At 60.9% G+C, this 55,093-nt stretch carries 49 protein-coding genes (1 of these 49 running past the window's edge); 24 read left to right on the top strand and 25 right to left on the bottom strand.

Annotated features, from left to right (window positions below; all coding sequences use genetic code 11):
• From CAF79_RS19385 to CAF79_RS19360, 7 genes are all read right to left on the bottom strand, one after another.
• Positions 1–3,430 (bottom strand): Ig-like domain-containing protein (locus CAF79_RS19385; RefSeq protein WP_085699585.1); only part of this gene is annotated, 3,430 nt, incomplete at its 3' end.
• 124 nt (positions 3,431–3,554) lie between these two features.
• The gene (locus CAF79_RS19380; RefSeq protein ID WP_085699583.1) at positions 3,555–5,150 is read right to left on the bottom strand and encodes a hypothetical protein; all 1,596 of its coding nucleotides are present in this window, start codon (positions 5,148–5,150) and stop codon (positions 3,555–3,557) included.
• A gap of 31 nt (positions 5,151–5,181) precedes the next feature.
• Entirely contained in the window at positions 5,182–6,090 is a 909-nt protein-coding gene (locus CAF79_RS19375; protein ID WP_085699581.1) for a hypothetical protein, read from the bottom strand.
• Between the two features lie 70 nt (positions 6,091–6,160).
• On the bottom strand, positions 6,161–9,736 hold the full coding sequence (locus tag CAF79_RS19370; protein WP_256579421.1) for a hypothetical protein: 3,576 nt from the start codon (positions 9,734–9,736) through the stop codon (positions 6,161–6,163).
• A 125-nt stretch (positions 9,737–9,861) separates the two neighbouring features.
• Complete coding sequence (locus CAF79_RS29510; protein ID WP_256579419.1) at positions 9,862–10,176, bottom strand: hypothetical protein; 315 nt, start codon at positions 10,174–10,176, stop codon at positions 9,862–9,864.
• A gap of 118 nt (positions 10,177–10,294) precedes the next feature.
• The gene (locus tag CAF79_RS19365; RefSeq protein WP_085699579.1) at positions 10,295–10,690 is read right to left on the bottom strand and encodes a YbaN family protein; all 396 of its coding nucleotides are present in this window, start codon (positions 10,688–10,690) and stop codon (positions 10,295–10,297) included.
• Between the two features lie 10 nt (positions 10,691–10,700).
• The gene (locus CAF79_RS19360) at positions 10,701–11,288 is read right to left on the bottom strand and encodes a YecA family protein (RefSeq protein WP_085699577.1); all 588 of its coding nucleotides are present in this window, start codon (positions 11,286–11,288) and stop codon (positions 10,701–10,703) included.
• Between the two features lie 276 nt (positions 11,289–11,564).
• Here CAF79_RS19360 and recQ point away from each other — a divergent pair, with 276 nt between their 5' ends.
• From recQ to CAF79_RS19345, 3 genes are all read left to right on the top strand, one after another.
• Positions 11,565–13,694, top strand: coding sequence for a DNA helicase RecQ (recQ, locus tag CAF79_RS19355; RefSeq protein WP_085699575.1), 2,130 nt, complete (start codon positions 11,565–11,567; stop codon positions 13,692–13,694).
• Positions 13,695–13,828: 134 nt separating this feature from the next.
• Positions 13,829–14,263 (top strand): MarR family transcriptional regulator, encoded by a 435-nt coding sequence (locus tag CAF79_RS19350; RefSeq protein WP_085683049.1) that lies wholly within the window; start codon positions 13,829–13,831, stop codon positions 14,261–14,263.
• Positions 14,264–14,390: 127 nt separating this feature from the next.
• The gene (locus CAF79_RS19345) at positions 14,391–16,172 is read left to right on the top strand and encodes a FimV/HubP family polar landmark protein (RefSeq protein WP_085699573.1); all 1,782 of its coding nucleotides are present in this window, start codon (positions 14,391–14,393) and stop codon (positions 16,170–16,172) included.
• Between the two features lie 6 nt (positions 16,173–16,178).
• On the opposite strand, the gene CAF79_RS19340 is transcribed toward CAF79_RS19345, so the two are convergent.
• Entirely contained in the window at positions 16,179–18,368 is a 2,190-nt protein-coding gene (locus CAF79_RS19340; protein ID WP_085699570.1) for a patatin-like phospholipase family protein, read from the bottom strand.
• A gap of 70 nt (positions 18,369–18,438) precedes the next feature.
• On the opposite strand from CAF79_RS19340, the gene CAF79_RS19335 reads away from it, so the two are divergent.
• The gene (locus CAF79_RS19335) at positions 18,439–18,726 is read left to right on the top strand and encodes a SelT/SelW/SelH family protein (protein WP_085699568.1); all 288 of its coding nucleotides are present in this window, start codon (positions 18,439–18,441) and stop codon (positions 18,724–18,726) included.
• On the opposite strand, the gene CAF79_RS19330 is transcribed toward CAF79_RS19335, so the two are convergent.
• Both CAF79_RS19330 and CAF79_RS19325 read right to left on the bottom strand, forming a co-directional pair.
• On the bottom strand, positions 18,720–19,613 hold the full coding sequence (locus CAF79_RS19330) for a DMT family transporter (protein ID WP_085699566.1): 894 nt from the start codon (positions 19,611–19,613) through the stop codon (positions 18,720–18,722). The two genes, CAF79_RS19335 and CAF79_RS19330, sit on opposite strands and share 7 nt — an antisense overlap.
• 71 nt (positions 19,614–19,684) lie before the next feature.
• On the bottom strand, positions 19,685–20,449 hold the full coding sequence (locus tag CAF79_RS19325) for an AraC family transcriptional regulator (protein WP_085699563.1): 765 nt from the start codon (positions 20,447–20,449) through the stop codon (positions 19,685–19,687).
• 132 nt (positions 20,450–20,581) lie between these two features.
• Between CAF79_RS19325 and CAF79_RS19320 the strand changes: the two genes are divergently transcribed.
• On the top strand, positions 20,582–21,397 hold the full coding sequence (locus CAF79_RS19320; RefSeq protein ID WP_007958385.1) for a UDP-2,3-diacylglucosamine diphosphatase: 816 nt from the start codon (positions 20,582–20,584) through the stop codon (positions 21,395–21,397).
• Positions 21,398–21,514: 117 nt separating this feature from the next.
• Here CAF79_RS19320 and CAF79_RS19315 read toward each other — a convergent pair whose 3' ends face one another.
• Complete coding sequence (locus CAF79_RS19315) at positions 21,515–22,105, bottom strand: HD domain-containing protein (protein WP_085699561.1); 591 nt, start codon at positions 22,103–22,105, stop codon at positions 21,515–21,517.
• Positions 22,106–22,129: 24 nt separating this feature from the next.
• Complete coding sequence (locus CAF79_RS19310) at positions 22,130–22,441, bottom strand: DUF962 domain-containing protein (protein ID WP_085699559.1); 312 nt, start codon at positions 22,439–22,441, stop codon at positions 22,130–22,132.
• Positions 22,442–22,608: 167 nt separating this feature from the next.
• Here CAF79_RS19310 and CAF79_RS19305 point away from each other — a divergent pair, with 167 nt between their 5' ends.
• Positions 22,609–23,670, top strand: a complete 1,062-nt coding sequence (locus CAF79_RS19305) for an AraC family transcriptional regulator (protein ID WP_218191829.1) — start codon at positions 22,609–22,611, stop codon at positions 23,668–23,670.
• Here CAF79_RS19305 and CAF79_RS19300 read toward each other — a convergent pair.
• Positions 23,627–25,081 (bottom strand): TrkH family potassium uptake protein, encoded by a 1,455-nt coding sequence (locus CAF79_RS19300; RefSeq protein WP_085699555.1) that lies wholly within the window; start codon positions 25,079–25,081, stop codon positions 23,627–23,629. The genes CAF79_RS19305 and CAF79_RS19300 overlap by 44 nt on opposite strands.
• 121 nt (positions 25,082–25,202) lie before the next feature.
• Here CAF79_RS19300 and CAF79_RS19295 point away from each other — a divergent pair, with 121 nt between their 5' ends.
• A complete protein-coding gene (locus CAF79_RS19295) occupies positions 25,203–25,769 on the top strand; it encodes a nitroreductase family protein (protein WP_085699553.1) in 567 nt (188 codons plus the stop codon).
• 5 nt (positions 25,770–25,774) lie between these two features.
• Here the strand turns inward: CAF79_RS19295 and CAF79_RS19290 are convergent, their stop codons facing one another.
• The 6 genes from CAF79_RS19290 to CAF79_RS19265 all read right to left on the bottom strand — a co-directional run bounded on the left by CAF79_RS19290 (position 25,775) and on the right by CAF79_RS19265 (position 29,983).
• Positions 25,775–27,115: a HAMP domain-containing sensor histidine kinase gene (locus CAF79_RS19290; RefSeq protein WP_085699551.1), complete on the bottom strand. Its 1,341-nt coding sequence runs from the start codon at positions 27,113–27,115 to the stop codon at positions 25,775–25,777.
• 168 nt (positions 27,116–27,283) lie between these two features.
• Positions 27,284–27,733 (bottom strand): Spy/CpxP family protein refolding chaperone, encoded by a 450-nt coding sequence (locus CAF79_RS19285; protein WP_085699549.1) that lies wholly within the window; start codon positions 27,731–27,733, stop codon positions 27,284–27,286.
• A gap of 136 nt (positions 27,734–27,869) precedes the next feature.
• The gene (locus CAF79_RS19280; protein ID WP_007958370.1) at positions 27,870–28,547 is read right to left on the bottom strand and encodes a response regulator transcription factor; all 678 of its coding nucleotides are present in this window, start codon (positions 28,545–28,547) and stop codon (positions 27,870–27,872) included.
• Positions 28,548–28,554: 7 nt separating this feature from the next.
• Positions 28,555–28,965, bottom strand: coding sequence for a translation initiation factor 2 (locus CAF79_RS19275; RefSeq protein WP_085699547.1), 411 nt, complete (start codon positions 28,963–28,965; stop codon positions 28,555–28,557).
• A 120-nt stretch (positions 28,966–29,085) separates the two neighbouring features.
• On the bottom strand, positions 29,086–29,385 hold the full coding sequence (locus CAF79_RS19270; protein ID WP_085699545.1) for a YciI family protein: 300 nt from the start codon (positions 29,383–29,385) through the stop codon (positions 29,086–29,088).
• A gap of 1 nt (position 29,386) precedes the next feature.
• Positions 29,387–29,983, bottom strand: a complete 597-nt coding sequence (locus CAF79_RS19265; protein ID WP_085699543.1) for a septation protein A — start codon at positions 29,981–29,983, stop codon at positions 29,387–29,389.
• A gap of 87 nt (positions 29,984–30,070) precedes the next feature.
• On the opposite strand from CAF79_RS19265, the gene CAF79_RS19260 reads away from it, so the two are divergent.
• The 8 genes from CAF79_RS19260 (at position 30,071) to arfB (ending at position 37,786) form a co-directional block, all read left to right on the top strand.
• Positions 30,071–30,934 (top strand): PHP domain-containing protein, encoded by an 864-nt coding sequence (locus CAF79_RS19260; protein ID WP_085699541.1) that lies wholly within the window; start codon positions 30,071–30,073, stop codon positions 30,932–30,934.
• Positions 30,935–30,947: 13 nt separating this feature from the next.
• Positions 30,948–31,577 carry an L-threonylcarbamoyladenylate synthase gene (locus tag CAF79_RS19255; protein WP_139832613.1) on the top strand — a complete coding sequence of 210 codons (630 nt, stop codon included), beginning with the start codon at positions 30,948–30,950 and terminating at the stop codon, positions 31,575–31,577.
• 120 nt (positions 31,578–31,697) lie between these two features.
• The gene (locus CAF79_RS19250) at positions 31,698–32,396 is read left to right on the top strand and encodes a ScpA family protein (RefSeq protein ID WP_170929752.1); all 699 of its coding nucleotides are present in this window, start codon (positions 31,698–31,700) and stop codon (positions 32,394–32,396) included.
• A gap of 11 nt (positions 32,397–32,407) precedes the next feature.
• Positions 32,408–33,445, top strand: a complete 1,038-nt coding sequence (gene scpB, locus CAF79_RS19245; protein ID WP_085699537.1) for an SMC-Scp complex subunit ScpB — start codon at positions 32,408–32,410, stop codon at positions 33,443–33,445.
• 2 nt (positions 33,446–33,447) lie between these two features.
• Positions 33,448–33,639: a DUF1289 domain-containing protein gene (locus CAF79_RS19240; protein WP_085699535.1), complete on the top strand. Its 192-nt coding sequence runs from the start codon at positions 33,448–33,450 to the stop codon at positions 33,637–33,639.
• Positions 33,640–33,795: 156 nt separating this feature from the next.
• The gene (gene rluB, locus CAF79_RS19235) at positions 33,796–35,013 is read left to right on the top strand and encodes a 23S rRNA pseudouridine(2605) synthase RluB (RefSeq protein ID WP_085699533.1); all 1,218 of its coding nucleotides are present in this window, start codon (positions 33,796–33,798) and stop codon (positions 35,011–35,013) included.
• Positions 35,014–35,863: 850 nt separating this feature from the next.
• On the top strand, positions 35,864–37,282 hold the full coding sequence (locus CAF79_RS19230) for an amino acid permease (RefSeq protein WP_085699531.1): 1,419 nt from the start codon (positions 35,864–35,866) through the stop codon (positions 37,280–37,282).
• 90 nt (positions 37,283–37,372) lie between these two features.
• Positions 37,373–37,786, top strand: coding sequence for an alternative ribosome rescue aminoacyl-tRNA hydrolase ArfB (arfB, locus tag CAF79_RS19225; protein WP_085699529.1), 414 nt, complete (start codon positions 37,373–37,375; stop codon positions 37,784–37,786).
• On the opposite strand, the gene CAF79_RS19220 is transcribed toward arfB, so the two are convergent.
• The 6 genes from CAF79_RS19220 to phhA all read right to left on the bottom strand — a co-directional run bounded on the left by CAF79_RS19220 (position 37,783) and on the right by phhA (position 42,241).
• On the bottom strand, positions 37,783–38,970 hold the full coding sequence (locus tag CAF79_RS19220) for an MFS transporter (protein ID WP_170929751.1): 1,188 nt from the start codon (positions 38,968–38,970) through the stop codon (positions 37,783–37,785). The genes arfB and CAF79_RS19220 overlap by 4 nt on opposite strands.
• A 95-nt stretch (positions 38,971–39,065) precedes the next feature.
• Positions 39,066–39,248, bottom strand: coding sequence for a hypothetical protein (locus CAF79_RS19215; RefSeq protein ID WP_085699525.1), 183 nt, complete (start codon positions 39,246–39,248; stop codon positions 39,066–39,068).
• A 74-nt stretch (positions 39,249–39,322) separates the two neighbouring features.
• Positions 39,323–39,454, bottom strand: coding sequence for a hypothetical protein (locus CAF79_RS29505; RefSeq protein WP_256574703.1), 132 nt, complete (start codon positions 39,452–39,454; stop codon positions 39,323–39,325).
• A 335-nt stretch (positions 39,455–39,789) separates the two neighbouring features.
• Positions 39,790–40,983, bottom strand: a complete 1,194-nt coding sequence (locus tag CAF79_RS19210; protein ID WP_085699523.1) for an amino acid aminotransferase — start codon at positions 40,981–40,983, stop codon at positions 39,790–39,792.
• Positions 40,983–41,339, bottom strand: coding sequence for a 4a-hydroxytetrahydrobiopterin dehydratase (locus CAF79_RS19205; protein ID WP_003222798.1), 357 nt, complete (start codon positions 41,337–41,339; stop codon positions 40,983–40,985). Before CAF79_RS19205 ends, CAF79_RS19210 begins: the two co-directional genes overlap by 1 nt.
• Positions 41,340–41,449: 110 nt before the next feature.
• A complete protein-coding gene (gene phhA / locus CAF79_RS19200; RefSeq protein ID WP_039765515.1) occupies positions 41,450–42,241 on the bottom strand; it encodes a phenylalanine 4-monooxygenase in 792 nt (263 codons plus the stop codon).
• Between the two features lie 325 nt (positions 42,242–42,566).
• On the opposite strand from phhA, the gene CAF79_RS19195 reads away from it, so the two are divergent.
• The 9 genes from CAF79_RS19195 to CAF79_RS19155 form a co-directional block, all read left to right on the top strand.
• Positions 42,567–44,126, top strand: a complete 1,560-nt coding sequence (locus tag CAF79_RS19195; protein ID WP_085699521.1) for a sigma-54-dependent transcriptional regulator — start codon at positions 42,567–42,569, stop codon at positions 44,124–44,126.
• Positions 44,127–44,445: 319 nt separating this feature from the next.
• Positions 44,446–45,186 carry a flagellar basal body rod protein FlgF gene (locus CAF79_RS19190; RefSeq protein WP_007958343.1) on the top strand — a complete coding sequence of 247 codons (741 nt, stop codon included), beginning with the start codon at positions 44,446–44,448 and terminating at the stop codon, positions 45,184–45,186.
• A gap of 45 nt (positions 45,187–45,231) precedes the next feature.
• The gene (gene flgG, locus CAF79_RS19185) at positions 45,232–46,017 is read left to right on the top strand and encodes a flagellar basal-body rod protein FlgG (RefSeq protein ID WP_007958342.1); all 786 of its coding nucleotides are present in this window, start codon (positions 45,232–45,234) and stop codon (positions 46,015–46,017) included.
• A gap of 53 nt (positions 46,018–46,070) precedes the next feature.
• Complete coding sequence (gene flgH / locus CAF79_RS19180) at positions 46,071–46,766, top strand: flagellar basal body L-ring protein FlgH (protein ID WP_085699519.1); 696 nt, start codon at positions 46,071–46,073, stop codon at positions 46,764–46,766.
• 27 nt (positions 46,767–46,793) lie between these two features.
• A complete protein-coding gene (locus CAF79_RS19175; protein ID WP_085699517.1) occupies positions 46,794–47,882 on the top strand; it encodes a flagellar basal body P-ring protein FlgI in 1,089 nt (362 codons plus the stop codon).
• 11 nt (positions 47,883–47,893) lie between these two features.
• Entirely contained in the window at positions 47,894–49,186 is a 1,293-nt protein-coding gene (flgJ, locus tag CAF79_RS19170) for a flagellar assembly peptidoglycan hydrolase FlgJ (RefSeq protein ID WP_085699514.1), read from the top strand.
• Between the two features lie 21 nt (positions 49,187–49,207).
• Complete coding sequence (gene flgK / locus CAF79_RS19165) at positions 49,208–51,253, top strand: flagellar hook-associated protein FlgK (protein WP_085699512.1); 2,046 nt, start codon at positions 49,208–49,210, stop codon at positions 51,251–51,253.
• Between the two features lie 13 nt (positions 51,254–51,266).
• Positions 51,267–52,838 (top strand): flagellar hook-associated protein 3, encoded by a 1,572-nt coding sequence (locus CAF79_RS19160; protein ID WP_085699510.1) that lies wholly within the window; start codon positions 51,267–51,269, stop codon positions 52,836–52,838.
• A 117-nt stretch (positions 52,839–52,955) separates the two neighbouring features.
• Positions 52,956–55,093, top strand: the 5' portion of a protein-coding gene (locus tag CAF79_RS19155) for a glycosyltransferase (RefSeq protein ID WP_085699508.1). It continues 1,456 nt past the right edge of the window; the window shows 2,138 of its 3,594 coding nt (coding positions 1–2,138); it begins with the start codon at positions 52,956–52,958; the stop codon falls past the right edge of the window.

Raw genomic sequence — 55,093 nt, 5'->3', positions numbered from 1 at the left:
CATTGGTGATGGTGGGGGCCACCACCGCAGTCACGGTCAGTGTCCGTGCCCCCGAAGTCTGACCCGCGCCATACAGTGCTTTGGCGGTGAAGCTGTGCGCTGCCACGCTCAGGCCCGTAAGGTCCTTGGTCCAGATGCCGGTCGATGGGTCCGCTGTGGCGTTGCCCTTGCTGGCGGCGCCGTCGAAGATCTCCACCTGCTCGCCCTTGCTGGCGCTGCCCGTCAGTTTCACGGTTGTGTCGACGGTGGTGCCGCGATCTGGAATCACGGTGCCTTTGGAATCCTGGGCATTGGTGATGGTGGGGGCCACCACCGCAGTCACGGTCAGTGTCCGTGCCCCCGAAGTCTGACCCGCGCCATACAGTGCTTTGGCGGTGAAGCTGTGCGTTGCCACGCTCAGGCCCGTAAGGTCCTTGGTCCAGATGCCGGTCGATGGGTCCGCTGTGGCGTTGCCCTTGCTGGCGGCGCCGTCGAAGATCTCCACCTGCTCGCCCTCGCTGGCGCTGCCCGTCAGTTTCACGGTTGTGTCGACGGTGGTGCCGCGATCTGGAATCACGGTGCCTTTGGAATCCTGGGCATTGGTGATGGTGGGTGGCACCGCCGCCTTCACCGTAAAGGCCCGTATCAGGCTGGAAACCGGGTCCGCTGCATATAGAGCGTGAGCTGTAATGTGATAATCCTTGATCTGGAGGTTGAGCAGGGTCTTGCTCCAGATGCCATCAACCCCAACGTCAACATTGCCGTGCGAGGTGGAGCCATCGAAAATCTCGACCTTCTCATCCCGGGTCGCGGTGCCTTTGATGGTGACCTGCTCAAAGAAGGTTTCGCCGCCCTCTGTAACCTCCCCATTGGCGTCAGTCACATGGGTGATCTTCGGCGTCAGCCAGTCGTACCGGGTTCTGATCGTCAGCGATAATTTCGGGAACTCAATCGCATTGACTTCCTGATTGGTGCCATCAAACGAGACTTTGCAAATCACGTTTGCCGGTGTGGAATGTCCCAGCTTCATTAACTCGCTTCGACGCAGGACTTCATTCAGCCCGCTGCTCACCTGCGCCGGAGTGATCTCGACGCCATCGAGCATCCTGATGACGTAGTCGCTGCCCGCTGCTGTCTTGCCTTCCAGCCTGAACCAGACGCGTTGCTTGAGCGCAATGAACGGCCATTTCAATACAAGAGCGCTTGCATCGCCGCTGAACGTCATCAGATCAAGAACATTGTTGGTTGCCAAAGGGACTTGCGGACGGGGCCAGTCGTTTTCAGGATCCTTGAAGTTGGAAACATACAAGTCCAATGAGTCCGAGGGAGTGGTTAAGCCAGAGCGTGTCACGCTATAACCAACGTCCACTCGTCGTTCGATGTTGGCGCCGATAACCGAGCCGGGAATACGAAAGGTGACGGTTCCACTGACATCCCCCGGCAATTCAAGATCAGTCGAGGTGCCAGCACCCGGTGTGCCGATCCAATTGAGGTTGATGATATCCAGACCGGGCTTCATGGTTTCGTAACTGACGCGTACATCGACGCCGTTGAGGCCGTCCTTCGGATTCAAAATGTCATCAAGGGCCTGAATCACCTTGGGCGGGAGAAGTTCGCCAACCAATTCACCAATTAACAAATCGAGCGTTGCAGAATGTTCGTAACGTTGAGTGGAGGGGCGCAGCAGCACATATCGCACCTTGACGTACTGCCCGATATTGCGCGTGACGTACTCTGCAGGCACTCGAAAACGCAGCGGGTTACCGGCGCTCAGCGCCGTAATGGGCACCCAGTCGCTGATGCTGCCGAACGGATGGGTCGCTTGCCAATACCAGGTCACGATGTCGTCTTTTTGCGTCGGCGGATTTTCGATGAATATGTGGACGACATCGAAGACTTTGGATGGGTCGAGCACATCTGGATTTTTGCCGGCTTCCTCCACCTCGGGCCTGCGCAGTGTCGCGGTGACGCCTTGTACCCTGACCAACAGATGCTCCGAATCACTGACACCGTAGAGTTCCGGCTTGTCATTGGACACGGTGTACCAAAGATCGAGGCTGCCTTTGTCGAGCACGCCGATGTGCTCTTTGTCGACGTAAACAGTGAAAAAGCCTTCTTTTGCCTCGTTGTCACTGACGGCATGAGTGAACTCATGGACATAGGGCTGACCGTTGGACTTTTCACCTATCCAGTGACCGGCGACCAGATCGCCATTGGCAATGGCTGCGTACCCGATTCGCACCGTGGCGTAAGGCCTGTGCGGCTCGAGTATGTCACCCAGCAACTCGAGAATCGTCGGTGCGTCCGGCATTGAAACGTCACCCACCACGTCGGCAAATTCGCGTTTGGAGGATAGCGGCGGACTTCCGTCCGCTTTCGTCAGCACGTAGGAGGCATCAGCCCGGCCCATGGCGATGGCGCGGACTTGCGCGTACGGCACCTCGAATGGCAAGACACTCGGGATGCTTTCCACCAGTTTGGTTTCGGTGTGAATCAACGGCTTGCCAGTAAAAGGGGTGCCGATCCAGGTCATTTCAATTGAATCTTTCAGCGCGAAATCTGAGCCCGCGATAGGGACCTGGACCGTGACGTTCTCCTTATTCAAGTTGATGATGGTGATGATCCCATTAACCGATTCCTTGATGATCGGGGCTTGCAGCCGCCAGGCGCCGGCGTCGACGGCAATCCGAGTGCGTTTGGAGTGTCGGGAAGACCAGTTCCATACTTCATCGTGAGGGTCGTACTTGATTTCCAGCGTCGGGCTGTCGCCACCGGCCAGAATGTCTTCCTGTTTGGCGACGATCACGATGGGGTCCTTGCCCTCTGCCTGAGCTTGTGTAACAAGGTGCGGCGCCAGGGTATGGCTGCCCCAGCGCATCAGAATCGTGTCTCGCAGTGTGATTTCCGGGTAGGCACGAACAGTCAGCGGAACGCCTTTTTTCGCCCACTCGGCGTCGATCACTCCCTGATCGATGATTTCCTGCGGCAGTTGCGCGATGTGCAGTTCGGAGTGCCCGTCGGGTAGATGGGGTTCCCTGTCTCGGCCACCGGGGCTGGTGAGTTTGATCCGAAACAGTGACAACACAGAGGGATCGTCCGGCGCGGTTTCGCCAAACCGGGTCAACTCATAAAAGCATTCATGCAGACCGGGAGAGAACAGCGCTTTGGGCAGATAAAAGAACAGGTGCTTGTCTTTTTCCCCCGCTTCAACCATTCGGGTGAACACCGGGACATCGTCCCAGTAAACAATATTTTTATCTCCTTCCAGCATGTCGAGGTACGCCACAATTACGCACAACACGCCGTTGGCGCTTTCCTCGACCACTGCAATATTGATCCCGCCATCGGCATCCACGACTGGCGCGACTGCGCCGCTGATCTGCATGGGCCGAAGCACCCTTGTAACGGGCTGATTGAGATCGGGAAACAGAAGCAGGCTTTTGGTGGGCATGACGAAACTCCTGAACGAGCACGCAATGGGATCGCAGACGGTTTTTTATTGAACCTGAGGGGAGGAGGGAGAGGTACTGTCAGATCTGACAGGTGAGCGCAGGTTTTCGACCAATGGTCCAAGCTCACGGTGTTTCCCCGCCAACAAGCTGGTCTTGCGGATCGAATTCGAACCTGTAGGCGTTATCTGCTGCGTTGAAAGTCAATTGCACCACCGGCAGGTAACCTGCGGTTTGCTCGAAGTAATCCTTCTGAAAGTAACGGGCGCTCGGCTTACCCAAGACACTGGTGTAGAAAAACGCCTGAAGCGGAATTTTTTCCGGAATGTTTTGCGGCCAGTCCGCGATGATGGATTCGTTATGCACCCGTTGATCCTGCACCGAAAACAATGCACGAACTTGAATGCTTACGGCGAAGGGCGCTTGCTCGCCTTTGAGGCTGCATCCGGCGTAACGATCGGTCAGTGCGTTGAAATGAGTGAGGTATGCCTCAACCGTGGTAATACCTTGCTCATCGCATGGATGACTGGGTAAAGGGGTTCGTGATGATTCATTACAGCTATCGCTTCGATAAAACGTAGCAGCGTCATGTGGCCATGCGCAGCGCAGTGTCAGAGGATAAGCCGCAGGTGCAGACAGCTCCTTGAGGATCAGACCCTGCGGCTTTGACCAGGCCAGAATGGGCAGGTAAATGTCGGCTCGCAAATAGGAAAAAGAAACGCCGTTGCGCTCCACCGACCCGGGGCTGGAATTCCACGCATGGTATTCGGGTGTTGCACTGGTCGTGCGTATCAAGACTCCGCTGCATTTGTAGGCGGCTTCGTTGTTTGGGCATGTCATGGTCGTATTGGCGTAGCGGGCATTCAGATTCGCCGCGACCTGATAGCCGATATACAACTGATCCTGCTGATTGAACCCGAACACCGCATCCGGTTTCCGGCTCAGGTCCATGCGCAGGATCGGCAGCCAGTCGCCGGTGGCGTTGAAATAGTCGCGTTGATCCTTTTGTGCGCCCAGCAATGAGCCACTCTTCGTCACGTCGTAGAACAGGCCTTGCAGTGGCAGTTGCTTCGGAGCCTGGTCGTCCCAGTTCTTTATTTGCAGCAGCGTAGGTTGGACGGACCATTCGGTGCCGATCCGTTGGTGTGCGACCAGGCTGGCGCTGAACTGCGCAGGGTCTTGAGTGCTGAGCGAGCATTGCTTTGCAGGCTGATTGCCCTGTTGTGCAAAGTGCGCAAGCCAGCTCTGGACGTCGGTCGCACCCTGAGTCGTGCAGGAGCTGGCATCCTGAGCTTTGACCGTCGCTGTCCACCCGCAACCGAAATCGGGGCGCGTGCCCTGAACCGCAAACTCGAACGGGTAGGCACACAGCACATCCAGTGCCTTGTCCTGGCCGATGGCCGTGAATTGATCGCTGAACACGGCACCGTATGCTTGCGACAGCGAGCGAGTATCAAGATCGGCGCGCAGGTAATTGAAACCCTCGGCGCCCAGTTGTACGGCGTTTGCCGAGTGTTTCCAGAATGCTTGCGTGCCCTCACTGCCGCGCAGCAACACGCCGCTGCAAAAGTACGCGGGATTGGCGCCCGCGCACTGTGGGGCGGAGTTGTGATAACGCTGATTGAGCAGCTGCGCGGTTTCTGGACCGGTTGCTGCGTGGTTGACACCACTGAACAGCAACAACGCGAGCAGCAGAAACTTGATCCGAGACGTCTTTTGCATGGTGTGCTCCACAAGCTTTCGGTCACCGCGTTCAATCTCTGGAGACACCCAGAACCTGCCAGAACGAGGCGGTGTCCTGGCTGGTGGCGTTGTCATTGACCGAGGAGCCGTTGAGGTCGTACGTCCAGGCGGTGTTGGCGCCCAAGACGTCGGCGGTCCATACCGGGTAGTTCAACCACTCAAGGAAATCCGCGACGGGGCCGCTGTCGGGGAAGTAAAGCGTCCATAGCCGTTTCGTCTGGGCGAGGGTGATCGGTTGCAGCTTTGCAGCGGTGCAGATTCTGGTCATGCCCTCCCAATCCGCACCGGCACTTAGGAAGTGCACCTCCTGAATGCCCTTGACGGTCAGTGGGTACTCTCTGCTCTGGCTCTGGCTGTCGGTCGCGCGGATCCTGCAGGTGCCGTTGCGCAGGGCGGTGATCTCGCCCGATTGTGCATCGGCACTGGCAATCAGCGGATCGGTGCTGTCCCAGGTGTAGGGAGCCTGGCCCCAAGTGGCTTCACGGGTCATGCGCGCCGCCGGGGGAGGGGCAAGCGGTGGCTTGTCGACGGAGACGACGTAGTTGTCATTGCTCAGATCCAGTGTGGCGGCGGCGTCGAAACCCGTCTGCAATTTCAGATCCAGGATGTTCGAACGTTCGCGAGTGCTCTGGTACAGCTGTACTTCGTAGCGAATCCGCACGATGTGATTCTCATCGGCAACAAATTCCCGGGCTTCTACATTGAACTCAACATCTTTGCCGACGGCATTGGCGCTGATGGGCAGGTCATCGGTGTAGGTGTCGCCGACGTACAAGTAAACGTGATCGCGGAACACCATGGGTATCCAGGGTTTTATCCTGACGGTCGCTCCCTTCGGAGGAAGCGTTTGCGGATCCAGAATGCCGTTGGGCGCTTCGTCTACAGTTGGCTCCCGCAGATTGTTGTTGGTCTGGCTCATGTCACCCTCTCCTTAATTCAGATAGGCGGCGCTCGGGTGAGCGCCGCACGGCAAGGCATCGTCGAGGGGGTCAGAGGGTATTGAGCCTGGCCAATCGGCTGGCCTTGAGCGCCAGACCGCGGGTGGCCGCATTGGCGTGGTACGACACCTGGCCTTTGAGCCGGTCTTGAGCGGCGCTGCTGTCGCCGCCGGCGAGAGCATTGCCCCAGGTCACGACTTCGCCGTCGGAAGTGAGTGCGGTAAAGGCATGACGGTTGGCGTAGATTGCAGTGACATTTACCAACTTGGTGACGACGGGCGTGGTATCTCCTCCGAGCAATGGGTCTCCCCAGGCCACCACGGTTCCATCTTTGCACACGGCGGCGAACGCTCCAGCGGTGGCGGCCAGTTGAACAAGATCGTCCCTGCCGGCGATCGTGTCAGGTATCAGCCCACCCGAATTAGCCTCGGGCCATCCGACGACGTGACCGCTGTGCCGAAGCGCTGCAAACGCATTCGAACTGGCGACGACTGAGATGATATCCGTCAAGGAGCGGATATCCGCAGGTATTGTCCCGCCATAGGTGGCAGGTCCCCAACCCGCGATTTGTCCGCTCATGAGTATGACGATGAAAGCTTGAGCATTTGCACAGGCAAGCGCCTTGATGTTGGTCAGGCCGGCGACATCGTCGGATACGGTGCCGCCTTTCGCAGTATCGCCCCAGGCGACCACACTGCCGCTTTCCCGAAGTGCAGCGAAAGCGAAGCCATTGCCAATCACGTGTTTGATATCGGTGAGGCTGGCGATCTCTGCAGGAACAACACCGCCATACCCCGCCCCAAGTCCCCAGGCCATCACTTGACCGGTTGCTCTGAGGACGGCGAAAGCATATCCGGCTGGCGCCAGTTCGACTGCATCTCTCAAGGCCAGGATTTCGGCGGACGGGGTCCCGCCTCTCTCAACATTGCCCCAGGCATGGACTGTTCCATTGGTTTTGATGCCTGCAATAGCCACGCTGTTGCCGGCGAGCAGCTTGAAGTCCGTAGGAACCACCGAGCCCATTTCTCCACCCTGACCTGCAGACCCGGGCCAGGCGACAGTGAAGTTGTTGGTACGAATCACCGCATAAGAACTGCCGGAACAAGCAGCCTTGGCAATGTCGGTGAACGTCTGAAAGGTTGGCGGGATTTTCTGGCCATTCAACGGGTTACCCCAGGCTGCCAGATTGTTCTTGTCCCGCAGCGCCACGAATGCCCCGTCATTGGCGGGAGTGCCCGGGCCACCGGTGCCAAATACATTCACTCTGTTCAGGGTGACCTGGTCGTCGCTGGTGCGAACTTGCAAGGGGGCATACGGATGGGTATCGACCCAGGTCTCCGCTTTTGTCCAGGTGCTGTCGTCGGCGTATTTCCACTCTGCCTGCACGCGTTGCCGGGTCTGTGCATTGAAGGCGGATATGAGCCAGCTGGAACTGCTCTCCCGATAAACTCCCTTGTTGTAGCGGGCACCCATGACCAGCAACTTGCCGCTGCCGATCACCTTGCGCACATCGTAGACCGTCGGGTTGGAAGGACCATGGGTTCCGCCGGCCTTGCGTTGGATTTCGTAGCTCAAGGCGATGCTTCGGCCTTCGTTGGCGTTGATCACGCTATGCAGCACCTTGATCACGGCCAGCTCTTTGTCGGCCTGCCCGGCCGTCACGGTATGCGGATATGTTGTAGTGGTTAGACCCTCTACCTTTACCGTGATTTCATCGCCTTCCTTCAGAAGGGCGGTTGCCGGTATCACCACCGTCGCGCCGTTTGGATAAACATCGTCCGGATTCAACTGATCTTTTTGAGGGCCGGTTGCCTCCTTGAACGTGGCGTCTGGCAGCTTGAACTCCGTTGCCTCGACTCTCAGCGGATAATCTTCACCGGGGTTCCGGCCACCCTCGAACAGTTCCACGTAATAACTGATCACCACATTCTTGTTCAGGCAGGCCAGCACGGTGGCCCGGTCAACCGGGAACTCGACGGGTTTGCCCTTGTTGTTTCCGCTGATGGATTTGTCGTCCGTGTGCACCGTCACTCCGTCCGTGGTGGCCCACGTCATGTAGAAATGATCGCCAGCGTTTTCTGGCCGGTTTGCGGCAATTCTGACGGTTGCACCGTCCGGGGCATTGGCGGGGTCGAGGATTCCATCGGGGGCTTGCACCACTTCCGCTGGATCCAGCAGTGGTTGCTCTGCCTGGCCTACGACAAAGGTCAGCGGATTGGAGTAGCTGGTGGTATCGGTTTCGAAGCGCCAGATCCTGTAGGACGCAGTAATTTTTTTTCCGCGGTTGGGCTCAATATGCGCAGCTACGAATGCGGCATTCAGTGTGAAATTAACATCCTTGTTGGCCGAGAGTGCATTCAGTGTGATCGTGTCTTCGATCTTGCCGGTGACCTCACCGTCCCAGGTGTACGTCACCTCGTCCTTGGCTTTACTTGGAGTACCTGTGGGTCTTGGTGCGGTCAGTCTGCTGGCGCCTGCGGGCAAGTCGCCGGGTTCCAGTCCACCATTCACTTCTCCCAGAACGATGGGCTTGACCAGTTCAAACTGCGGTTCGCCGACATTGACGGAGGTAGCAGGTCGGGAAAGGCGCCTGATGATTTCGCCGTCCTTGTCCATCAGCAATGTATAGGACGCGACGACTTTTCCGCCTTTGAGGGTGTGAATGTGTTTGCCGTCAATGGGGATGCCAAAACCGTTCGGGTTGTCTACCTCGGACTGGTCCGGGAAATACCATTCATCTTCGAAGCTGGGATCATAGGTAGTGCCATTGGGGCGCGTGCCGAACCATCTGATTTCGATTGCCATACCGACTTCAATGACCGGATTGTGCGGGATTCGCAAAGTGGTACTCGGGAGGTCGTCGGGAATCACACCATTTTGTGCGTCGTCGAGAATCGGGGCCGCCAGTTGATCGGCTTCGCCCACAATCTGCACGAACTGGCCTTTGGATTGAAGCGGATCGGTGCTGCCATTGCGTTCCAGGCGGTAAGAGAAAGTGGCTTGGGTTTTTGCCAGCTTTCGCGCATCCGAGTTCTCGATTAGCAACTCGTAGGTGTGTGGCAAGTTGTCGATCTCCACTAAGGGAGCCACGGCTTCGATCGGATCGCCCTCTACCGTGGTACCGCGCATCTTCAGTCCGATGTTGTCGCCTAGCTTGAAGTCTGGGGCTCTGGCCACCACTTGAACGATGACCTTGTCGTCACCCAGTTTCTCAAGATCAAGCACGTTGTTGATGGCCTGTTGGACAATAGGGGCGAGCAGAAGATTTGTGCCCACCGAGACTACGATCCGGGTTTCCTTAGACCAGTCGTCTGCGACGTTTTTCACTATGTCCTTCACAATGAAGGCCGCACCAAGGCCCCTTTCATCGCTGTCGCCGGCGAGTTCGATGAGTGCTTTATCCACCACGATTTCGATTGGGTTGTTGTTGGGGTCATTGATCTGCTCGGCGGTCAGCGGTGCGGATTTTTTGGGATAACCGCCCCAGGTAATCTCCGGAATATCGCCGACGGCGGCATTGGGGTAAGGCGGGGCGGTGCCGGACTCGGAACGGATGATGATCGGCACACCCGCCTCTGCTATGTCCTTATCTACGACACCGTTGACGATTTCCGGATCGATATACATATACAACTCAGAGTGGCCAGGGCCTGGCAACGTATCTTGCCCCCCCGGAATCTCGAGTTTTTCGTATATTTTGGTCGGAGGAGTCTGGATTTCCCACGCTTGATTGAGTCGTTTGACTCGGTAATTCAGGGTATGCGAGCCGGTCTGGGCGTGCCGGGGGGGGCGACGAACAGCGTTACGCGCTGGCCCACCTCGGCGGCTTCCCTGATGGTGGTCTGGGCAACGACATTGCCATCCTTCAACAGTTCGACGTCGTCACCGATGCCCATCTCGGTCCATGGCGAGATGTAAGTCTGCAGTCCTTGTTCGGGGTGTACCCCCATCGCCGCAGCCCGATTGATCCCCCACTCACCGGAAGGCAATGGTTCTGGTTGCTTGTCGGGGATTTCCAGCTCGGCAAGAGCCAGGGTGGCAACTCTTTTCGCAGGTTTTTTCAACATGGCTGACACTCCTGTCGAGGGATGGGCGACGGAGTGATTTAAGGATTGAAATCGATCGCCTGGCTACTGTCAGATCTGACAGGTGCGCAGGTTTTTTCGACGAACGGTTGGTGAGCGCTCAGCGTTTGTGCAGGGTTTTCTGTCGCAGAATGTAGACCGTCACCAACACCGCACTCGTCAACATGAACCCGCGCGCCCACGGCAGCGGCACCAGGTAGCATGAGAACAGAATGCTCGCCCACATCAGCCCGATCGCGTAGACCTTGCCCTTGAGCGGAATGCCGTTGCCATTGAGGTAGTCGCGGATCCATGGCCCGAGCCGGGGATGCTCGACCAGCCATTGATAGAAACGCGGAGAGCTGCGGGCGAAGCAGGCAGCTGCCAGCAGCAGGAAGGGAGTCGTGGGGAGAACAGGCAGGAATATCCCGATCACCCCCAATGCCACGCTGAGCCAGCCGGTGGCCAGCAGGATGTAGCGCAACATCAGGGAGCGCTTGCCTATGGGGTTGTCCATAGGCCGGATCTTAGTGGTGACGTGGCTTGAGGATCGCCGGTTTTTCGTCAGGTGCCTGGCACAGCAGGTACAGCGCGGTCAGGGCTTCTGGAATCTGCACGATCATGTCGTCCATCAGGTTGGCGTCCCTGGCGATATCTTCGAACTCGGGCTGTTCGTCGAACAGGCCCGAACCGACCATGATCGGCAGGAGCATTTCGCTGACTTCTTCCTCGGCGGTTTCGAACCAGGCCGCTTCGCGCAGGAACACGCCTTCCATGAAGCCGATGCACCAGCCGCGCAGTTCGGAATCGTCCGGCTCGTCGCCCAGGTCCAGTTCGCATGGCAGCTCGAATTCTTCATCCGACGCCAGTTGGCGGGCGATGTGGGCCTTGAGGCCGATCAGCGTGGCTTCGATCTCTTCACGCTGGGCTTCGCTGCTGTAATGCGGCTCTTCGGCGAACAGGGCGTCGATCCACTCACGGTCCGGCACCACATCGGCGCAGATCGACAAAGCAGTCAGGTAACCGTGAGCGGCCACGTAGTCCAGCGCCTCTTCATGCAGCTCGTCGGCGTCGAGGAAGACTTGCAGGCGGGTTAGTTGCTCGGCGAAGGACATTAAAGGGCTACCTTGGGGAATAAACAATGCGGGAATTCTAGGCCTTCTTGAGCCCTCAAGCCAGCCGCACGGCAGATTTGCCCGCACAAGCTTCTTATCGGCGGTGCCCTTTGCCGGGGAGGGCTCGGGTATACTGCCGCGCTTTGCGATCCCTGCCGGTGTCGCGGCTGAATCCGTACGGCGTCATGCAATGCGCCCTTACGTTTTGTTTAAAGCAGCCTCGGCTGTCTTGAACCAGCCTGTGCAGGGATGTTTCGGTGGATTTTTGGAGTTTTTATGCTCGAACAGGCTCAACGCGTCCTCAAGGACATCTTCGGCTACGACAGTTTCCGTGGCCGTCAGGGTGCAATCATTGAGCGCGTGGCCAGTGGTGGTGATGCCCTTGTCCTGATGCCGACCGGCGGCGGCAAGTCGCTGTGCTTCCAGGTGCCGGCGCTGCTGCGCGACGGCCTGGCGGTGGTGGTGTCGCCGCTGATCGCGCTGATGGACGATCAGGTCGCCACCCTCGAAGAGCTGGGCGTGGCCGCCGCCGCGTTGAACTCCACATTAAGCGCTGAACAACAGCGCGACCTCGCCAACCGCATCAAGCGCGGCGAAGTGAAAATGCTTTATCTGGCGCCCGAGCGTCTGGTGCAGCCGCGCATGCTGTCGTTCCTGCAAGGCTTGAACATCGCCCTGTTCGCCATCGACGAAGCGCACTGCGTATCGCAATGGGGCCATGACTTCCGCCCGGAATACCTGCAACTGGGGCAACTGGCGGAAATGTTCCCCGACGTGCCGCGCATCGCCCTGACCGCCACCGCCGACAAGCGTACCCGGGAAGAAATCGTCACCCGTCTGCATTTGCAGAGCGCCGAGCGTTTCCTGTCGAGCTTCGACCGGCCGAACATCTTCTACCGCATCGTGCCCAAGGAGCAGCCGCGCAAGCAGTTGCTGGCGTTCCTCGCCGAGCGGCGCAGCGATGCCGGCATCGTCTACTGCCTGTCACGCAAGAAGGTGGAAGAGGTGGCCGCGTTTCTCACCGAGCAGGGCTTCCCGGCGCTGCCGTACCACGCCGGTCTGCCCAACGATCTGCGCGCCTATCACCAGAAGCGCTTCCTCAACGAGGAAGGCTTGATCATGGTCGCCACCGTGGCGTTCGGCATGGGTATCGACAAGCCCAACGTGCGCTTCGTCGCTCACCTTGATCTGCCCAAATCCCTTGAAGCCTATTACCAGGAAACCGGGCGCGGAGGCCGTGACGGCCTGCCGGCGGACGCGTGGATGGCCTACGGTCTGCAAGACGTGGTGATGCTCAAGCAGATGCTGCAGAACTCCGAGGGCGACGAACGCCATAAGCGTCTGGAGCAGCACAAGCTCGACGCCATGCTCTCGCTTTGCGAAGAAACCCGCTGCCGCCGTCAGGCACTGCTGGCGTATTTCGACGAAGACATGCCCGAGCCATGTGGCCACTGCGACAACTGCATCGACGGCGTGCAGACCTGGGACGCCACCGAGCCTGCGCGTCAGGCGCTGTCGGCGATCTACCGCACCGGGCAGCGTTACGGCGTCGGCCATCTGGTTGACGTGCTGCTGGGCAAAGACAACGAAAAGGTTCGCAGCTTCGGCCATCAGCACCTGTCTGTGTTCGGCGTGGGCAAGGCGCTGGGGGAGAGCGAATGGCGTTCGCTGTTCCGCCAATTGGTCGCCCGTGGCCTGGCGGACGTCGATCATGAAGGCTACGGCGGGCTGCGTTTGAGCGACACCTGCCGGCCGCTGCTCAAGGGCGAAGTGAGCCTGGAGCTGCGCCGCGACCTCAAGCCACAAATCACCGCCAAGAGCGGCAGCAAGAGCCAGGCCAGCCAGCTCGTGCGTGGCGAAGAGCGCGAACAGTGGGAAGCGTTGCGTGCCCTGCGGCGCAAACTGGCGGAAGAACACGGCGTGCCGCCGTACGTCATCTTCCCCGACTCGACCCTGCTGGAAATGCTCCGCAGCCAGCCGACCTCGCTGGCCGACATGGCCCGGGTCAGCGGCGTCGGTGCGCGCAAGCTGGAGCGTTACGGCGAAGCTTTCCTCGAAGTGCTCGGCGGCGAGGCCGAGGCACCGAAAGTCGTGGCCGACGTGCGCCACGAACTGATCACTCTGGCCCGCGCCGGCATGACACCGTTGCAGATTTCCGGTCAGTTGCAGTGCTCGGAAAAAAACGTCTACGCCATGCTCGCCGAAGCCATCGGCAAGCAGCAGTTGTCGCTGGAACAGGCGCTGGATTTGCCGGAAGACCTGATGGGTGAAGTCCAGGACGCATTCCTGGACGGCGAAGGCGAACTGCCGTCCGTCGCCGAAGTGGCCGAGCTGTTTGCCGGTCGTGTACCGGAAGGCGTGCTGTACTGCGTGCGGGCTGCGCTGCAATCGGAGTTTGAAATGTAAGAGGGCGTTTGTGCCAACCCTCATGCGGTTGTAACGATTCAGTACGGGGCGCCTCTTGCCTATAGGCAAATGTCATGCTTAGCTGACTAATAATTAGTTTTTCTCTATTTGTTCAGTCTAATCATGAGTGTTTTATGCCGTTAACCGATCAACACCGTTTTGGCATGCAATTGGCCCAGATGTCCCGAGGCTGGCGTGCCGAACTGGATCGCCGGCTGGCCGGCCTGGGTTTGTCCCAGGCGCGCTGGCTGGTGCTGCTGCATCTGGCGCGTTTCGAAGAGGCGCCGACCCAACGTGAGCTGGCGCAAAGCGTCGGCGTCGAAGGACCGACCCTGGCCCGTCTGCTCGACAGCCTGGAAAGCCAGGGACTGGTGCAACGCCAGTCTGTAATGGAAGACCGCCGGGCAAAGAAAATCGTGTTGTGCTCACCGGCCCTGCCGCTGATCGAACAGATTGAAACCATCGCCACGCAACTGCGCAAGGAATTGTTCGAGGGTATCGATGAGGCCGACATGAAGGTGTGCATGCGGGTTCACGGGCACATTCTGGCCAACCTGGAAAAGTCTTGAGGCATAACCGCGTGCCGTTTTTTTGAGAGATCGCGCTGGGCGGACTATAAGAACTACTGGGCAATATCGTGTTCGTACCGGATGTGCGAACGCATAGAAGTCGGTTTTGCTTATTTAAGGGATGCTCATGCTCGGAAGTCGGCACGTGGTACTGCGTTGCACCAACTCACTGTTGGTGGCCGGTGTTCTCACCTGGTCCACCGCATCATTGGCGTTGGGGCTCGGTGACATCACCGTGCATTCGGCCCTCAATCAACCACTCAAGGCTGACATCGCCCTGGTGGATGTCGGGGCCGTCAGCGAAAGCGATCTGGCGATCCGTCTGGCCTCGGCGGACGAGTTTGGCCGCGCCGGTATCGAACGCGTGTTCTTTCTCAATGACCTCAAGTTCACCCCGATTCTGCGCGGCAATCGCAACATGATCCGGGTGACCTCCAGTAAACCGGTCAATGAACCCTTTCTGAATTTCCTGGTGCAACTCGATCAGCCCAATGGGCACCTGCTGCGCGAATACACCGTGCTGATCGACCCGCCGGGCTCACCGGGAATAGTCCCGGCCACCGACGAGCCGACTGCGCGTGCGCAATCGTCGGAATTCCCGACCCCCGAGGCTCCCTCCGCAACGACGCCGGCCAAACCTGTTGCACCCTTGCAGCCACCGGCCCCGGTCGCCGACGTGCAGGCCGAGCAAATGGCGGCGAGCCTTGTGCAGAACCAGCAACTGCAAAAAACCATCGATGAATTGAACGTGAAGCTTCAGGCCCAGGCAGTGCTGATCGCTGACGGCAAGAAACAGCTCGGCGAGCTGCAGGCCCGTCTGATTGAAGTGCAACAGGCACCACCGGCACCCGCAACACCCGTGGCGCCTGTGCCGGCGCCGGTCATTGCCCCGGTCGAGTCTCAGGAGGATTTACTCAACTGGCCGCTGCTCGGCGGATTGTTGCTGGTCCTGGGATTATCGGTGGCAGGGCTGTACGTGCGCCGGCAACGCCAGCAGGCGCAAGGGACTGCTGCGCCGTTGCCGTTCCTGCCGGTACGAAACGAACTCCCGGTCGACGACACCGAACCAATGCAGCCGAGTGCCGTGCACAGTGCGGTCGAACATCGCGAAGACCACGCCAACGGCGATGTGCTGGAAGCGGTCGGCATTTATCTGGCCTACGGTCGCTTGAGCGAGGCTGCCGGTTTATTGCGTGATGCATTGCAGCGGGAGCCGGAGCGCATTGACCTCGGCGTGCAGTTGCTCGAAGTGCTGGGGCGGCAAGGCGACTCGCCGGCCTATGACGAGCAGGAAGCCCGTCTGCGTCAGCTCGGGGTCGAAGATCAGCGCTTGCAGGAGATTCGCGCCCGCTACCCGAAACTGGTCAGCGCCGCACCTTTGGTGGCGGCGGCCCCGGTGATTGCCGAGCTGCCGATCGAATCCTCCGGGTCTGTCGAACCGGTAGTCGAAGACAATTTCGAACTGAATCTGGACCAGCTCTCGATGGCCTCCAGTTGGGATCTTGAGGAAGCTCGCCCGGCCAGCGCCGAACCTGAGCAGGCTCCATCGACGCTGGGCTCCGATCTGCAGGTATTGCCACAGGATTTCGAACTGCCGGAAACCCTGCCCGACGATGCCGAAACCGCTGAACTGGAATGGATCGTCGAACCAGAAACGCAGCCGCTGGACGAGGACTTTCTCAACGAGTTTGGCGATCCCGGCCCAGCGCTCTCCCTGGAGCCACTGGAACTGCAAGCCCCGGAACCCGAACCCTCGGACGCCGAGAACGCCGGCAAACTCGAACAGGCCCAGACCTGCATCGATGACGGCGATATCGATAGCGCCATTGCCTTGCTCAACGAACTGCTCAAAGAGGCTGACGAACCTCTCAAGCAAACGGCGCGCACGCTGTTGGCCGGGATTCGCTGACGACGGTCAGAACGTCTGCCCGAGGTTCAGGTACACCGCCTGCTCATCCGCATCATTCAGGCCATAGCTGAAATTCAGCGGCCCCAGCGGCGTATCGAAACCGATGAACACGCTGGCGGCGTTGATGTAGCCGCTGTCGAATTCATTGTCGTTGTTCCACGCCCGGCCCCGTTCCAGTGATGCACCGGCGTACAACGGGAAGTCCAGCGGCAGGTACGAGCGCGGGGTGAGGCGGCGGTAGTACACCGCGCGCATCAGACTAACGTTTTGCCCGGAGATCGCATCCTCGCGGAAACCCGACAATTGCCGGGCGCCGCCGAGCAGGAAACTGGAGGTCACCACGTTGGCATCGTCCAGCGTGCGACCGTAACGACCGCCCAGGATCAGCGTGTCCGGGCCGCTGCTCATGGCCTTGTCCAGTTTGAACTCCCACTGCCGGTAGCGTGTGTCGGAACCCAGGCTCGGTTCGAACTGCACCAGCGTCAGGCCGATGTCTTCGCCTTCGTGGGGGTAGTAGACGTTGTCCAGCGAGTCGAACGAGTACTTCAGCGCATAGAACCCTTCGTTGAAGTTTTCGCTCGGCAGATCCTGATCGCCGATCCGCACATCCGCCTTGCCCCAGGCCTCGCCGACGCCGAAGCGCACTTCGCCGCTGTTGCCGATCTGCCGGCCAACGTTGAGGCCGAAGCCGTAGCGCTCGACGCGATACTGGGCGATCGGATCGTTGTCCAGAACCGAGTCGACGTTTTGCGCGGCGAACGACGCATAAGGCGCCACGAAATAGCGAGAGCCCACATCCAGCGGCTGATAGAACTCGCTGTACAACTCTTGTTGATCGCCGATTTGTGCTCGGGTCAGCCATTCCGCGCCGAGGCGGTTGATGCCGTTCATTCGGTAACTGGCGCCGAGGTTGAAGGCGCTGTCGCCGCGCATGTCATCCGACAGATTGAGGCCGACCCGCAGGTAATCGGTGCCGGTACGTTTGCCCCGCGCGCTGATCACCAGCGTGTGATCCGCGCCCTTGTGGACCACGCGGTATTGCACCTGCTCGAAGTAGTCGAGGCCATACAGCGTGCCCATGTCGGTTTGCAGACGACCCAGGTCCAGCGGCTCGCCGATGTGCTGGCGGATGTAGTAGCGGATCACGTCGTCGCCGACTTTCGAGTCGTTCTCGACCTTGATTGCGGTAATGATCGGCGTGCGCTGGCCCGGCGCGCGGGCGGCATTGAGTTCGGCGTCCTGCGACTGCACGGGTTTGAGGCGGGCGAGGCGTACGTCCAGAGCCTTGGTCGCGCGGTAGCCGGCGTCGATCATCTCCTGGCCCCGACCGAAGTCGGTGGCCCCGAAACTGGCCAGCGGCGGCTGGATCAGCACGTCATCGGGATGCAGGGTCGCCAGTTGCTCTTCGGAGTTGCGCCGGGTCATCAGGGTGATCGACTGGTTCAGCACATCGACCACGGTCACCAGTTGCTTGCGGTTGCGCAGCGGGGTACCGATGTCGACCACGATAGCCACGTCGACGCCCATTTCCCGGGCCACGTCGAGGGGGATGTTGTCGGTCATGCCGCCATCCACCAGCAGGCGGCCGTCGAGTTCGACCGGGGCGAACACCGCCGGGATCGACATGCTGGCGCGGATCACCTGGGGCAGGTGACCTTTGCGGAACACCACTTTTTCGCCGTTGGCGATGTCGGTGGTCACGGCGCGGAACGGGATCGGCAGCTTGTCGAAATCCCGGGTGTCGCTGGTGTGGGCCAAGAGGCTTTCCAGCAGTAGCGCAAGGTTCTGGCCCTGAATCACGCCCAATGGCAGGCCGAGGCTGCCGTCGTCGCGAAAGCTCAGTTTCTGTTTCACCAGAAAGTCGCGGTCATCCTGCTTGCGCCTGAACGGTACGTCTTCCCGGGGCGGGGCGTCGGACAGTGCCTGCTGCCAGTCGATGGTCAGGGCGAGTTTTTCCAGTTCGTCGATCTTGTAGCCCGAGGCGTACAGGCCGCCGACCACCGCGCCCATGCTGGTGCCGGCAATCGCATCGATCTTGATGCCTTGTTCTTCCAGGGCCTTGAGCACACCGATGTGCGCCAGGCCACGGGCCGCGCCGCCGGACAGCACCAGGCCGACTTTCGGGCGTGTTGCCTCACTGGGATGAACGAACAGGGGAAGGAAACCAAGCAGCAGGCAGATCAGAAGGCGACGCATCGTGAGTCTCGGGGCGAGCGATAAAGCCGGCTATTATAGCGGCGCCCCTCTGGCTCAGGAGTTTCAGCGCATGACCGACACAAAACCGGAAATCGTCATCACCTATTGCACGCAATGCCAGTGGCTGTTGCGCGCCGCGTGGCTGGCGCAAGAACTGCTCAGCACCTTTGGCGATGATCTCGGCAAAGTGTCACTGGTGCCGGGCACCGGCGGGATATTCCACATTACCTGCAACGACGTGCAGATCTGGGAACGCAAGGCCGACGGCGGTTTCCCGGAGGCCAAGGTGCTCAAGCAGCGGGTGCGCGACCAGATCGACCCTGACCGCGACTTGGGCCACAACGATCGTACTCAGTGAGAGGTCGCCTCGGCCGCGACGGTTTTCTTGTCGTTGCTGCCTGACATCCGGCTCGACACCACGATGGCAACGATGATCAACGCGCCGCCGATCAACATGCGCAGGGTCGGATTTTCATCGAACAGCAGCCAGGCCACGGTAATTCCGTACACCGGCTCCATGGCGAACACCACCGCGGCCGTGCGGGCCTTGATTACCGCGAGGCTGGCGACAAACAGGCTGTGGGCAACGCCGGTGCAGAACACCCCGAGCAGACCGATCCACACCCAGTCGATGGCGCGCACTTGGCTCAGTTGCGGCGCCGCGACCGGCAGCAGACACAGCGCCACCACCACGTTCTGACACAACGCCGCCTGCACCGCCGGGATACGTCCGGAGCTGGCGCGGTTGGTCAGGGACAGCAGGGAAAACAGCAGGCCGGACAGGATTGCCCAGAGCAGGCCGGTAGTCGCGCCGCTGGCCAGATCGAATGCCGGCGTCACCAGCACCAGCCCGACACTGACCAGCGCCACCAGCACGATTTCATTGGCGCGGATGCGCTCGCGGAAGATCAGCCCTTCGAGGATCACCGTGAAGGCCGGGAAACTGGCGAAACCCAGGGTCGCGATGGCGACGCCCGCGACCTTGACCGCAATGAAAAAACTTACCCAATGGCCGGCCAGCAGCGCGCCGCTCAGGGCCAGTCGTCGCCAGTCGACGGCCTGCAATTTCTGCCAGCCGCCCTGTTGGGCGAAACGGGCGAAAAAGGCCAGGGCCAGCACGGCGAACGCGGCGCGTCCGAACACGATGACCGCGGGCGTTGCGGCTGCGAGTTTGCCGAAGACGCCGGTCAGGCCGAACATCAGTGCGCCGATATGCAGGGCGCCCAGGGCGGTACGGGGAGTCATTGCAGTCCTTTTTCAAACACCATTACAGGCACACATTGAAGCGTGTCCCGACGGGAAAGTCTGTCGGCAGGCTATCGACTTTTGTCGTCAGCCTCGCGCCGCAATTGTGTAGGAGAGATACCAAATTCACGCAGGACGGCGGCCGAAAACGCACTTTGCGAGTTGTAGCCGACTCGGCAGGCCACTTCACCGACGGGCAGCGTGGTGTTGCGCAACAGCGCGACGGCTTTGTGCAGGCGTCGGCTGCGAATGTAGTCCATCGGTGTTTGCCCGCATTCGGCGACGAACCGCGCATGCAGCCGGGCGCTGGATAACCCGGCGACGCGCGCCAGATCCGCGACTTGCAGCGGATAAGCCGCGTACTGCTCGATGTGCGCATCGAGTGCCGCAAAGGGCAGGCGGCGCGCGGTGATCTCGGTGGGTGGCACGTGGTTCAGGCTTGCCAGCAGCAACACCGCGCCCTGTTGCGCAATCAACGGATCGTCCACCGGGCTGTTCGCCAGCCAGTTGACCAATTGACCTTGCCCCGCGTCCAGCGACAAACGGGCGGCGTTGTCCAGCAGTCGGCGGCTGGCATCGGCGTGATCGCCCAGTGAGCGTGTCAGCCATTGTTCGTCGGGCACATCCAGTACCAGACAGCGGCTGCCCTTGGGGCTGCCGCACGCGTGATGCGCACCGGCGGGGATCACCACGAAGCTCTGCTGCATTACCTGACTGCCACGCCCTGCGACTTCGAAATCCAGCGCGCCGGACAGGCCGAACACCAGTTGCGCGTGGTTGTGGCTGTGGGCGATCAGGTCGTGGCTGTAATGGCGCAGGGTCAGGATCGGTTGCATGGTGGTCTCCGGGCGAGCCGCCAGTCTACACCGGCACAGGGGCGGCGCGTTTGTCACACGACTGACGCATGCTTGTCATGGTCGATTAACCGGGCGCGCGCACAGTGGGGAAAACATCGCAGAGGGTTGCCCATGACCAGCGCCGAGCTCGCCAGACCCAGCCGTAAACAACGGGTTCGCACCCTGTGGATCTCTGACGTGCACCTGGGCACGCGGGATTGCCAGGCCGAGCATCTGTCGCAATTTCTCAAGGGCTATCACGCCGACAAGATCTACCTGGTGGGTGACATCATCGACGGCTGGAAGCTGCGCGGTGGCATGTACTGGCCACAGGCACACACCAATGTGATCCGCCGTTTGCTGACCATGAGCAAACGCGGCACCGAGGTGATTTACGTCACCGGTAACCACGACGAATTCCTGCGCCGCTATTCAAAACTGATTCTGGGCAATATCCAGTTGGTCGACGAGGCGGTGCACGTCACGGCTGATGGCCGGCATCTGCTGGTGATTCACGGCGACCAGTTCGACGTGATCACCCGCTATCACCGCTGGCTCGCGTTTCTCGGCGATTCGGCCTACGAATTCACCCTGACCCTCAACCGCTGGCTCAATCACTGGCGGGCGAAATACGGTTACGGCTACTGGTCGCTGTCGGCTTATCTCAAGCACAAGGTGAAGACTGCGGTCAGCTTCATCAGTGACTTCGAGGAAGCCATCGCCCACGAGTGTGTGAAACGCGAATTGCACGGCGTGGTCTGCGGGCACATTCACCACGCCGAGATCCGCAAGGTCGGCGAGGTGGATTACCTCAATTGCGGTGACTGGGTGGAATCGTGCACGGCGCTGATCGAGCACTGGGACGGCACGATCGAGCTGTATCGCCTGGCGGATGCGCAGGCGCGGGAAGCCGAATTGAAAGCCGCGAAGGTTGCCGAGCTGGCCTGAGCGACGGCCCCTGTGGGAGCGAGCTTGCTCGCGAATGCAGTACATCAGACAAAGCAGTATTGACTGACACTCCGCATTCGCGAGCAAGCTCGCTCCCACAATGGATCGGGATTGTCTTTATGCGGGGGTGTGCTCTTCCATCGCCGCTTTATAGATCGAGTTTTTCGGCTGGGCGAACAGTCTTTCCACCATCGGTTCGAAGAAGCTCAACGGCAAGGTGTCGTACTCGGGGTCGAACGCCGCCGCGTCGTATTTGGCGCAGAACTCTGCGGTTGCCAGAAACTGCGGATGGTCGCTGAATTGCTCGCGCAGGTGCCGATCCATGCCAAGGTGATGGAAAAAGTAGTAGCCCTGGAAGATTCCGTGCTTTTCCACCATCCACAGGTTTTCGGCGCTGACGAACGGCTTGAGGATGGCGGCGGCGATGTCCGGGTGATTGTAGGAGCCGAGGGTGTCGCCGATGTCGTGGAGCAGGGCGCAGACCACGTATTCCTCGTCGCGCCCGTCGCGAAAGGCGCGGGTTGCGGTTTGCAGCGAGTGGGTCAGGCGATCCACCGGAAAACCGCCGAAATCGCCTTCCAGCAGTTTCAGGTGGGCCATGATCCGGCCCGGTAATTGGCGGGCGTAGGCGCTGAAGTCCGCCGCAATGATCGCCCAGTCGTCCTGTGTACCGTCCTTCATGTGGGTGAAACGGGCAGTGGCATTCATCGGCAATCCTCTTGGTCGGAATTTCTAGAACGGCACGCGGCCCAGGATCATGTCGCGGTACATGACGAAGTCGCCGAGCAGGCTGTAGAACGGGTGCTGGAAGGTGGCCGGGCGGTTTTTCTCGAAAAAGAAATGGCCGACCCAGGCAAAGCTGTAGCCCGCCAGCGGTAACGCAAGCAACAGCAGCCAGGCGCCCTTGGCGATGGTCAGGGCAAGAATGAAGATCACCAGCGTCGTACCGATGAAATGCAGGCGACGGCAGGTGCTGTTGTTGTGCTCGCTGAGGTAATACGGATAGAACTCGGCGAAGCTGTTGAAATGCCTGATGGTTTCCACGACTGCGATCTCTGTGGTTGTTGTTCTGATTGCAAGTTGTTCGGCGGGTAGCTTATTTGAGTCTAGAGTGATCAATGGCGTCGGCCAGTGACAATCGGCGCCACTTTACTATCCTTGGAAAATCCGCCGTAGAATGCGGCTCATCATGTCATCCAAGAAAAAACGCCATGAGCGAACGAACGACTTCTGCAAGCTGGGCAATGGGGATTGTCAAAGCACTGGAAATGGACGGCCTGGATTGCCGGGTTCTGTTCAAACAGCTAGGGCTCGATTACGCGGCGCTGGATGATCCGGATGCACGCTTCCCACAGGATTCCATGACCCGACTCTGGCAACGGGCGGTCGAGCTGTCCGGCAATCCGGCCATCGGCCTGAACATGGGCAAAGTGGTGCGGCCGGCTTCGTTCCATGTCGCGGGTTATGCGCTGATGTCCAGTAATACGCTGGCCGAAGGTTTTCAGCGACTGGTGCGTTATCAGCGAATCATTGCCGAAAGTGCCGACCTGAGTTTTCGCCTGCTCGACGAAGGTTATGCGCTGATTCTGACGGTGCATGGCGATCACCTGCCGCCGACCCGGCAAAGTGCCGAAGCCTCGCTGGCCTGCGCGCTGGCGCTGTGCGGCTGGCTGACCGGGCGCATGCTGCACCCGCGCAAAGTGCTGGTGCAGGGCGACGAGCCGGATGATCTTGAACCCTACAAACAAGCTTTTCATGCACCGCTGGTGTTCAACGCGCCGTACGACGCGCTGATCTTCGAACGGGCCGACATGGAAGCGCCACTGCCCACCGCCAACGAAGCGATGGCGCTGTTGCACGACCGGTTTGCCGGGGAATATCTGGCGCGGTTTTCGGAAAGTCGCGTGACTCACAAAGCACGCCAGGTCCTGTGTCGTTTGCTGCCCCAGGGCGAGCCCAAGCGCGATACGGTGGCGCAGACCCTGCATCTGTCGCAGCGAACCTTGCAACGGCGCTTGCAGGAGGAGGGCACCAGTTTTCAGCAGTTGCTCGACGACACCCGCCGCGAACTCGCCGAGCAATACCTGGCGCAGCCGAGCATGACCTTGCTGGAGATTGCCTATCTGCTGGGGTTTGCCGATCCGAGCAATTTCTTCCGCGCCTTCCGTCGCTGGTTCGACACCACGCCCGGCGATTACCGGGCGCGGTTGCTGGAAGCGCCGAACGCGATCAGTGACGCCAGAACGCCGGAATACACAGTACAAACACCGTAATGATCTCCAATCGGCCGAGCAGCATGCCGAACGACAGAATCCATTTGGCCGCATCCGGCAGACTGGCGAAGTTGCCGGCCGGGCCAATGGTCTCGCCCAGGCCGGGACCGACGCCGGACACGGTGCTGGCGGCGCCGGTCAACGCAGTCATCCAGTCCACGCCCAATAGCGACAGCAGCAGGGCGATCACGCAGATAGTGATGGCGAAGAAGAACGAAAAGGTCAGAATCGAACGGACGATTTCTTCGTCGAGGCGGTGACCGTTGTACTTCTGCTTGATCACCGCCCGTGGGTGAATCAGCTGGTTAAGGTTGGCCTTGAGCAGGATGTAGGCGACCTGAAAGCGGAAGATCTTGATCCCACCCGCCGTCGATCCGGAACAGCCACCGACGAAACCCAGATAGAAGAACAGCATCAGCGAGAAATTGCCCCACAGGCTGTAGTCCCCCAATGCAAACCCCGTGGTAGTGACTACCGACGTCACGTTCAGCGCCACATGGCGCAGCGCGTCCAGCCAATGCAGGTTGGTGGTCCACCAGTACCAGGTGCCGAGCACCAGCCAGGTCACCAGCAACATGCCGAGCAAACCCTGCACCTGTTGATCCTTGATCAGCGCCCGACGGTTGCCGCGCAGCGTTGCCACGTACAGGGTGAACGGCAGGCTGCCGAGGATCATCACCACCACCGCCACCCAGTGCACCGCCGGTTGCGTCCACTTGGCCAGGGACTGGTCGGAAGTCGAGAACCCGCCGGTGGAAATTGCAGACATCGCGTGGTTGATCGCATCGAACGGGCTCATCCCGGCCCACCAGAACGCCAGGCTGCCGAGAATCGTGATGCCGACATAGGCCGCCACGATCAGCCGCGCCACCATATGCGAGCGGGGCATGACCTTTTCCGAGCGGTCCGAGGATTCGGTCTGGAACAGGCGCATGCCACCGATACGCAGCAGCGGCAGGATCGCCACCGCCATGCCGATGAAGCCGATGCCGCCGATCCAGTGCAGCAGCGAGCGCCACATCAGGATGCCGGGGGACATGTCGTCCAGATGATTGAGCACGGTCGACCCGGTGGCCGTGATGCCGGACATGCTTTCGAAGAACGAGTCGGTGTAGCTGATGTGTTGGGTCAGCAAAAACGGCAGTGCGGCGAAAATGCACACCACCAGCCAGCTGCTGACGGTCAGCAGGTACATGTCCCGGGGGCGCAGGTGGATGTGTTCCGGACGCCCCGGAATCACCAGCGCGAGGCCGGCGACGAAGGTGATCATGCTCGCCCAGAGGAACGACGGCAGATCGCCGGTGCGCTCGAAAATCACCAGGGTGGCCATCGGCACGACCATGGCGATGGCCAGGGTGATCAGGAAGATGCCGATGATGAAACCAATGATCCGTAAGGTCGGCAACGCCATGAAGTCCGCTCGGGCTGATGTGGGAAGGGCGCCATTCTACCTGCGGTGCAAGGCATGTAAACCGACGCGTCTGGATCACTTGCAGCTAGAATAGCCGGACATTTTTTTCAGGAGGTGGCCGATGCAGGCTCTCGACGCTTTGCTCAACCGTGTTTCCGTTCCACGACTGATCGATCCGGCCCCTACCGCCGAACAGCGCGAAGTGCTGTTTGCCGCCGCGACCCGCGCACCGGATCACGGCCATTTGCAGCCGTATCGCTTCCTGACCGTCGAAGGTGCGGCGCGTGAGCAGATGGGCGAGTTGCTGGCCGAAGCTGCAAAAATGCAGGAAGGCGAAGTCACTGAAGCGATGATCGACAAGGCGCGCAACGGTCCGCTGCGCGCGCCGCTGGTGGTCGTGGTCATCGCCAGGTTGCAGGATCACGTCAAATACCCGAAGGCCGAGCAACGGCTGGCGGCGGGCTGTGCGGCGCACGGGATTTTGTTGGCGGCTTATGCGCAGGGGATTGGCGCGGTGTGGCGTACCGGTGATCTGGCGTACTCGAAACATGTCGCCAAGGGCCTGGGCCTGACGGATGACGAAGAGGTGATTGCCTTCCTGTACCTCGGCACGCCGCAGAAAGAACCGCGGGTGGCCGAGAAGGTTGATCTGGCGGAGTTTGTCAGCGCCTGGCCGGCAAAGGCTTGACTCCATCAGGGCTGTACAACAGCTCCCGGCTCCAGCGGCAACTCCAGACTGGCCACAAAACCGCCCTGCGGATGATTGGCCAGCACCAGCGTCCCGCCATGCCGCTCCGCCGCCCGTCGGGCAATCGCCAGTCCCAGGCCATGCCCGGCAGCGGTCTGCCCCGGCGCCCGATAAAACGGTTCGCCCAACTGGCTCAGATGCTCTGCCTGCACCCCCGGCCCATGATCACGCACGCTGACCACGATCCGCTCGCCCTGACGTGACGCCTGCATTTCAATTGCCTGCCCGACCGGGTTGAAGCGCTGGGCATTGCGCAGCAGGTTGTCCACGGCGCGCTCAATCATGGTCGGCCAGCCTGTCAGATTGAGCGCCGGCTCGGCTTCCAGCCGCACCGTCTGCTCCGGCGAGCCGAGTTGCGCGTCCTTTTGCACGGTGGCGAGCAAGGCATTCAGATCCACGTCTTCGGCGCTGGCGTTGTCGGCATCGACCCGCGCCAGCACCAGAATTTCACTGATCAGCGCTTCCAGCCGGTCGCATTCGCGGGTCAGTCGCGGCCAGAGTTTTTCCCGTTCTTCGGGGCTCGCCCGTTCAGCCAGTGCCAGGGCGATGCGCAGCCGTGCCAGCGGTGAGCGCAATTCGTGGGATACGTCGCGCAGCAACTGGCGCTGACTGCCGATCAGGCTTTGCAGGCGGGCGCCCATGCGGTTGAAGTCGTTGGCCAGCACGCCGAATTCATCGCGGCGGTTGGCCAGTTGCGCCAGGCTGTTCTGCTGATAGGTGGTCTGGCCGAGGTCGTGCACTGCGCCGCGCAAGCGACTGAGCGGGCGGGTGATGGAAAACGTCACCAGCAGGCTGAAGAGGGTCAGCACCACCAACGCAATGCCCAGCGCACTCAACGGCCAGAGCAGGCTTTCGCGGTGCCAGGCGTCGAGTTCCGGGTGCGGGATGCGGTAGATGAAAAGGTAGGTGTCGCCGCTTTTGTCGCTGGTGAATTCGTCGGTCAGACGCCTCCATGGCAGGCGTCGGTCATCGTTGTGCTGCCGCGCCTCGAAGGCGGCCGCACGCCGGGGGAAGGTGCCGCGCACCAGCGGGTCGCCGCTTTCGTTCAGCACTTGAACGTCGATGTGGTACTGGCGTTTGCGCTGTTCGAGGATGTCCTGTGCGGCGTCTTCGCCCTGGGCTTCGTAAGTCTGCGTCCAATCGGCGGCCAGGGTGTTGAGGCCCGGATGGCGGCTGAGGATCCATGCGTCCTGGTTGAGCATGTGCCCCAGCAGAATGGAAAGCCCTGCAACCAGAGCGATGGCCAGCCAGAAGCTGGCGAGAATACGCCAGAACAATGAACGCACAATTATTCCTCAGAACACACGCAAAACCCTGCGGGAGCGAGCTTGCTCGCGAATGCGGTGGATCAGACAAGAACATGCTGACTGACACTTCGCATTCGCGAGCAAGCTCGCTCCCACATCGGGCTGGATAAACAAGGACCCGACGGCGTGAACCGTCGGGTCAGAACATTATTGCGCTTTTTGCGGCTGTTGCGCTTTCCAGGCTTTGAACTCGGCCCATTCGGCGCGACGCTCGGCCTGTTTCTTCTGGATCTCGTCGAATTTCTTCTGTTGATCCGGTTTCAACACGGCGCGGACATCGGACTCGGCTTTCTTGTGGTTGGCCGCCATCTCGTCCTTCATGGCTTTCTGGTCGGCTGGCGAGAGTTTCTCCAGGTATTTTTCGACCGTCTGCTTACGTTCGTGCATCTGCTCGCCCATGATCTTGCGGATCTGCTCGCGCTGTTCGCGGGACAGGTCCAGCTCGCTGTACGGGCCTTTGCCGTGCATGCCGTGCATCTGACCGCCATGGCGCGGGCCGTCCAGCGGGCCACCCATCGGGCCGCCATCTTGTGGCATGGCCATGGCGACGGTCGGCAGGGCAGCGGCAAACATCAGAGCGATAAGTGTCTTGCGCATGGTGAATCTCCTTTGTCTCGTTCCCGGTACGTTCCGGATGAGTACAGATTACGGAGATCAAGGTCAGCGGCGGTCAGCGCTGTGTAAAGCTTGGGTAAACACGTTTTCGCGCCGACCTGACAAAACTTACAGACAATCAGAGGCTGTAGTAGTAGCCACGGCTGCGCAGGGCAACGATGCGTGGGCGGCCGTCGGGGTGCGGGCCGATCTTTTTGCGCAGGTTGCTGACGTGCATGTCGAGGCTGCGGTCGTACAGGGTCAGCTTGCGGCCGAGGGCGATCTGCGCCAGTTCCTGTTTGTCCAGCGGCTCGCCCGGTTGCTTGAGCAGGGCTTCGAGCAGGCGGCTTTCGGAGACGGTGAGGGTGAATTCCTTTTCGTCGATGCTGACCACGCCGCGCACCGGGCTGAAGCTCAGGTCGCCCAGTTCGAGCTGGGTCGACACGGCAGCCGGGTGGCTGCGGCGCAGCACGGCACGCAGGCGGGCGGTCAGTTCGCGCGGATCGCAGGGTTTGGCCAGGTAATCGTCGGCGCCCAGTTCCAGGCCGAGGATCCGGTCCAGCGGTTCGCCCCGCGCCGAGAGCATCAACACCGGCAGGTCGGCGTGATCGCTGCGCAGTTGCTTGAGCAGTTCCAGGCCGCTGCCATCGGGCAGCATCACGTCCAGCACCACGGCCGCCGGCGCGGTCTCGGCCAGCGCCTTGCGGGCGCTCTGACCATCGTGGCAGGCCCGGACCTGAAAGCCTTCCTGGCTCAGCCAGCTACTCAGGAGTTCACACAACTCCTGGTCATCATCAATCAGTAACAGCTCGCTCATGACTCACTCAATTTAGCCATTGCCGACGTTTTCGGCTTGCTCCACTGGCAAAGATACCGCAGAGCAGCGCCAATAGCGCTACCCCGGCCCCGGTGACGAACCATTGCTGCTGTTCGGTCAGCAGACGCGGCAGCGGGCTGGCCTGGGCTTCCTTGAGTTGTAGCTTCAGACGCTGGTTCTCCTGGCGCAGCCGGGCAAGCTGGGCGCTTTCGCGGGTGTTGTCGGCATTTTGCAGTTGTTTGCTCAGTTCTTCCCGTTGCTGCTCGCTGACCTTCAGGCGCTGCTGCAACTCAGTGATCTGACTGCCGGCGCTCAATGAAAGCGGCGTGGAATTGCCGTCTTCGGTGCTTTCTTCACCATGAGCGGGCGCCACGATCGACAACGTGACCAACATCAGACACAACGGACCCTTGCGCATCGCGACTCCTGTTTCCAAATGGATATTGGGCAGGTTGTCGGCCGGCAAACGAGAATAATGAGCGATTGAGAACGCGATGAGCCGACAAGGTTCATCGCGTTGAGGTATTGGCGGGGGAGGTTACGGCAGGACTTGCTTGAACGGCTTGACGATCACGTTGGCGTAGACGCCGGCGGCGATGTACGGGTCGGCATCGGCCCAGGCTTGCGCCGCGCTCAGGGAGTCGAATTCGGCAACGATCAGGCTGCCGCTGAAACCTGCTGCGCCCGGATCATTGCTGTCGATCGCCGGGTGCGGGCCGGCCAGCACAATGCGGCCTTCGCCCTTGAGCACTTGCAGGCGTTCAAGGTGCGCCGGGCGCGCAGCGAGGCGGGCGTCCAGGGAATTGGCGACGTCGGTGGCAATGATGGCGTAGAGCATGTCAGTCCTCGGTTTTTGGCGTTGTGGTATCGGCGTCGTGCAGGTGACGGGACAGGTAGATGCCCTGACCGACCAGGAACAGCACGGTCATGCCCAGGCTGCCGAACACCTTGAAGTCCACCCAGATGCTCTGGAAGGTGAAGGCGACGAACAGGTTGGCGGCCCCGCAGAACAGGAAAAAGGCGATCCAGGCGATGTTCAGCCGGGTCCAGACCGGATCCGGCAGGGTCAGCGCGTGGCCCATGATGCGCTTGATCAGCAGGCGGTCACCGATGAAATGGCTGCCGATGAAGGCCAGGGCAAACAGCCAGTTGACCACCGGGGCTTTCCATTTCAGGAAGGTTTCGCTGTGAAAGGCCAGAGTCAGGCTGCCGAACACAAGGCAGGCGACCAACGTCAGCCACTGGCTCTTCTCCAGCTTGCGCTGCTTGATGAAGAGCGCGCCGTACACCACCAGGGAGCTGATGATCAGCATGGCGGTGGCACTGTAAATGCCGCCTACCGTCAGTTCATGGCCGGCAACGTCGACGGTGCGTGGATCGAGTTTGTAGACGATGAAGAACAGCAGAAGCGGGATGAAATCGATGAATTGTTTCACAGTGAGAGCCAGAAGCTGGATGTGGCGGCATAATAACAAACATATGGGCGCGCGATAGCGCCAGCTGATTTGAGGTTACTCATCCCCGTGAATGTTGATTTGCACTGCCACAGCACGGCCTCCGATGGCGCCCTGGCGCCTTCGGCACTGGTTGCGCGTGCGTTCGAGAACGGCGTGCGAGTCCTGGCCCTGACCGATCACGACACCCTCGAAGGCCTCGCCGAAGCGCGCACGGCCGCCGAGGCGCTGGGCATGCAACTGGTCAATGGCGTCGAGTTGTCCTGCACCTGGGGCGGGGCGACCATTCACGTGCTCGGCTACGGTTTCGATGTCAACGCCGCACCGTTGGTCGAGGCGATTGCGCAATTGCACGACGGCCGCTGGCTGCGGTCTGAGGAAATAAGCCGCAAGCTCGCCCTCAAGGGCATGCCGAATGCGCTCGATGGCGCGCGGCAGATCCAGCAGGAACTGGGCGATAGCGGCAATGCGCCGGCCCGTCCGCATTTCGCCGACTGGTTGGTGCGTGAAGGTTTTGTAAAGGATCGCGCCGAGGCGTTTCGCAAATGGCTCGGCGCCGGCAAGCTGGGGGACGTCAAACAGCACTGGCCGACCCTCGAAGACACTGTCGGCACGCTGCGCGCCGCCGGCGCCTGGGTCAGCCTGGCGCATCCGTGGCATTACGATTTCACCCGCAGCAAGCGCCGAAAGCTGATTGCCGACTATATTCAAGCGGGCGGGCATGCGATCGAAGTGGTCAACGGTCACCAGCCTGCGGAACAGGTGGGCAGTCTTGCAATCCTTGCCCGTGAGTTCGGTCTGCTGGTCACTGCCGGCAGTGATTTCCATGGCCCTGGTGGCTGGTCGGAGATCGGCCAGTACCGGCCGGTGCCGGAGGACCTTCCACCCCTGTGGTGTCGGTTCAAACATGACACAGTTATTGCCGCCGTCTGAACAGGTAGAGAATGTGAGTCAATTTTTCCAGATTCATCCGGAAAACCCGCAAGCGCGCCTGATCAAACAGGCGGTCGAAATCATCCGCAAAAGCGGGGTGGTGGTCTATCCAACGGACTCTTCCTACGCAATCGGTTGCCAGATCGGCGACAAGAACGCCATCGAGCGCGTTCGACGCCTGCGTCAGCTCGACGAAAAGCACAACTTCGCGCTGATCTGCAGCGACCTGTCGCAACTGGGCAATTACGCCAAGATCGACACCGGGACCTTTCGAATCCTCAAAGCCCACCTGCCGGGACCGTACACCTTCATTCTCAACGCCACTCGCGAAGTGCCGCGTCTGTTGCTGCATCCCAAGAAGCGGACCATCGGTCTGCGGGTGCCGAGCCATCCCATCGCGTTGGCTTTGCTGGCCGAACTGGGCGAGCCGCTGATGAGCGTGACCCTGATCATGCCGGGCGAAGAAGACCCGCTGAGCGATCCGTACGAAATGCGCCAGTTGCTCGAGCATCAGGTGGACCTGATCATCGATGGCGGTTCCGGCGGCATCAAGGCCTCCACCGTGATCGACCTCACGGGCGATGATCCGGAAGTGATCCGCGTCGGTTGCGGCGATCCGGCGCCATTCATGGTCGAGGCCTGAATGTCCGCAGTGGAAACCGTTGATCCCCAGGCCGGTGCCCAGCAGGAACTGCCGTTTGCCATGGTCTATGGCCAGGCGGTCACGGAAATGCCGCTGGACCTGTACATCCCGCCGGACGCCCTGGAAGTCTTCCTCGAAGCCTTCGAAGGCCCGCTCGACTTGTTGCTGTACCTGATCCGCAAGCAGAACATCAACATCCTCGACATCCCGGTGGCGGAAATCACCCGCCAATACATGGGTTATGTCGAGCTGATGCAGTCGGTGCGTCTGGAACTGGCCGCCGAATATCTGGTGATGGCCGCGATGCTGGCCGAGATCAAGTCCCGGATGCTGCTGCCCCGGGCCGAAACCGTCGAAGATGAAGAAGAAGACCCGCGCGCCGAACTGATCCGCCGCCTGCAGGAGTACGAGCGGTTCAAGGCTGCTGCCGAAGGCATTGATGGCCTGAGCCGGGTCGGTCGCGACGTGATCGTGCCCAAGCTCGACGCTCCGGAAGCCCGCGCGCGCAAGCTGCTGCCGGACGTGGCACTGGCAGAAATCCTGATGTCCATGGCCGAGGTGCTGCGCCGCGGCGACATGTTCGAAAGCCATCAGGTCAGCCGCGAGGCACTGTCCACCCGCGAGCGCATGAGCGACGTGCTGGAGCGGCTCAAGGGCGGCGGATTTGTGCCGTTCGTCGAGCTGTTCACCGCCGAGGAGGGCAAGCTCGGCGTGGTGGTGACCTTTATGGCGATCCTTGAGCTGGTCAAGGAATCCCTGATCGAGCTGGTGCAGAATGAGCCGTTCGCCGCGATCCACGTGCGAGCCCGAGCCGAATAACGAGTCCCGATATGAATCTGACTGAACCCCGCGAGCTGGCGTCCCTGCTTGAAGCCTTTCTGTTGGCCTCGGGAAAGCCGCAATCCCTTGAGCGCCTGTATGAACTGTTCGAAGAAGGTGAACGCCCGGAACCGCCGGTTTTCAAGAAAGCCCTGACCCTGCTCGGCAAATCCTGCGAGGGCCGGGCGTTCGAGCTCAAGGAAGTCGCCTCCGGCTATCGCCTGCAAATCCGCGAGAAGTTCGCGCCGTGGGTTGGTCGCTTGTGGGAGGAGCGTCCGCAGCGCTATTCCCGGGCACTACTGGAAACCATGGCGCTGATCGCCTATCGCCAGCCGATCACCCGGGGCGAAATCGAGGACGTGCGGGGCGTGGCGGTCAACACCAACATCGTCAAGACGCTGATGGAGCGTGAGTGGATCCGCATCGTTGGTTACCGCGACGTGCCTGGCAAACCGGCGATGTTTGCCACCACCAAGCTGTTTCTTGATCACTTCAATCTGAAAAGCCTCGACGAACTGCCGCCACTGGCCGAGCTGCGCGAAATGGAGGCCGATCCGGTACTCGACTTCGACGACGCCCCGGTGCCGCCGGGCTTGCAGGAACTGGCCGACGCCAGCGCCGAGCCGGAAGAACCGAAGGAAGAAACCAGTTTCCACACCCTGCTGCTGGAGCTGGACAGCATGGAGGAGGGGATCAAGACCGACTTCGACGACTTGCTGCGTGACGGCGCGGGCGCCGAATCCATGCCGACGGGGTTTGAATCCGATCCGGTCGAGCCGCCGGACGAGGGTGAGCCTGAATCTGAATTTGAGCCTGAATTTGAGCCTGAATTTGCGCATGAGCCCGAATCCGAATCCGAGCCCGAGCCTGAGCAGCAAGACGATGTGCTCGGCGTGGCCGAAGCCCGGGAAAAACTGCTGGCTGCCGTCGCCCGTCTGGAACAGCCAGCACCAGAACCCGCCGCCGAGGAAGAACTGAGCGAAGAGGAAGCCGAAGCCCGCGCCCTGGCCGAAGCCATTGAAGCCGAACGCCGCGAGTTCGAGGATTGAGCATGAGCTCGACCAAAGACCCGTGCATCAACGTCTGCAAGTTCAGCGACGACATCTGCGTCGGTTGCGGCCGCAGCAAGCGGGAGATCCGGGCCTGGAAGAAACTCGACAAGGACGACAAGCGCACCGTACTGGCCGAAGCCGCGCTACGTCTGATCAAGCTCGGGGCCACCGGTCGGCGGAAAAAGAAATAACCTTGCCCTGATCGACTAGTCTCTGATGCGCGCGCGGCCACATCCGCGTATGATTCGCGACCCTTCGGCGATCCCTTCGCCCGAAAACCCAGATTTCAACGCTTTAGCGGCTCAATTCTCAGCGCCGCTGAACAGACCACACCGGGAGGTGCCCAGATGAGTGACATCAAGCAGAAAGACGACCAGGAAATCGGCCCAGCAGGCGAAAAGCTGCAGAAAGTCCTCGCCCGTATCGGCGTTGGCTCGCGCCGCGATGTTGAATCCTGGATCAGCCAGGGCCGGATCAAGGTCAATGGCAAAGACGCCACCCTGGGCCTGCGTGTCGACATGCACGACGCCATCACCATCGATGGCAAGGTCATCAAGCGCGAAGAAGCCGCCGAGTCGGTTCGCCGCGTGATCATGTACAACAAGCCCGATGGCGAGATCTGCACCCGTGACGACCCGGAAGGCCGTCCGACCGTGTTTGACAAGCTGCCGCGTCCGAAAGAAGGTCGCTGGATCAACATCGGTCGTCTCGACATCAACACCACCGGTCTGCTGATGTTCACCACCGACGGTGAATTGGCCAACCGCCTGATGCACCCGTCCTACGAGATGGATCGTGAGTACGCGGTACGTGTACGAGGCGAAGTCGACGACGAGATGATCGAGCGCCTGAAGGCCGGCGTGGTACTGGAAGACGGCCCGGCGCGTTTCACCGACATTCAACAGGCGCCGGGCGGCGAAGGCTTCAACCACTGGTATCACTGCGTGGTGATGGAAGGTCGTAACCGTGAAGTACGTCGCCTGTGGGAATCCCAGGGCCTGGTGGTCAGCCGCCTGAAGCGTGTGCGTTTCGGCCCGGTGTTCCTCAACTCCGACCTGCCGATGGGCCGTTGGCGCGAAATGAGCCAGTACGAAGTCGACGTGCTGAGCGCTGAAGTCGGCCTGACCCCGGTGGCCATGCCGCAACTGAACGCCAAGAGCAAAGACAAGCTCGACCGCATGCAGCGCAAGTCGTCGCGTCCGATGGCCCGTACCGAGCGCGTACGCACGCTGCGTCCGGCCAACGGTGCGCCGGTTGGCGCCGGTCCGCGTCCGGCCCGGGAGCCGCAGATCGAAGGCGAGCGTCCAGGTCGCAAACCGGCAGCACGTCCGGATGGCGAGCGCGGCCCACGCACTCCACGTCCGGCCAATGGCCGAACCGAGCGTGGCGAAGGTCGCGGTACGCCGGTGGCGGATCGTCCAGCCGACACCAAGCGCCCGGCCAAGCCGGCGCCGAAGCGTCCAGGCATCAAGCTGGCAGACGATGACAAGCCATCGGGCAAGCGCCGTGGTGCACCGGCCGGTTCCGGCCAGCGTCCGGGTTTCGGTCGCAAGAAGCCGGAATAAGGCAGCTGCAAGTTTCGAGCGGCAAGCTTCAAGCTGAAACAGAAAACGCCAACTCTTGGAGTTGGCGTTTTTTTTTTGATTTTTTTATTTCTTTTTTTGAGGTGTTTTTTCTTGTTTTAAAACAAAAAAAACTGACGCCTTTCAAATAGTTAGCCAGCTAACGTCAGTCGCCGGGCACGGCTTGGATGGGTCTGGATTGGAAACTTTACGTTACGCGCTGTCAGAGAATATTTACGAAAAAGCCGTCGCCGCCCCGTGACTCGGGAGCTTGTGTCCAGCTGTAAGGAAAATCTGCCGGAACCAGCCCCGCCAGGTGTTGCGCGGTGCTCTTGCGCGCTTGTTTCAGTGTCGTTTGGAGGGTGAGATGCGCTGCATGCCTGTCGTGCAGGTGCATAACAAGAAGGAGGCGCAATGAACGCCGTTATCCATTTTCACTTCTCCACGTGGGGCGGATTTTCCATCGTCCACGCCGATGGCCTGCAAAGGCCTGACTCAATTTTTGCAGCCGCCCGGGCTTCCCGGGGTGGACACATGCAATCCCGGCAACCGACACGCTGATCCGGCGAGGTCTGGCAGCAGGGGGTTAGCGGTGTACAATGCGCCGCGTTTTAACTGTGACCCTCTGCGTAATCGCGCAAACCTCAAGGTTTATCCGCCTTGTTCACTCCGCCGCGTCACAAGCGTGTCGGGTTCGATTTCGTCACAGATAAAAACAAACAGGTGACGCATGACCGTTGTAAAAAAGCTGAATTCCTGGTGCCTGCGCTGGGGTTTGATCAAGGTTGGCTGAAATCGCCACCTTGCAGCAACGTCTACTGAACATCATCAAACCTTGCGTGAGACCTTTTTCATGAGTGGACAAAACTCGCAATCAGGCGAGCTGAAACGCGGCCTGAAAAATCGCCATATTCAACTGATCGCCCTCGGTGGCGCGATCGGTACCGGATTGTTCCTCGGCTCGGCCGGGGTGCTGAAATCCGCCGGTCCGTCGATGATCCTCGGCTATGCCATCTGCGGCTTCATCGCCTTCATGATCATGCGCCAGCTCGGTGAAATGATCGTCGAAGAGCCGGTGGCCGGTTCCTTCAGCCACTTTGCGCACAAATACTGGGGCGGTTTCGCCGGCTTCCTGTCGGGCTGGAACTGCTGGATCCTGTACATCCTGGTCGGCATGTCGGAGCTGACTGCGGTCGGCAAATACATCCACTACTGGGCGCCGGAGATCCCGAGTTGGGTCACCGCTGCCGCATTCTTCCTGCTGATCAACGCGATCAACCTGGCCAACGTCAAAGTCTTCGGTGAAGCCGAATTCTGGTTCGCGATCATCAAGGTCGTGGCGATCGTCGGCATGATCGCCCTGGGCAGCTACCTGCTGGTCAGCGGCCATGGCGGCGAGCAGGCGGCGGTGAGCAACCTGTGGTCCCACGGCGGCTTCTTCCCGAACGGCGTCAGCGGTCTGGTGATGGCCATGGCGATCATCATGTTCTCCTTCGGCGGCCTGGAAATGCTCGGTTTCACCGCAGCCGAAGCCGACAAACCGAAAACCGTGATCCCGAAAGCGATCAACCAGGTGATCTACCGGATCCTGATTTTCTACATCGGCGCACTGGTGATCCTGCTGTCGTTGACCCCATGGGACAGCCTGCTGGAAACCCTCAACGCTTCGGGCGATTCCTACAGCGGCAGCCCGTTCGTGCAGGTGTTCTCGATGCTCGGCAGCAACACGGCCGCGCATATCCTCAACTTCGTGGTGCTGACCGCCGCATTGTCGGTTTACAACAGCGGCACCTACTGCAACAGCCGCATGCTGTTGGGCATGGCCGAGCAGGGTGATGCGCCGAAAGCGCTGGCGAAGATCGACAAGCGCGGCGTGCCGGTGCGTTCGATCCTGGCGTCGGCAGCCGTGACCCTGGTGGCCGTGCTGCTCAACTACCTGATCCCGCAACACGCGCTGGAACTGCTGATGTCGCTGGTGGTTGCGACGTTGGTGATCAACTGGGCGATGATCAGTTTCTCGCACTTCAAGTTCCGCCAGCACATGAACAAGACCAACCAGAAGCCGCTGTTCAAGGCGCTGTGGTACCCGTACGGCAACTACATTTGCCTGGCGTTCGTTCTGTTCATCCTCGGCGTGATGCTGCTGATCCCGGGCATTCAGGTCTCGGTGTACGCGATTCCGGTGTGGGTGGTGTTCATGTGGGTCTGCTACGTGATCAAGAACAAGCGCGGTGCGCAACAGGTACTGCACGCCGCGAACGCTGCCAAGTAAGCGTCGTTGCAAAAACAACAGACCCGGCCAAGTGCCGGGTTTTTTGTGCTTTCGCGGTATCCTGCGGGTTCTGAATACGGACGCTTTTCCATGCTGGTGATTTCCAACAACGTGCATCTGCCGGATGCCGAGATCGAACTGACGTACATCCGTGCCCAAGGGGCGGGCGGGCAGAACGTCAACAAGGTCTCCAGCGCCGTGCATCTGCGCTTCGACATTCACGCCTCGTCCTTGCCCGAGTTCTACAAGGAACGGCTGCTGGCGCTGCGCGACAGTCGCATTACCAGTGACGGGGTGCTGATCATCAAGGCCCAGCAGTACCGCACGCAGGAACAGAATCGCGCCGATGCGCTGGAGCGTCTGACCGAGCTGATTCTCAGCGCCACCAAGGTCGAGAAGAAGCGCCGGCCGACCAAGCCGACGCTGGGCTCAAAGAAACGTCGGCTTGAATCAAAGACCAAGCGCGGCAGCATCAAGGCCGGGCGCGGCAAGGTGGATTTCTAGTCTTCGCGGTATTTCGCCGTGTGGCGGTAGAGATAGACGCTCAGCGTCAGACCGCTCAGCGCTGCGAGGGCGGCGAACAGGAAGATCGAGGCAAAACCGAAGCCCGCCGCAATCGCTCCCGCCAGTGGTCCGGTGATGCCCAGCGACAAGTCGATGAACAACGAATAGGCCCCGACCGCTGCGCCTCGGCTGGAGGCCGGTACCAGGTTCACCGCTTCCACGCCCAGCGCCGGGAACACCAGTGAGAAACCGAAACCGCTCAATGCCGCACCGGCCAATGCCCAATGCGCGTCCGGCGCCAGCCACAGCAACAACAGGCCCAGGGTTTCCACCGACAGGCAGGCAATCGCCACGCGAAAGCCGCCGAGGCGGTTGATCAGGTTGCCGAACAGCAGTCGCGCACCGATGAAGCTGGCGCCGAACAGGCTCAGGCACAGCACGGCGTTGTCCCAGTGCTGCGTGGCGTAATACAGGGTGATGAAGGTGGCAATGGTGCCGAAGCCGATCGAGCCCAGCGCCAGTCCGCAGCCGTGGGGGAATACCCGCCCAAGCACATGCATGAATGGCAGGCGCTCGCCGGCCAGGATCGGCGCGGCGGTTTTCGGCCAGGCCAGCAACAGCCCCAGCGTGGCCAGCAGCAGAATGCTCACGCCCATGCTCCACAGACCAAAACGGCTGACCAGCCATACCCCCAGCGGCGCACCGACCGCCAGTGCGCCGTAACTGGCAATGCCGTTCCACGAGATGACCTTGGCGGTGTTGGCTGCACCAACGCGGCCGATGCCCCAACCGATCGAGCCTGAGCCAACAAGACTTTCCGCACTGCCCAGCACCAGACGGCCGGCAAACAGGCTGATCAGGCTCAGCAACGGCAGGTTGGGCGTCCATGCCGAAATCAGCATGAACACACCGCTCAAGCCACAACCGGCCAGACCAATCATCACCGCCCGTTTGCTGCCCTGGTTGTCGATGATCTTGCCGGCATACGGACGGCTGAGCAGGGTGGCGAGGTATTGCACGCTGATCACCAGCCCGGCGATGACCGCGCCGAAGCCCAAGTCACTGTGGACATAACCTGGCAGCACCGCCAGCGGAATGCCGATGTTCAGGTAGCCGATGAAGGTGAACAGGACGATGGAAACGACTTGCAACGTGACTGCCAGCGGGCGCTGGGGTTCTGGCATAGAGGACGACATGAATTACGATCCACGGGAAGAGCAGAATAGATAGGCTGCTCATGATACCGATGCGGACGCGTCTGGGGCGGGGAAAAGTAAAACTATTTGGCCGGGGCGACCAATTGCGTGGTGACCAGTGCGGCCAGTGCGTTTTCTTCGCTGCCGAAACGAGCGAGCAGTGCAGCCTGTTTCTCGGGCGAGAGACGGCTCCAGATCTCGATCATCTTCTCGGTGGCGCCGATTAGGATTTCAGCCTGTTGTTCGTTAAAGGTTTCGTCGGTCATGGCAGGCTCAGGTTTCAGGCAGTGTGGAAAGCGCATGTTAGCGCTTTCCACACGGTCTGTACGGCGGGTGTTGCTTACTCTTCGCTGTCGGCCGGACGGCTCTCGGCGGCTTCTTTCGGCTCGGGCTGTTGGGCACCGGCTTGTTGCGTGGTCGTCTGCTCAGGTACGTGCAGGCTTGGGAAGGGGAGATTCGGAATCTCGTGCATGGTTGCGCTCCTCGCTAAGTCTGTTGATAGATCTGGTAGATCCGCGCTTTCAGAAAGCTTGCGCAGGATACAGCAGGAAAAGTGACAAACAGATTTTTAAATCCATCTGTTTCGACGGGCGGGATTGTCTAGACAAGTGCGACAGGGTGACGCAGGGCAAGTGTGGGGGCGAACCTGCTCGCGATGAGTGCGCCAGATCATTCCCACGCAGAGCGTGGGAATGCAGCCGGGACACTCCGCGCCCCTGCCAAAGCGTACGCGGAGCGTCCATTGAGGCATTCCCACGCTGAGCGTGGGAACGATCAACGTGGGAGTGAGCAGGATCAGCGGGCGGGTTATTTGCAGACGTTGGCGATCGCTTCGGCCAGCAGGTCAAGACGCGTTGCATCAATCCCGGCGACGTTGGCCCGGCCCGAGCTGACCATGTACACGCTGTGATGCTCGCGCAGGTTTTTCACCTGTTCCGGCGACAGGCCGGTGTAGGAGAACATCCCGCGCTGCACGCCAATGTGCGCAAAGCGCTCGCGCAGACCGTGCGGCTCGAGCGCTTCCACCAGGCCGCTGCGCAACTGGGCGATGCGCAAGCGCATGGCTTCCACTTCGTCGGCCCAGCGGCGTTTCAGCTCCGGGTCGGCGAGGATCGTGGCGACGATAGCGGCGCCGTGATCCGGTGGCGTCGACCACAGGTTGCGGGCAATGTGCGCCAGCTGGCTGCGGATGTCGATCAGCTTGTCAGCGGTTTTCGCACTGACGATCAACGCACCGGTGCGGTCGCGGTACAGGCCGAAGTTCTTCGAGCAGGAACTGGTGATCAGCAGCTCGGGCAGCTCGGCCGCAAACAGTCGGGTCGACCACGCATCCTGCTCCAGACCGTCGCCAAAGCCCTGGTAGGCAAAGTCGATCAGCGGCAGCAAATCGCGGCGACGCACCACCTCCAGCACCCGCTGCCAGTCTTCGTGATTCAGATCGAAGCCGGTCGGGTTGTGACAGCACGCGTGCAGCAGCACCGCATCGCCCTTCGGCACTTCGTTGAGCACGGCGAGCATTGCCTCGACGTCGAGGCGGTTGTCGCTGCCGACGTACGGGTAATGGCTGATCTTGACGCCGGCGGCCGCGAAAATCGTTTCGTGGATCGGCCAGGTCGGGTTACTCAGCCATACGCCCTTGCCCGGCAGGCATTGCGCGATGAAGTCCGCTGCCAGACGCAGGGCGCCCGTGCCGCCCGGGGTCTGGGTGGCGCCGGCACGTTGCTCGGCGATCAGTGCCGAATCGGCACCGAGCACCAGCTCGTTGATGACCTTGCCGAACAGTGGATTGCCGTGGCCACCGATGTAGGTCTTGGTGTCCTGGCTTTCGACCAGCCGCGCTTCGGCGATTTTCACCGCCTCGGGGATCGGCGTCAGGGCCTGGGCATCCTTGTAGACGCCCACGCCGAGGTCGAACTTGCGCGGGTTGGAATCCTGCGCGTAGGCCTCCATCAGGCCGAGGATCGGGTCGCCGGGCACCCGGCCGATGGCGTCGAAGTGCATTACTTGCGTCCTTCTGCGGTCTTGGCCACTTCGTCAGTGCGTGCGGCCATGATGAAGTCGTTGCGGTGCAGGCCCTTGATCGAGTGGCTCCACCAGGTCACGGTGACTTTGCCCCACTCGGTCAGCAGGCCCGGGTGATGACCTTCGGCCTCGGAGATCTCGCCGACGGCGTTGGTGAACGCCAGGGCGTGCTTGAAGTTCTTGAACAGGAAGACTTTTTCCAGCTGCATGATGCTGTCGCGTACTTCGATGTTCCAGTCAGGGATCTGCTTGATCAGGATCGGCAATTCTTCATCGCTGACTTGTGGGGCATCGGCACGGCAGGCTTCGCAGTGGGCTTGGTTCAAAGTGGACATGGTGGACTTCCTGAAATCTGAAGGTGTTTTTTTATGTTGGCGGTCAATGTCGCCACGCTAAACCAAAGTGGCGACGACTGACAGACTCACTTGTAAGCAAAAGTCGCGGGTCACGCGGCTTTTGGTTTTGGCGGAAACTTAGGTGCGTGCAGACCCAGCTGCATGCCTTGCTTGACCATGGCCATGATGTCTTCGTGGGCCAGGTCGAACAGGCGCTTGAGGTTCGGCAGGACAAAATACAGCGGCTGCAGGATGTCGATGCGGTATGGGGTGCGCATGGCTTCCAGCGGATCGAAAGCCTGATGCTCGGGCTCATCCGACAGCGAATAAACAGTTTCTTTTGGCGAGGACAGGATGCCTCCGCCGTAGATGCGTTTGCCTTGCGGGGTGTCCACAAGGCCGAACTCGATGGTCATCCAGTACAGGCGCGCCAGATAAACGCGTTCTTCCTTGGTCGCCTGCAGGCCGAGTTTGCCGTAGGTGTGGGTGAATTCGGCGAACCACGGGTTGGTCAGCAACGGGCAGTGGCCAAAGATCTCGTGGAAAATGTCCGGCTCTTGCAGGTAGTCCAGTTCTTCACGGGTGCGAATGAACGTGGCCACCGGAAACTGCTTGCTGGCGAGCAATTCGAAGAAGGTCTGGAAGGGGATCAGCGCGGGGACGCGGGCGACCTGCCAACCGGTGGTCTCGCCGAGCACCTTGTTGATCTCGCCCAGTTGCGGAATGCGGTCGTGGGGCAGACCGAGTTTTTCGATACCGTCCAGGTATTCCTGGCACGCACGTCCCTCGATCACTTTCATCTGGCGGGTGATCAGCGTGTTCCACACCGCGTGTTCTTCGGCGGGGTAGTCGATAAAACCTTGCGCATCGGGCTCGCGGGCCACGTATTGCGTCTGCTTCATACTGCTCTCCTGCGAGGGGAATTTCGTTCTTGTTATGTCCTGCGATGGACTGAGAAATACCCCGGAACGTTCGTTGTTGCAGCAGGTTGAAGATCGGGCGAGTAGGAAAAGTCTCTATAATTCGTAAAATTTTCGTTACGCTTCGGGCGATGCGTCGTGTTTGTGCCGACTGCCGGGTTTGAAAAGGTCGATGGCTGTCACATAATCTTGACGACTATTTGCGCGCCCGGGCAGAAAAAGAGACCAAGGTGCGCGGCAAAAACCTGTTGGAGCAAGCTCGCTCTCGCAGGGATTGTGTTCAATCCTTTCTTTGTCGGGCCTTTATATGCGTATCAAAGTCCACTGCCAGAACCGCATCGGCATCCTGCGCGACATCCTCAACTTGCTGGTGGAGTACGGGATCAACGTCGCCCGGGGCGAGGTCGGCGGTGAGCACGGCAACGCGATCTATCTGCATTGCCCGAACCTGATCAACATTCAGTTCCAGGCGCTACGACCCAAGTTCGAGGCCATCGCCGGTGTGTTCGGCGTCAAGCGGGTAGGGCTGATGCCCAGCGAACGGCGGCATATGGAGTTGAATGCGCTGCTCGGCGCGCTCGAGTTTCCGGTGCTGTCGATCGACATGGGCGGTTCCATCGTCGCGGCCAACCGGGCGGCGGCGCAGTTGCTCGGGGTGCGAGTGGACGAGGTGCCGGGAATTGCACTGTCGCGTTACGCCGAAGATTTCGACCTGCCGGAGCTGGTGCGCGCCAATAAATCGCGAATCAATGGCATGCGGGTCAAGGTCAAGGGCGACATCTTTCTGGCCGACATTGCGCCGCTGCAGTCGGAGCACGACGACAGCGAGGCCATGGCCGGTGCCGTGCTGACCTTGCACCGGGCGGATCGTGTCGGCGAGCGCATCTACAACGTGCGCAAGCAGGAATTGCGTGGTTTCGACAGCATCTTCCAGAGCTCGAAAGTGATGGCGGCGGTGGTGCGCGAAGCACGACGCATGGCGCCGCTGGATGCGCCACTGCTGATTGAAGGTGAAACCGGCACCGGCAAGGAATTGCTGGCGCGGGCCTGTCACCTGGCGAGTCCGCGTGGTCAGTCGCCGTTGATGGCGCTCAACTGCGCGGGCCTGCCGGAGTCGATGGCCGAGACCGAGCTGTTCGGCTACGGCCCCGGTGCCTTTGAAGGGGCGCGGGCCGAAGGCAAGCTCGGGCTGCTGGAACTGACGGCGGGCGGCACGCTGTTCCTTGATGGCGTTGGCGAAATGAGCCCGCGCTTGCAGGTGAAATTGCTGCGCTTCCTGCAGGACGGCTGCTTCCGTCGTGTGGGAAGTGATGAAGAGGTTTACCTGGATGTGCGGGTGATCTGTGCAACCCAGGTCGACTTGTCGGAGCTGTGCGCGCGGGGCGAGTTTCGCCAGGATCTGTATCACCGCTTGAACGTGCTGTCGCTGCACATTCCGCCACTGCGCGAATGTCTCGACGGTTTGACGCCGCTGGTGGAGCACTTTCTCGATCAGGCCAGCCGGCAGATCGGTTGCCCGCTGCCGAAACTGGCGCCGGCGGCGATGGACCGGCTCAGTCACTACCATTGGCCGGGCAACGTGCGGCAACTGGAGAACGTGCTGTTCCAGGCGGTTTCGCTGTGCGACGGCGGCACGGTCAAGGCTGAGCATATTCGCCTGCCGGATTATGGTGTGCGTCAGCCGCTTGGCGATTTCTCCCTCGAAGGCGGGCTGGACGAAATTGTCGGGCGCTTCGAGAAAGCGGTGCTGGAGCGACTGTATTCCGAGCATCCGAGCAGCCGGCAGCTGGGTAAGCGGCTCGGGGTTTCGCACACCACGATTGCCAACAAGCTGCGTGAATACGAAGTCGGCAAGGCGGAGTCATAGCCTGCAGATGTATGTCTGTTATGGCCTCTTCGCGAGCAAGCTCGCTCCCACAGTAAAGCTTCATTTGGCGGCAGACCTTGTGGGAGCGAGCTTGCTCGCGAAGGCGGCGCTACAGGCAGTGAAAAGGTAATGCCTTGCCACATGGCGGCATGACACCGCCGGTTTTTCGTCTTCGATACATTTCCCTCCTTCCCGCAAAATCCCTCAAGTCCTTTGTTTACCGGGCCCTTGGCCGCCAGAAAAAAGTTGGTCTGCAAATTGCTTATGGCTCAGCAGTACAGCGGTGGGCGGCAAACGTCCGGCATGCAGAGGAAAGAGTGTGGACAAGTACCTTTATGTGGCAATGACCGGCGCCAGCCAGAACGCACTGGCGCAAAAGGCTCATGCCAACAACCTGGCGAACATCTCCACCAATGGTTTTCAGCGCGACCTGGAGCAGGCGCGTTCGATGCCGGTGTTTGGTGACAGCTTTCCGGCGCGTGCGTTTGCCATGAGCGAACGGCCCGCCACCGACTTCACGCCGGGCTCGCTGGTGCAGACCGGACGCGACCTCGACGTCGCCGTGTCGGGCAACGGCTGGATCGCCGTGCAGAACCCTAATGGCGGGGAAAGCTACGTGCGCACCGGCAGCCTCAATATCGATGCCCTCGGCGTGTTGCGTGCCGGCAACGGCATGCCGGTCATGGGCAATGGCGGGCCGATCGCCGTGCCGCCGGAACAGCAGGTGGAAGTCGGTGAAGACGGCACCATCAGTATCCGTGCGATGGGCGAAGGTCCGCGCGTCATGGCCGAAGTCGACCGGATCAAGCTGGTCAACCCGGACATCAAGAACATGAACAAGGGCCTGGACGGTTCGATTTACACCAAGGACGGCCAGCCTGCGCCGGCCGATGCCAACGTCAAACTGGTGTCGGGTTTCCTGGAGTCGAGCAACGTCAATGCCGTGGAAGAAATGACGTCGGTGCTGGCCCTGGCCAAGCAGTTCGAATTGCACGTCAAGATGATGAACACCGCCAAAGACGATGACCAGGCCATGGCTCGGGTCTTGCAGATCAGCTAATTATCAGAACGTCGCGCCGTAAAACAGGCGCACGAGGAGAATCGAATGCTTCCGGCTCTATGGGTTGCCAAAACCGGTCTGTCCGCCCAGGACACCAACCTGACCACCATTTCCAACAACCTGGCCAACGTGTCGACCACGGGTTTCAAACGTGACCGCGCCGAATTCCAGGACCTGCTGTACCAGATCAAGCGTCAGCCAGGCGCCCAGTCGACCCAGGACAGCGAACTGCCGTCGGGTCTGCAGGTGGGTACCGGTGTGCGCATCGTCGGCACCCAGAAAAACTTCACTGCCGGCAGCCTGCAGACCACCGAGCAGCCGCTGGACATGGCCATCGACGGTCGCGGTTTCTTCCAGATCCTGCAGCCGGACGGCACCACGTCCTACACTCGTGACGGTACTTTCCACCTCGACTCCAATGGTCAGATCGTCAACGCCAGTGGTTTCGCCCTGGAGCCGGCGATTGTCATCCCGAACAACGCCCAGACCTTCACTGTGGGCCGTGACGGCACTGTGTCGATCACCGTTGCCGGCAACGCCGCTTCGCAAGTGATCGGCAACCTGCAAACCGCCGACTTCATCAACCCGGCCGGTCTGCAAGCGGTGGGCAACAACCTGTTCCTGGAAACCGCCGCTTCCGGTGCACCGCAAGTCGGTACTCCGGGCCTGAACGGTTTCGGTACCACCCTGCAGAACACCCTGGAAACCTCCAACGTCAGCACCGTGGAAGAGATGGTCAACATGATCACCACTCAGCGTGCGTACGAGATGAACTCCAAGGTGATCTCCACCGCCGACCAGATGCTCTCGTTCGTAACGCAGAATCTGTAATCAAGTCTATGAGGCGGCCATGAGGTCGCCTGCAACACCGTGAGGTAAGGGTCATGAAGCGCTTTGTATCTGTTGTGGCATTGAGTGGGGTCGTCTCGCTCGCGGGCTGCGTCGCCCCGACGCCCAAGCCCAATGATCCTTACTACGCCCCGGTGTTGCCGCGCACACCGTTGCCGTCGGCCGCCAACAACGGCTCGATCTATCAGGCCGGTTTCGAGCAGAACCTGTACAGCGACCGCAAGGCGTTCCGGGTCGGTGACATCATCACCATCACCCTGAACGAGAAGACCCAGGCCAGCAAGAACGCCAACTCGCAGGTGGCCAAGAACAGCAAGACCGGCATCGGCCTGACGTCGCTGTTCGGCGGCAGTGGCACCACCAACAACCCGTTGGGCGGTAACGATCTGAGCCTGGACGTCGGCTACAGCGGCGACCGCGCAACCAAGGGCGACAGCAAGGCCGCACAGGGCAACACCCTGACCGGCTCGATCACCGTGACCGTCGCCGATGTCTTGCCCAACGGCATCATCGCCGTGCGTGGCGAGAAGTGGATGACCCTCAACACCGGCGACGAGCTGGTGCGGATCGCCGGCCTCGTGCGCGCCGATGACATCGCCACTGACAACACCGTGTCGTCGACCCGGGTTGCCGATGCGCGCATCACCTACTCGGGCACCGGTTCGTTCGCCGATGCGAGTCAGCCAGGCTGGTTCGACCGTTTCTTCCTCAGCCCGCTGTTCCCTTTCTAGGTGGCTACGTTGAATTTCAAGAGCCTTATGCTCGCTGCGGCGTTGATGTCCGCAGCCTTTGGTGCCCAAGCCGAGCGGCTGAAAGATATCGCCAGCATTTCCGGCGTGCGTTCCAACCAGTTGATCGGCTATGGCCTGGTGGTCGGCCTCAACGGCACCGGCGACCAGACCACGCAGACCCCGTTCACCCTGCAGACCTTCAACAACATGCTCTCGCAGTTCGGTATCAAGGTGCCGCCGGGATCGGGCAACGTGCAGCTGAAAAACGTCGCGGCGGTGTCGGTCAGTGCCGATCTGCCGGCGTTCGCCAAACCGGGTCAACAGGTCGACATCACCGTGTCGTCTATCGGTAACTCCAAGAGCCTGCGCGGCGGCACTCTGTTGCTGACTCCGCTCAAGGGTATCGACGGCAACGTCTACGCCATCGCCCAGGGCAACCTGGTGGTCGGCGGTTTCGATGCCGAAGGTCGTGACGGTTCGAAGATCACCGTCAACGTTCCGTCGGCCGGTCGCATCCCTGGCGGTGCGTCGGTCGAGCGTTCGGTGCCGAGCGGGTTCAACCAGGGCAACAGCCTGACGCTGAACCTCAACCGTTCCGACTTCACCACCGCCAAGCGCATCGTCGACAAGATCAACGACATGCTCGGCCCTGGTGTCGCCCAGGCCATCGACGGTGGTTCCATTCGTGTGACCGCGCCGCTCGATCCGAGCCAGCGTGTCGACTACCTGTCGATCCTGGAAAACCTCGAAGTCGATCCGGGTCAGGCGGTGGCGAAAGTCATCATCAACTCGCGTACCGGCACCATCGTCATCGGCCAGAACGTGAAGGTATCGCCAGCCGCCGTGACCCACGGCAGCCTGACCGTGACCATCACCGAAGACCCGATCGTCAGCCAGCCGGGTCCGCTGTCCAACGGCCAGACCGCCGTGGTGCCGCGCTCGCGGGTGAATGCCGAACAGGAAGCCAAGCCGATGTTCAAGTTCGGCCCGGGCACCACCCTCGACGAGATCGTGCGGGCGGTGAACCAGGTCGGCGCAGCGCCGGGTGACCTGATGGCGATCCTCGAAGCACTGAAGCAGGCCGGCGCGTTGCAAGCCGACCTGATCGTGATCTGAGGACCGCGACCATGGATATGCGCAAAAGCGGTCTGGTCAGCAGCAGCGATTCGGGCTCGTACTCCGACCTCAATCGCTTGAACCAACTGAAGGTCGGCGACAAGAACAGCGATGCGAACATGCGCAAGGTCGCGCAGGAATTCGAATCGCTGTTCCTCGGTGAAATGCTCAAGTCGATGCGTTCGGCCACCGAGGCGCTGGGCCAGGACAACCCGCTCAACACGCCGGCCGCCAAGCAATACCAGGAAATGTATGACCAGCAACTGGCGGTCTCCATGTCCCGCGAGGGCGGTGGCATTGGCCTGGCCGACGTGCTGATAAAGCAGATGTCGAAGAACAAACCGATGGCGCCGGGCGAGGCTGCGGCCGCGTCCGCTGCCAAGCAGCAGGAAGCGCTGGCCAGGGCCGCTGCGGTGGAAACGCCGATTGCCGCTGGCACCGTGGCCACCCATGGCCCGTTGTCGCGACTCAATGGCGAGCGTCCGTTGTGGGCGTCGCGTTCGGTGCATGCGCCGAACACCGAACTGACCCATCGCAACGACATGGAAATGATCAACCAGCGTCGTCTGGCGTTGCCGCCGAAACTGGCAGATCGCTTGCTCGCAGGCCTGGTGCCGTCGGCCTCGCCGGCAGCGGCCACTCAATTGCCGCAACGCGCCACGACTGCCGCTGTCACCGGTTCCGGCCCGCTGTACAACGGCGACTGGCTGGCCCGCGCCGAGGCGGACAAGGCCTCCGGCGGACAGATGCAGATTTACGGTCGCGCCATGGCGCAGATTCCGCTGGCGCCGGCCAAACGCGCGTTCAGCAACGCTGACCAATTCGTCAACACCATGCTGCCGATGGCGCAGGAAGCCGCCGCACGCATTGGCGTCGATCCGCGTTATCTGGTGGCTCAGGCTGCGCTGGAAACCGGTTGGGGCAAGTCGGTCATGCGCGCCCAGGACGGCAGCAGCAGTCACAACCTGTTCGGCATCAAGGCCAGCAGCAACTGGAAGGGCGATTCGGCCCGGGCGATCACCAGCGAGTTCCGCAATGGGCAGATGGTCAAGGAGACGGCCGAGTTCCGTTCCTACGCCTCGTACAAGGACAGCTTCCACGATCTGGTGACTTTGCTGCAGAGCAATAATCGCTATCAAGATGTGCTCAAGGCGGCCGATAACCCAGAACAGTTTGTACGCGAATTGCAGAAGGCCGGTTATGCGACCGACCCGAACTACGCGACGAAGATTTCGCAGATTGCCAGGCAGATGACGGTCAATCAGAACTACGCTGCGGCCGGCGTTTCAACAACGCCCTTATAAACACAAGGTAAGGTTTGAATCATGAGTTTGCTCAATATCGGGATGTCGGGGCTGGCCGCGAGTTCGTCCTCTCTGGCTGTGACAGGTAACAACATTGCCAACGTCGACACCGCCGGTTATTCGCGTCAGCAAACCGTGCAGGGCACCAAGTCCTCGATTCAGTACGGCAACGTGTTCATCGGTACCGGTACGACCCTCGCCGACGTGCGCCGGGTGTATAACTCCTACCTCGAATCGCAGCTGCACACCGCCACCTCGCTGAGCAGCGAAGCCGACGCCTATGGCGCGCAGGCGACAGCACTGGACGGCTCGCTGTCCGACACCAACACCGGCCTGACCGGCGTGCTGCAGAAGTTCTTTACCTCGATGCAGGGCGTATCGACCTCGGCCACCGACGACACTTCGCGTCAATCGGTGCTGACCGGCGCGCAAGCCCTGACCAGCCGCTTCAACGCACTGGCCAAGCAGCTCAACGACCAGAACACCACGATCAACGGCAACCTTGGCGACATGGCGGCCCAGGTCAACAAACTGGCCACCTCGATTGCCAATCTCAACCAGAAGATCGGCGAGATTTCCACCAGCGGCGGCCAGCCGAACGATCTGCTCGACACCCGCAACGAAGCCGTGCGCCAGCTCTCCCAGTTGGTCGGCGCGCAGGTCGTCGAGCGCGGCACCAGCTTCGACGTTTACGTCGGCAGCGGTCAGCCGCTGGTTGTCGGTAACACCACCAACACCCTGAGCACCGTGCCGAGCAAGGATGACCCGTCGCGCATGGGCATCCAGATGGACCGCGGTTCGAGCACCATCGACATCACTTCAGTGATCAGCGGTGGCGAAATCGGCGGTCTGCTGAGCTATCGCAAGGAAGTGCTCGACCCGTCGCTCAACGAGCTGGGCCGCGTGGCGCTGGTGATCGCCGATCAGGTCAACCGTCAGCAAGCCCAGGGCATCGACAAGAATGGTGACTTCGGCGCAGCGATTTTCAACAACATCAACAGTGCCGCGCTGATCAGTCAGCGCAGCATTGCCCAGGCGAGCAACAGCGCAGGTTCGGGCAACCTTGACGTCACCATCAGCGACACCGGCAAGCTGACCACCAACGATTACCAGGTCACTTTCACCAGCGCGACCAACTACACGGTCAAGCGCTCGGACGGTACCGACATGGGTTCGTTCAGCACCACGACCACGCCGCCTCCGGTCATCGACGGCTTCACCCTGGCCCTCAATGGCGGTGCCCTGAGCGCCGGCGACACCTTCAAGGTGACCCCGACCCGTGGCGCGGCCTCGAGCATCCAGACCGTGCTCACCGACCCGAAAAAAATCGCGGCGGCGGCACCGTTGACCGGCGTGGCCAGTGCCAATAACTCCGGCACCTACACCCAGCCGACGCTCACCGACACCATCGACATCTACAACCCGACCTCCCAGGCCGAGTTGCAGAACGCGCTCAAATATTCGACCCCGGTCAAGCTGGTGTTCGGCGCGGTCGCCAGCGGCAGCCAGTCGTACAACATGGTCGACGCCAAGGGCAACACCATCGGCACCGGGACCATCGTGCCGGGGCAGGCCAACACCCTGAACCTGAAGATCGGCATGGTCGACTCCACCGGCGCGCCGGTGATGGACACCAGCGTCACGCCGAACGTGCAGAAAACCTTCACCGTGCAGACCACCGTGGGCGCAACCCCGAAGGCCGGCGAAACCTTCACCATGAGCCTGACCGGCGCGGCGTCTTCGGACAACCGCAACGCCCAGGCGCTGGTCGGCCTGCAGACCAAGCAGACCGTGGACACCGGTTCGGGCAGCAAGGGCATCAGCCTGACCGACGCCTACAACAAACTGGTGACCAACGTCGGTACCAAGGCCGCGCAGAGCAAGTCCGACATCGAAGCCACCACAGCCATTCTGGATCAGGCGCAGGGCGCGCGTGATTCGCTGTCTCAGGTCAACCTGGACGAAGAGACCGGCAACCTGGTCAAGTATCAGCAGTACTACACAGCGTCTTCGCAGATCATCAAGGCTGCGCAGGAAACCTTCGCCACGCTGATCAACAGTCTTTAAGGAGTCGTAATTCATGCGCATTTCCACCGCTCAGTATTACGCGACGCAAGCTGCTCAATATCAGCGCAACTACAGCAAGGCTGTCGCGACCGCGAACGAAGCCAGCAGCCTGCAGCGCATCAACACCGCTGCCGACGATCCGATCGGTGCCGGTCGCTTGCTGAAGCTCGGCCAGCAGGCCGCGATGCTCGATCAGTACAAAGGCAACATCGATACCACCAAGAGCGCGCTGACCGTTCAGGAATCCACGCTGACGGCTATCACCGATGCCTTGCAGCGCGCCAAGGAAATCGGACTGGCAGCCAACAACGGCATTGCCACCGACAAGGACCGCCAGGCTTACGCCGCCGAACTGAGCCAGATCCAGCAACAAGTGCTGGGCCTGATGAACTCCAAGGATGCCAACGGCAATTACCTGTTCTCCGGTTCGAAGACCGATACCGCGCCGTACTCGCAGAACGCCGATGGCACCTACACCTACAACGGTGACCAGACCCAGATCAACCTGGGCATTGGCGACGGCCTGTCGGTGGCCACCAACACCACCGGTTGGGATGCTTTCCAGCAGACGATCAATACCGCCCGGACCCAGACCACCATGACGGCTCCGGCGGTCGATGACGGTCGTGTGGTGCTGACCAACGGGATCGTCGGCACCGCTGCGACTTACAACGCGAAATTCACCGCCGGCCAGCCGTACACCGTGGATTTCATCAGCAGCACTCAAATCAAGATCACCGATGCCCTGGGCAATGACGTGACTTCCGAGGCCAGCCAGAACGGTCTGATCAGCAACAGCAACGGCGCCAACCAGACGGTCAGCTTCCGTGGCGTCGACATGAAGCTGAACATCAACCTCAAGGCCGGCGATACCAACCCGGACGCGGTCATTGCCGGTCACAGCTTCCAGCTGTCGGCTTCGCCGGACTCGTTCACCGCTTCGCGCAGCCCGGGCAACCCGTCGACCGCGGTCATCACCGGTTCCAGCGTCACCAACCAGGCAGCCTACGACGCGGCCTTCCCGTCGGGCGGCGGCGCAGTCCTGAAGTTCACCAGCGCCACCGCGTTCGACCTGTACGCAGCGCCTGTCACTGCCGACAGCAAGCCGATTTCGTCGGGTACCGTAGCGGGCGGCAACGCCACGGCAGCGGGTGTGACCTTCGCCCTCGGTGGCACGCCGGCGGCCGGTGACCAGTTTTCGATCCAGTCCAACAACCACCAGACCCAGAACGTGCTCGACACCTTGGGCCAGATGGTCACGGCACTGAACACCCCGATCGACGGTGATCCGGTGGCCAAGCAAAAATTCCAGGGTGCCATGGAAGCCGGCCTCGGCAACATCGACAGCGCCGCCAACCAGATCGGCAGCGCGGTAACCTCCATCGGTGCCCGCGGGCAGTCGCTGGATGACCAGAGCACCACCAACCAGAGCCTGCAGCTGGCAAACTCCACCACTCAGGGCACGATCCGTGATTCGGATCCGGCCGAAGTGATGACCCGCCTGACCTTGCAGCAGACCATGCTGCAGGCCTCGCAACTGGCGTTCAGCAAAATCTCTCAGTTGGGCCTGTTCAACAAGATCTGAAGCCTGAGCGGGCGCGCAAGCGCCCGCTTGCTCTGATCGCTCTGTATCAATCGTCTTTTTTTGCGGTTTCAAAGGGCTCGCTGTTCCGGGCGGGTTCCCGCCGCTTGCGAGTCCGCCGTGAATTCACTTCCCCTTGTCAGTCTGGTCATTCCTTCCTTCAACCCGCGCTTTTTCGAGCGGACATTGAACAGTGCCGTCAGCCAGACTTACAGCCCTCTGGAGATCATCGTCTGCGATGACAGCCGGGGGTCCGAGATCGAACGTATCGTTGCGTCGGTCATCAAGGAGTCCGGCGTCGAGGTGCGCTACGTGCGCAATCCGCGCACCCTGGGAATGATCGGCAACCTCAAGGCATGCCTGAGTCAGGCGCGGGGCGAGTTCATCAAGTTCCTGTGCGACGATGATCACTTGTATGCCGACTGCATCCGGCAGCAGGCCCAGGAGATGATGCGTGAGGAGGTGAGCCTGGTGCTGGCCCAGAGACTGTTCTGGGATGCGCAGGACATCATCCTGCCCGCGCGCCTGGAAAACACCTCGTTGTCGCCACATAGCGGGCTGTTCAAGGGCGACGATCTGCTGGGCATCTTCGAGAAGTTCCCGGTCAACGTCCTCGGTGGCTTCACCAACGCGTTGTTCCGGCGTTCCGACGTTGAAGAGCTGTTGCCGGCCCTGACTCAGGACGGGCACTGCTTTGTCGCGTCGCTGGATTTTGCCCTGTATGTCTGCCTGCTGCGGCGCGGCAACCTTGCCGTGTCCAACAACGTACTCAGCGCCGAGCGGTTATACCCGGAGCGCCTGAGTGCGCAACAGCCGATGAAGGATGCCCTCGAAGTCGAGCGTGAGTGGATGACGCAGATGCTCAAGGCCCGCAGCGGCGAGTCGGCACCTGCACCGGGCTGGGTTCGTTACATTCCACTGGCCAAGGCCGACGAACAGCCTCGGGTCTGGGAAGAGTTGCCGCTGAGTCGCACCCTTGGCACCAAGCAGAGCCGTCAGGAGTGGAGCGTCGGCATCGACAGCTGGAGTTTTGCCGAGCTCTATGCGCAGTGGCTCGGCTGCCGGGTGCTGACCGAAGGTCAGCGCACATTGCTGCCGGAAACCCTCGCCGGCTGGTCGCATCAGCCACGGATCGTGCCGATCGTCATCGACCGGCAGGGCAGCCGTGACGGTGTCGAACGCACGCTGGCGTCGCTTGCCGCTCAGGATTATCCACCAGAGCTGATTCTGGTCCTGTCTGCCTCGTGTACCGATACCGAACTCGACGGGCGAGTGTTTCGCATGCCCCTGCAAGACGACGGCATGGAGCAGATCAATACGCTGCTGCCGCAACTGGAGGGAGCCGACTGGTTCTACCTGCTGCAGGCCGGCGATCGTCCGGTGGCGCCGGCGTTGCTGATCATGGCCGAGCGCATCGTACACTTCCCGTCGCTCAAGTGCCTGTACAGCGACGAGGGCAGTTTGCGTAACGGGGAGTCGGCAGAGCCTGCGTTCAAGCCGGATTTCAACCTCGACCTGATGCGCAGCTACCCCTATGTCGGGCGGGCACTGGCATTCGAACGCGAGCGTTTTCTGGCACTCGGTGGTTTTGCTCCTGAATTCGCTCAGCTGGCGCCGCACGATGTGCTGTGGCGACTGGTCGAGAAAGATGGCACCCAGGTTATCGGCCACATCGCCGAGGTCATGCTGGAGTCGCCTTTCGACCTGTCCAAATGGCTCATGGACCCAGGCGTCATCGAACAGAATCCGCGCGTGCTCGAAGCGCATCTGCAACGGCTCGGGCTGGCCCATGACATTCGCAGTGGCAGCTCCGAGCTGCTCAATCGCGTCGACTATCATCACGCACGGCGTCCGCTGGTCTCGGTCATTATCGTGACCAAGGATCAGACTGCCGCCTTGCAGCGCTGCGTCGAGACGCTGCTGGAAAAAACCGCCTACACCGAATACGAGCTGTTGCTGGTCGATAACGGCAGCACCAGTGCCGAAGCGCTGGCCTGGCTGGACGGCATGGCGCAGTTGGGCAGCGATCGGGTTCGCGTGCTGAATTTTGCGCAGCAGGGCAACGCAGCCGCCACGCTCAACTTTGCGGTAGGTCAGGCACGCGGTGAGTACGTGCTGATGCTCAATTCCTTTGCAGTCATCACCCAGTCCGACTGGCTGGACGAACTGCTCAATCATGCGCAGCGCCCGGAAGTCGGAGTGGTCGGCGCCAAGATCTACAATCCGGACGGTTGCGTGCTGCATGCCGGCCTGATTCT

The organism is Pseudomonas sp. B26(2017), from assembly GCF_002113045.1.
Lineage (GTDB): Bacteria > Pseudomonadota > Gammaproteobacteria > Pseudomonadales > Pseudomonadaceae > Aquipseudomonas.
The sequence above is the reverse complement of the archived record's forward strand: the minus strand, read 5'-3'. Positions and strand labels throughout refer to the sequence as shown.

What these genes read in the sequence shown, in the direction of transcription:
- CAF79_RS19320 (WP_007958385.1), top strand. Translation starts at nt 20,582, where the DNA reads ATGACCAGCGCCGAGCTCGCCAGACCCAGCCGTAAACAACGGGTTCGC.
- flgK (WP_085699512.1), top strand. Translation starts at nt 49,208, where the DNA reads ATGAGTTTGCTCAATATCGGGATGTCGGGGCTGGCCGCGAGTTCGTCC.
- flgH (WP_085699519.1), top strand. Translation starts at nt 46,071, where the DNA reads ATGAAGCGCTTTGTATCTGTTGTGGCATTGAGTGGGGTCGTCTCGCTC.
- arfB (WP_085699529.1), top strand. Translation starts at nt 37,373, where the DNA reads ATGCTGGTGATTTCCAACAACGTGCATCTGCCGGATGCCGAGATCGAA.
- phhA (WP_039765515.1), bottom strand. Translation starts at nt 42,241, where the DNA reads ATGAAGCAGACGCAATACGTGGCCCGCGAGCCCGATGCGCAAGGTTTT.
- CAF79_RS19175 (WP_085699517.1), top strand. Translation starts at nt 46,794, where the DNA reads ATGCTCGCTGCGGCGTTGATGTCCGCAGCCTTTGGTGCCCAAGCCGAG.
- CAF79_RS19210 (WP_085699523.1), bottom strand. Translation starts at nt 40,983, where the DNA reads ATGCACTTCGACGCCATCGGCCGGGTGCCCGGCGACCCGATCCTCGGC.
- flgG (WP_007958342.1), top strand. Translation starts at nt 45,232, where the DNA reads ATGCTTCCGGCTCTATGGGTTGCCAAAACCGGTCTGTCCGCCCAGGAC.
- CAF79_RS19220 (WP_170929751.1), bottom strand. Translation starts at nt 38,970, where the DNA reads ATGCCAGAACCCCAGCGCCCGCTGGCAGTCACGTTGCAAGTCGTTTCC.
- CAF79_RS19285 (WP_085699549.1), bottom strand. Translation starts at nt 27,733, where the DNA reads ATGCGCAAGACACTTATCGCTCTGATGTTTGCCGCTGCCCTGCCGACC.
- CAF79_RS19370 (WP_256579421.1), bottom strand. Translation starts at nt 9,736, where the DNA reads ATGTATATCGATCCGGAAATCGTCAACGGTGTCGTAGATAAGGACATA.
- CAF79_RS19350 (WP_085683049.1), top strand. Translation starts at nt 13,829, where the DNA reads ATGCCGTTAACCGATCAACACCGTTTTGGCATGCAATTGGCCCAGATG.
- CAF79_RS19365 (WP_085699579.1), bottom strand. Translation starts at nt 10,690, where the DNA reads ATGGACAACCCCATAGGCAAGCGCTCCCTGATGTTGCGCTACATCCTG.
- CAF79_RS19335 (WP_085699568.1), top strand. Translation starts at nt 18,439, where the DNA reads ATGACCGACACAAAACCGGAAATCGTCATCACCTATTGCACGCAATGC.
- scpB (WP_085699537.1), top strand. Translation starts at nt 32,408, where the DNA reads ATGAATCTGACTGAACCCCGCGAGCTGGCGTCCCTGCTTGAAGCCTTT.
- recQ (WP_085699575.1), top strand. Translation starts at nt 11,565, where the DNA reads ATGCTCGAACAGGCTCAACGCGTCCTCAAGGACATCTTCGGCTACGAC.
- flgJ (WP_085699514.1), top strand. Translation starts at nt 47,894, where the DNA reads ATGGATATGCGCAAAAGCGGTCTGGTCAGCAGCAGCGATTCGGGCTCG.
- CAF79_RS19275 (WP_085699547.1), bottom strand. Translation starts at nt 28,965, where the DNA reads ATGCGCAAGGGTCCGTTGTGTCTGATGTTGGTCACGTTGTCGATCGTG.
- CAF79_RS19270 (WP_085699545.1), bottom strand. Translation starts at nt 29,385, where the DNA reads ATGCTCTACGCCATCATTGCCACCGACGTCGCCAATTCCCTGGACGCC.
- CAF79_RS19330 (WP_085699566.1), bottom strand. Translation starts at nt 19,613, where the DNA reads ATGACTCCCCGTACCGCCCTGGGCGCCCTGCATATCGGCGCACTGATG.
- CAF79_RS19295 (WP_085699553.1), top strand. Translation starts at nt 25,203, where the DNA reads ATGCAGGCTCTCGACGCTTTGCTCAACCGTGTTTCCGTTCCACGACTG.
- CAF79_RS19195 (WP_085699521.1), top strand. Translation starts at nt 42,567, where the DNA reads ATGCGTATCAAAGTCCACTGCCAGAACCGCATCGGCATCCTGCGCGAC.
- CAF79_RS19230 (WP_085699531.1), top strand. Translation starts at nt 35,864, where the DNA reads ATGAGTGGACAAAACTCGCAATCAGGCGAGCTGAAACGCGGCCTGAAA.
- CAF79_RS29510 (WP_256579419.1), bottom strand. Translation starts at nt 10,176, where the DNA reads ATGTTGAAAAAACCTGCGAAAAGAGTTGCCACCCTGGCTCTTGCCGAG.
- CAF79_RS19205 (WP_003222798.1), bottom strand. Translation starts at nt 41,339, where the DNA reads ATGTCCACTTTGAACCAAGCCCACTGCGAAGCCTGCCGTGCCGATGCC.
- CAF79_RS19280 (WP_007958370.1), bottom strand. Translation starts at nt 28,547, where the DNA reads ATGAGCGAGCTGTTACTGATTGATGATGACCAGGAGTTGTGTGAACTC.
- CAF79_RS19380 (WP_085699583.1), bottom strand. Translation starts at nt 5,150, where the DNA reads ATGCAAAAGACGTCTCGGATCAAGTTTCTGCTGCTCGCGTTGTTGCTG.
- CAF79_RS19305 (WP_218191829.1), top strand. Translation starts at nt 22,609, where the DNA reads ATGAGCGAACGAACGACTTCTGCAAGCTGGGCAATGGGGATTGTCAAA.
- CAF79_RS19160 (WP_085699510.1), top strand. Translation starts at nt 51,267, where the DNA reads ATGCGCATTTCCACCGCTCAGTATTACGCGACGCAAGCTGCTCAATAT.
- CAF79_RS19375 (WP_085699581.1), bottom strand. Translation starts at nt 6,090, where the DNA reads ATGAGCCAGACCAACAACAATCTGCGGGAGCCAACTGTAGACGAAGCG.
- CAF79_RS19300 (WP_085699555.1), bottom strand. Translation starts at nt 25,081, where the DNA reads ATGGCGTTGCCGACCTTACGGATCATTGGTTTCATCATCGGCATCTTC.
- CAF79_RS29505 (WP_256574703.1), bottom strand. Translation starts at nt 39,454, where the DNA reads ATGCACGAGATTCCGAATCTCCCCTTCCCAAGCCTGCACGTACCTGAG.
- CAF79_RS19240 (WP_085699535.1), top strand. Translation starts at nt 33,448, where the DNA reads ATGAGCTCGACCAAAGACCCGTGCATCAACGTCTGCAAGTTCAGCGAC.
- rluB (WP_085699533.1), top strand. Translation starts at nt 33,796, where the DNA reads ATGAGTGACATCAAGCAGAAAGACGACCAGGAAATCGGCCCAGCAGGC.
- CAF79_RS19340 (WP_085699570.1), bottom strand. Translation starts at nt 18,368, where the DNA reads ATGCGTCGCCTTCTGATCTGCCTGCTGCTTGGTTTCCTTCCCCTGTTC.
- CAF79_RS19360 (WP_085699577.1), bottom strand. Translation starts at nt 11,288, where the DNA reads ATGTCCTTCGCCGAGCAACTAACCCGCCTGCAAGTCTTCCTCGACGCC.
- CAF79_RS19325 (WP_085699563.1), bottom strand. Translation starts at nt 20,449, where the DNA reads ATGCAACCGATCCTGACCCTGCGCCATTACAGCCACGACCTGATCGCC.
- CAF79_RS19345 (WP_085699573.1), top strand. Translation starts at nt 14,391, where the DNA reads ATGCTCGGAAGTCGGCACGTGGTACTGCGTTGCACCAACTCACTGTTG.
- CAF79_RS19215 (WP_085699525.1), bottom strand. Translation starts at nt 39,248, where the DNA reads ATGACCGACGAAACCTTTAACGAACAACAGGCTGAAATCCTAATCGGC.
- CAF79_RS19315 (WP_085699561.1), bottom strand. Translation starts at nt 22,105, where the DNA reads ATGAATGCCACTGCCCGTTTCACCCACATGAAGGACGGTACACAGGAC.